Origin of the sequence: Paucibacter soli (assembly GCF_037482845.1) — a bacterium.
Classification (GTDB): Bacteria; Pseudomonadota; Gammaproteobacteria; order Burkholderiales; family Burkholderiaceae_C; genus Paucibacter_B; species Paucibacter_B soli.
Genome location: NZ_JBBHJW010000007.1, coordinates 224,612 through 279,995, shown reverse-complemented (window position 1 = coordinate 279,995; position 55,384 = coordinate 224,612). Strand labels below are relative to the sequence as shown.

Genomic DNA, 55,384 nt, shown 5'->3' with positions numbered 1-55,384 from the left:
GCCGGCGTGGCGGGCATGACGCGTGCGCTGGCGCGCGAGCTCGGCAGCCGCGGCATCACGGTGAACTGCATCGCCCCGGGCTTCATCGCCACCGACATGACCGAGGTGCTGCCCGAGGCCCAGAAGGCCGCGCTGCTGGCGCAGATCCCGCTGGGCCGCCTGGGCGAGCCCAAGGAAATCGCCGACGCGGTGGCCTTCCTGGCCTCCAAGGGGGCCGGCTACATCACCGGCACCGAGCTGCATGTCAACGGCGGCATGTATATGAGCTGAACTGTTTAGCGGCGCGACACCCTGTGTGTTGCGCCCACCGGATTCGCCCGGCCGGTGAGGGCCTGCTAGAGTGCGGGTCGCAGTGCTGTCAGCCTGCGTCCGCCACCCTGCGCTAGGGGTGGCACTCTAGAGGCCTTAGAATCCCGGGCTGTTCCTTGCAATCCACTCCTGGAGGAGTCATGAGCGATATCGAAGCACGTGTCAAGAAAATCATCGCCGAGCAACTCGGCGTGCCTGAAGCCGATGTGACCAATGAGAAGGCCTTCGTGGCCGATTTGGGCGCCGATTCTCTGGACACCGTGGAACTGGTGATGGCACTCGAAGACGAGTTCGGCATCGAGATCCCGGACGAAGAAGCCGAGAAGATCACCACGGTGCAACTGGCGATCGACTACGCCGTCAAGCACCAGAAGGCATAAGGGCGCAGCCCTTAGCGCTTCTTCTTCTTCCTCAACCGATCCCTGAACCGCATGAGCCGTCGTCGCGTCGTCGTCACCGGTCTCGGTCTGATCAGCCCCGTGGGCAACACGGTGGCGACAGGCTGGGCCAACATCCTGGCCGGTCAGTCCGGCATCGACCGCATCACCCGCTTTGATGCCTCGGCCTATGCCTGCCAGTTCGCAGGCGAGGTCAAGGGCTTCGACGTGGCTGAATACATGTCCACCAAGGAAGCGCGGACCATGGACCGCTTCATCCACTACGGATTGGCGGCATCGATTCAGGCGGTGCAGGATGCGGGCCTCTCGACCGGCGACGCCCTCACCGAGGATCAGGCCGAGCGCATCGGCGTGCTGGTGGGTTCGGGCATCGGCGGCCTGCCGATGATTGAGGAAACGCACGCGGAGTTGACGGCGCGGGGCCCGCGCCGCATCTCTCCGTTCTTTGTGCCGGCCTCTATCATCAACATGATCTCGGGTCATGTGTCGATCAGGTTCGGCTTCCAGGGACCCAACTTGGGGCTAGTCACGGCCTGCACCACCGGCTTGCACAGCATCGGTGAGGCCGGACGGCTGATTGAATACGGCGATGCGGACGTGATGGTGGCCGGTGGCTCCGAATCGACCGTCTCGCCGCTGGGCGTGGGCGGCTTCGCGGCCGCACGCGCGCTGTCCACGCGCAACGACGATCCCAAGACGGCCTCGCGCCCCTGGGACAAGGATCGCGACGGCTTCGTGCTGGGCGAGGGCGCCGGTGTGCTGGTACTGGAAGAGTACGAGCACGCCAAGAAGCGCGGCGCCAAGATCTACTGCGAGCTGGCCGGTTTCGGCATGGGCGCGGATGCCTACCATATGACCGCGCCCAATGTGGACGGTCCCAAGCGCTCGATGCGCGCGGCGCTGCGCAATGCCGGGCTGAACCCCGATCAGGTCGACTACATGAACGCCCACGGCACCTCGACGCCGCTGGGTGACGTGAACGAAACCAATGCCATCAAGCTGGCCTTTGGCGACCATGCCAAGCAACTGGTGGTCTCGTCCACCAAGTCAATGACCGGCCATCTGCTGGGTGGCGCGGGCGGCATCGAGTCGGTGTTCACGGTGCTGGCGGTGCGCGATCAGATCGCGCCGCCCACCATCAATATCTTCAACCAGGATCCCGAGTGCGACCTGGACTACTGCGCCAACACCGCGCGGGAGATGAAGATCGAATATGCGGCCAAGAACAATTTCGGCTTCGGCGGCACCAACGGTACGCTGATCTTCAAGCGCATCTGAGGCCGCGGGCGATGCGGTCGGCCTTGCGCCATCCGCCCGCCTTCAACGTCACACTCAAGCCAGATCCTGCTTGGCGGGGTCTGGCTTGCGCGTTTTCAGGCTTGGCCGGCACGGGCCTGATGGCGACGTTGCTGCAACACCTGACCCCAAGCTTGGCTGCCCCAGCATTTGCCGCCGCGCTGCTGCTGACCGCTGCTGGCGCGGCCTTGCTGGCGCGCACCCTGGGCTGCCGCGACTACCGCTACCGCCTGCGCTGGGACGGCCAGGCCTGGTGGCTGGCCAGCGGCGAGCAGCCCGAACTGCCGGTGCACCTGCGCGTCGCGATGGATCTGGATAGCTGGCTGCTGCTGCGGGCAAAGCGCCGCGGCTGGCGCGCGGCCTGCTGGCCGCTCTATCTGCCCGTGGCCGAGGCGGCGCTGCCCGCACATTGGCAGGAACTGCGCGCCACGCTGTTCGCCGCCCGGCAGGCATGACTCGGTGCACCGAGGGCTGAGAGCCGGCACAATCGGCCTACCAGTTTTTGTGAGGCCATGCGCCATGTTGCTCAGCCAGCCGGTTCGACGCATTCTTCTTTTCCTGCCGCTGATGGCCGCCGCCCTGCAGTTGCAGTCCGTGCAGGCGCAGATCGCGCCCGTCCAGCCGGCCTTGCCCGACTTCACCCAACTGGTGGAGCGCGTGGGCCCGGCGGTCGTCAATATTCGCACCTCGGAGCGGCTCAAGGCCAGCCCCAATATGCCGGAGCTGGACGAGCAGATGCTCGAGTTTCTGCGCCGCTTCGGCATCCCGGCGCCGAACCAGCGCCGTGGCGCGCCGCGCGGCGACGATGACCAGCCGCAGCGCCGTGGCGTGGGCTCGGGCTTTCTGATCAGCACCGACGGTTACGTGATGACCAATGCCCATGTGGTCGACGGCGCCGACGAGCTGCTGGTGACACTGACCGACAAGCGCGAGTTCAAGGCCAAGCTGATAGGCGCCGATGCCCGCACGGACGTGGCGGTGGTGAAGATCGAGGCCGCGGGCCTGCCGGCCGTGAAGCTGGGCGACGTCAGCAAGCTCAAGGTGGGCGAATGGGTGCTGGCCATCGGTTCGCCCTTTGGCTTCGACAACACCGTTACCGCCGGCATCGTGAGTGCCAAGGCGCGCGACACCGGCGACTTCCTGCCCTTCATCCAGACCGACGTGGCCATCAACCCGGGAAATTCGGGTGGCCCGCTGCTGAATATGCGCGGCGAGGTGGTGGGTATCAACTCGCAGATCTACAGCCAGTCGGGCGGCTTCATGGGCATCTCCTTTGCGATCCCGATCGACGAGGCGCAGCGCGTGGCCGAGCAACTGCGCAACGGCGGCCGGGTCATCCGTGGCCGCATCGGCGTCGACCCGGTGGATGTCAGCCGCGAGGTGGCCGAGGCGATCGGCCTCGGCAAGCCGATGGGGGCGATGGTGCGGCGTGTCGTCGAAGGCAGCCCCGCGGAGAAGGCCGGCGTGGAAGGCGGCGATGTGATCGTCAAGTTCGACGGCAGGCCGGTGGAGAAGGCCAGCGACCTGCGGCGCGTCGTCGGTGCCACCAAGCCCGGCAGCAAGGTCAGCCTGCAGGTATTCCGCCGCGGCGCCTACAAGGACCTGCCCATCGTGGTTGGCGAACTGGAGGACGAGAAGCCGCAGCGCGCCAGCGAGGCCGCCCCGAAAGTGGCACCGGCCCTGGGCCTGACGGTGTCGGAGCTGTCCGATGCACAGAAGCGCGAGCTCAAGCTTCGTGGCGGCGTTCGCGTGGATGCGGCCGAGGGTGCAGCAGCGCGCGCGGGCCTGCGCGAGGGTGATTTGATTCTGGCCATCGACAATGCCGAGATCGCCAGCGTCAAGCAGTTTCAGGCGGCCATTGCCCGGCTGGACAAGGCCAAGGTCGTGAGCCTGGTGGTGCGGCGCGGGGATGCGGTGAATATCGTGCTCTTGAAGCCCGGGCGCTGAGCGCGGGCATCCGAGTCTGGCGGCGGGTCTTTCCGCAATGCAGAAAAGGGGCGCGCATTCGGCAGCTTGCAGGGTCGCCGCTGGCCCCTTGGGTCACTGGCGCCGGCTCCTGCCGGCAGCCCTGGGCGAGGGATTGAGTCCTTGATCGGATAGAATCCTTGGCTTCCAGGGCCGCTTTGCACGCATCGGGACCGGACAATGCGGGCAAGCTCGGACGCTGCGTCAAACATCCACAGGATATCCAGGCTGAATTGTGGATAAGTTGTGCACAAGTTTGATGTTGGCGGCCCGCAACGACGGGAAATGCAGCAACGGTGCGGTTTCCAGGCGGGGGCTTTTGGCTACAATGAAGGCCCAACAAGCAGTTGCCATACGTTTTGTTGGAAGGCGCGTCACCGTTTCGACGTGCCTTTTTTTTATGTTCGGCACGGCCCTCTGGGCCTTCACATCGCTTCGCGATATGAGCCTTCCATGCAACGGCTTCGCCGTTGAAGCTTCCGGCCGAACAGACCGCGATTGAGTCCATGAATCACATCCGTAATTTCTCCATCATCGCCCACATCGACCACGGCAAGAGCACGCTGGCGGATCGCATCATTCAGCGTTGCGGGGGGCTCTCGGATCGGGAGATGGAAGCGCAGGTGCTGGACTCGATGGACATCGAGCGCGAGCGCGGCATCACCATCAAGGCGCAGACCGCCGCGCTGCAGTACACCGCCAAGGACGGCAATACCTACAACCTCAACCTCATCGACACGCCCGGGCATGTGGACTTCTCGTACGAGGTGAGCCGCTCACTCTCGGCCTGCGAGGGGGCGCTGCTGGTGGTGGACGCCAGCCAGGGTGTCGAGGCGCAGACGGTGGCGAACTGCTATACCGCGCTGGACCTCGGCGTCGAGGTGGTGCCGGTGCTCAACAAGATGGACCTGGCCTCGGCCGATCCGGACAACGCCAAGGCCGAGATCGAGGACGTGATCGGTATCGACGCCACCGACGCCATTCCCTGCAGCGCCAAGACCGGCATGGGCATCGACGAGATCCTCGAGGCCGTGATCGCGCGCATGCCGCCGCCCAAGGGCGTGGTGGAGGCGCCGCTGCGCGCCATGATCATCGACTCCTGGTACGACGCCTATGTGGGCGTGGTGATGCTGGTGCGCGTGGTCGATGGCACGCTGAAGAAGGGCGAGCGCATCCGCATGATGGCCTCCAACGCCGTCTACCCTGCCGAGCATCTGGGTGTGTTCTCGCCCAAGTCTGAGCCGCGCGAGCAACTGAACGCGGGCGAGGTGGGTTTCGTCATCGCCGGCATCAAGGAGTTGCAGGCCGCCAAGGTCGGCGACACCATCACGCTGGAAAAGAAGCTGCCCAACAACCTCGGCCCGGCCGAGCAGGCGCTGCCCGGCTTCAAGGAAATCCAACCCCAGGTGTTCGCCGGGCTGTACCCCACCGAGGCGAGCGAGTACGACTCGCTGCGCGACGCGCTGGAAAAGCTCAAGCTCAACGACTCCTCGCTGCGCTACGAGCCCGAGGTCAGCCAGGCGCTGGGCTTCGGCTTCCGCTGCGGCTTCTTGGGCCTGCTTCACATGGAGATCGTGCAGGAGCGCCTGGAGCGCGAGTTCGACCAGGATCTGATCACCACCGCGCCCAGCGTGGTCTACCAGGTGGTGATCGGTGACGGCACGGTGATCGAGGTCGAGAACCCCAGCAAGATGCCCGAGGTGGGGCAGATCCAGGAGATCCGCGAGCCCATCGTGACCGTGCATCTGTACATGCCGCAGGACTATGTGGGCCCGGTGATGACGCTGGCCAACCAGAAGCGCGGCAGCCAGATCAATATGGCCTACCACGGTCGCCAGGTCATGCTCACCTACGAGATGCCGCTGGCCGAGATCGTGCTGGACTTCTTCGACAAGCTCAAGAGCGTGTCGCGCGGCTATGCCTCGATGGACTACGAGTTCAAGGAGTACCGCGCCTCCGACGTGGTGAAGGTCGACATCCTCATCAACGGCGATCGCGTCGACGCGCTGTCCATCATCGTGCACCGCGCACAGAGCCAGTACCGCGGCCGCGCGGTGGCTGCCAAGATGCGCGAGCAGATCCCGCGCCAGATGTATGACGTGGCGATCCAGGCGGCCATCGGCGCCAACATCATCGCGCGCGAGAACATCAAGGCGATGCGCAAGAACGTGCTGGCAAAATGCTACGGCGGCGACATCACCCGCAAACGCAAGCTGCTGGAAAAGCAGAAGGCGGGCAAGAAGCGCATGAAGCAGATCGGTACCGTCGAGGTGCCGCAAGAAGCCTTCCTCGCCATCCTCCAAGTCGACGATTGATAGACAAATAGAACCACAGGACTTCATGAGTGCGCTGACCGGAATTCTTTACGCTGTCCTGATCGCCTACCTGGGTGGCTGGTACACCGGCTACTGGAGCGGCAACTTTTCGCTGCTGCTTTTCATCCTGACCGCGGTGACGATGGCCTATTGGCTGGCGGAGCGCTTTCACTTCCAGCCGGCGCGTGAGCGCACGGCTGCCGCTCTGCTGGACAGCGATAGCAAGCGCCGCGCCGCTCTGGCCGCGCAGGGCATTACGCGTGTGGACGGCAATGTGGAGGGTGCGCGCGAGGAGATCCTGCGCCAGCCCTGGTGGCTGGACTGGACCGCCGGGCTGTTCCCGGTGATTTTGATCGTGTTCCTGCTGCGCTCCTTCCTGTTCGAGCCCTTCAAGATCCCCTCGGGATCGATGGTGCCGACCCTGCTGGTGGGCGACCTGATCCTGGTGAACAAGTTCCACTACGGCGTGCGCCTGCCGGTGATCAACAAGAAGATCATCGCCAACCACGACGTGGCGCGCGGCGATGTGATGGTGTTCCGCTACCCCGAGGACACCAGCATGGACTTTATCAAGCGCGTGGCGGCCGTCCCCGGCGACGAGGTCAGCTACCTGAACCAGCGCCTCTACATCAATGGCCAACTGGTGCCGGTGCAGTCGCAAGGCGACTACTACGACGAAGATTCGATGCAGTACCGCCAGCGTTTCACCGAGAAGCTGGGTGAGAAGGAACATCAGTTGCTGGTGAACACGCAGCGCCAGCCGTTGTTTCGCCCGGATCGCAAGGATGGGCCGTTCCCCTTCCAGGAGAACTGCGGGTACAGCCCCGAGGGCGTGACTTGCAAGGTGCCGGCCGGCCATTACTTCATGCTGGGCGACAACCGCGACAACTCGCGCGACTCGCGTTTCTGGGGCTTCGTGCCGGACGAGAACATCGTTGGCAAGGCCTTCTTTGTTTGGATGAATTTCGGTAACCTGAAACGCATCGGCTCCTTCAACTGAGCCGCATCAGCACAAGACGGGGGATGAGATCCATGAGGCCTATGCGCAGACACCAGCAGCGTGGTTTGAGCCTGCTCGGCTTGTTGTTCTGGGGCGCCCTGATCGGCTTCACGGCCGTCGTGGGCCTGCGCGTCGTGCCCACGGTGATCGAGTTCTACACCATCCAGAGCGCGGTCGATCGCATTGCCAAGGGCAACCCGGCCACCGTGCCGCTGGCGCGCGCCGAGTTCGAGCGCATCAAGCAGGTCGAATATTCAATCACCAGCATTGGTGCGCACGATCTGGTGATCACCAAGGAAAACGACAAGGTCATGATCAGCTTCGCTTACGCGAAGCAGGTGGAGCTCGGCGGCCCGGTCTCGCTAGTGATCAAATACGAAGGACGTTCGCACTGAGCAAGTTCATGAAGACGCCGCTGGATTCCCTGCAGCAAAGGCTTGGCTATCAGTTTGCCGATCCGGGCCTGCTGGTGAGGGCGTTGACGCATCGCAGCTTCGGCGCCGATCACAACGAGCGCCTGGAGTTCCTGGGTGACGCGGTGTTGAGCCTGGCGGTTTCGAGCCTGCTGTACGCGCGTTTCGCGGGCTCCGACGAGGGCGACCTGACGCGCATACGCGCCCACCTGGTGCGCGAGGACAGCCTGCACCGCCTGGCCCTGGGCCTGGGCCTGCCCGAGGTCTTGCGCATGAGCGAGGGCGAGGCGCGCGGCGGTGGCGCCCAGCGCCCCTCCATCCTGGCGGATGCCACCGAGGCCATCATTGGGGCGGCCTTTCTGGACGGCGGCTATGCAGCGGCGCTTGAACTGGTGCGCGGCCTGCTGGGCGAACTGATCAACGGTTCGGTGAGCGACAACTGGGCCAAGGATGCCAAGACCGCGCTGCAGGAGTTGCTGCAGGCGCGCCGCCTGGCGGTGCCCAGCTACCGCATCACCGAGACCCGCGGCCAGGCTCATGCCCAGACCTTTGCGGTCGAATGCGCGGTACCGGCATTGAATCTGGCCAAGAGCGGCGAGGGCCGCTCGCGGCGCGCCGCCGAGCAGGACGCCGCACGGCGTATGCTTGATGAATTGATGTCGCGCGACAAGCCCGGCACCGGCTTGCGCGACTGAGACCTCCACCACGACTCCATTTTCCTGGGGCGGCTGCTACCCGCCGTCACACCATGAACAACATCACCAACACCCCCGAGTCCGAGCAGGGCGCGAGCCCGGCGCAACGCTGCGGGCTGATCGCCATCGTCGGCCGACCCAATGTGGGCAAGTCGACGCTGCTGAACGCGCTGGTCGGCCAGAAGGTCAGCATCACCTCCAACAAGGCGCAGACCACCAGGCATCGCATCACCGGCGTGCGTACCGTGGACGAGGCGCAGTTCGTTTTCGTCGATACGCCCGGCTTCCAGACCAAGCACAATGCGGCGCTGAACCGCAATCTGAACCGGACCGTGCATGGCGTGCTGTCCGACGTGGACCTGGTGCTGTTCGTGGTCGAGGCCGGCCGCTTCGGCCTGGACGACGCCAAGGTGCTGGCCCTGCTGCCCGAGGACAAGCCGGTGGTGCTGATCGCCAACAAGCTCGATGCCGTGCACCGCCGCGCCGAGCTGGCGCCCTGGCTCAAGGGCATGCAGGAGCGCCGCAACTTCAGCGAGTTCGTGCCGCTGTCGGCCAAGAAGGAGGCCGATGTGCAGCGCCTCTTCAAGATCCTCAAGCCCTATCTGCCCGAGCAGGGCTGGTTCTACGACGAAGACGCGCTGACCGACCGCAGCGAGAAGTTCCTCGCCAGCGAGATCATCCGCGAGAAGCTGTTCCGCCTCACCGGCGACGAGCTGCCCTACACCTCGACGGTGGTGATAGACAAATGGGAAGACGAGGGCGAGCTGCGCCGCATCTCCGCTTCCATCGTGGTCGAGCGCGATGCCCACAAGGGCATGGTGATAGGCCAGGGCGGTGAACTGCTCAAGCGCATAGGCTCGGAATCGCGCCAGGAGCTTGAGCACCTGATGGACGGCCGCGTGTTCCTGGAGCTGTGGGTCAAGGTGCGCTCCGGCTGGGCCGACAGCGAGGAACACCTGCGCTCCTACGGCTACGAATAATGTCTGTGCGTGGCGCGCGTGCCCCGGCCGCGCAGCTGGCCTATGTGCTGCACCACTACGACTGGAGCGAGTCCAGCCTGATCCTGGACCTGTTCACGCGCGAGCAGGGGCGCCTTGCGGTGGTGGCCAAGGGTGCCAAGAGGCCCTACTCGCAGCTGCGCGCCGTGTTGCTGCCCTTCCAGCGCATCCAGGTCAGCCTGTCCAAGCCCAGCAAGGGCGATGGCGGTCCCGAGGTGCAGACCCTGCGCGGTGCCGAATGGGCCAGCAGCCACGCCATGCCGGCCGGCGCGGCGCTGTTCTCGGGCTACTACCTGAACGAGCTCCTGCTCAAGCTGCTGGCACGTCAGGACCCGCATCCCCAGCTTTTCGATGCCTATGCCCAGACCCTGCCGCTGCTGCATGCCAGCGAGGATGCGCAGTCGCAAGCGGCCCTGCGCGCCTTCGAGCTGCGCCTGCTGAACGACAGCGGCCTGCTGCCGGATCTCAGCCTCGTTACGCCCACCCAGCTGCCGCTCGAGCTGGAGCGCAGCTATATGCTCACGGCCGAGTCGGGCGTCGTGCCTTCCAGCCATGCGGGTGCGCATTTCAAGGGCGCCGAGCTGATACAGCTGCAGGCTGCCCTGCTGCATGGCAGCGTCGAAGCCCTGCAGCAGGCCTGCATGGGGGCGCTACCCGCACTCAAGACGGCGCTGCGTGGCCTGCTTCACTATCATCTGGGCCACAAGCCCCTGCGCACGCGTGCCGTGATGCTGGATGTGCAGAAACTCCTCGCCTGAGTCGATCCGACCATGAATCCTTTGGTGGCCCCCGAGGCCTCGCGTCATCATCAAGACGCGCGCTGCGCCCTCTCCGTCAACGTCAACAAGGTGGCGCTGCTGCGCAATACCCGGCATCTGGGCATTCCCAGCGTTATGCGCGCGGCCGAGCTGTGCCTGCTGGCGGGCGCGCAGGGCATCACCGTGCACCCGCGCCCCGATGCGCGCCATATCCGCGCTGAGGATGTGCATGAGCTGGCCGCCCTGCTCAAGACCTGGCCCCAGGCCGAGTACAACATCGAGGGCAACCCGACCCAGAACCTGATGGACTATGTGCGCGCGCTGCGGCCCCATCAGGTGACCTTTGTGCCCGATAGCGAAGACCAGTTCACCTCCGACCATGGCTGGAACCTGCCCGCCGATATGGCGCGGCTGCGCCCGCTGATCGCCGAATGCAAGGCGCTGGGCGTGCGCGTGAGCCTGTTCATGGACCCGCTGCCGCAGGCCATGCCGCTGGTGGCCGAGCTCGGTGCGGATCGCATCGAGCTCTATACCGAAACCTATGCCAGCGCCTACGGCACGCCGCGCCAGGCCGAGGTGCTGGCCGGCTTCACCGCCACCGCCAACGCGGCGCTGGCGGTGGGGCTGGGGATCAATGCCGGCCACGACCTGAACCGCGACAACCTCACGACCTTTCTGCGCGAGGTGCCGGGCGTGCAGGAGGTTTCGATCGGTCACGCCCTGATCGCCGATGCGCTGGAACTGGGCTACACGGAAACGGTGCGCGAGTATCAGCGCGCCATTCAAAAGGCCTACCAGCCGTGATCTACGGCATCGGCACCGATGTCTGCGACATCCGCCGCATCGCCGACACCCTGGCACGCCGCGGTGAGCGCTTTGCCGAGAAGGTGCTGGGTCCGCATGAGCTGGAGGTGTTTCGCGCGCGTCGCGCCAAGGTGGAGGCGCGTGGCATCGCCTATCTGGCCACGCGCTTCTCGGCCAAGGAGGCCTTTTCCAAGGCCATTGGTCTGGGCATGCGCATGCCCATGACCTGGCGTGCCTGCGAGATCGTCAAGGCGGCCAGCGGCAAGCCCGAGATCCGCCTGCATGGTGAACTGGCGCAATGGTTCGCCGCCAAGGGCCTACAGGCGCATGTGAGCGTCAGCGACGAGAGCGACTACGCCACCGCCTTTGTGGTGGTGGAAACCAAGGAATGAACAAGCAATGAACGACATGCCGCATGCCCCCCTGGTGCTGGACATTGCCGGCACCGCTCTGGATGCCAATGACAGGCGCCGCCTGACCCACCCGCTGGTGGGGGGCTTGATCCTGTTCGCGCGCAATTTCGAGAGCCGTGCCCAGCTCACCGAGCTCACCTCCGAGATCAAGGCCCTGCGCCCCGACATCCTGATCGCGGTGGACCAGGAAGGCGGCCGCGTGCAGCGCTTCAAGACCGGCGGTTTTACTCATCTGCCGCCGGCGCGCCGCCTGGGTGAGCTGTGGATGGAGGACGCGATGCGGGCCACGGCGGCCGCGACGGCAACGGGCTATGTGCTGGCCAGCGAGCTGCGCGCCTGTGGCGTGGACCTGAGCTTCGCGCCGGTACTGGACCTGGACCACGGCGAGAGCAGCGTGATCGGCGACCGCAGCCTGCACCGCGATCCGCGCGTGGTGGCCTTGCTCGCCAAGAGCCTGATGCATGGCATGCTGCTGGCCGGCATGCACAGCTGCGGCAAGCATTTCCCGGGGCATGGCTTCGTCAAGGCCGACAGCCATGTGGACGTTCCGGTGGACCGGCGCAGCCTCAAGGCCATCCTGGCCGAGGATGCGCAGCCCTTTGCCTGGCTCAGCCTGAGCCTGGCCGCGGTGATGCCGGCGCATGTGATCTATCCCAAGGTGGACAGCCGCCCGGCGGGCTTCAGCGCGCGCTGGTTGCAGGAGCTGCTGCGCGAGCGCCTGGGCTTTGGTGGTGCCATTTTCAGCGACGACCTGGGTATGCGTGGCGCGCGCGTGCTGGAAGGTCGCGAGATCGGCCACACCGAGGCCGCGCTGGCGGCCCTGCAGGCCGGCTGCGACATGGTGCTGCTGTGCAACCAGAGCGCTGTTGATGAGGGCGCTGTGCTGGATCGTTTGCTCGATGACTTGACGCGGGCCGCAGCCAGTGGCGCCTGGCAGCCGCGTGCCGAGAGCGAGGCCCGCCGTGCCGGCCTGCTGCCGCAGACCGCGCCGCTGACCTGGGAGGAGTTGATGCATCACCCGGCCTACCACCAGGCGCTGCAGGCGCTGAGCGCTTGAATGAAGGTGGCGTGGCGCGTTCGCGCCGCGCCATGCCGGGCCAGGCGGCCGCTCACTGCCGGCGGTAGTTGTCCTGCATGTGGTAGCCGCGGGCATAGAGCCCGAACAGCAGGGCAGCGAGCATGGCAAAGCCGGCGAAGAAGAACATCTGGAAGGCCGTCACGCTGAAGCCGGTGGCCTGGATATGGGCGGTCACGGCCTCGCCCTTGACGCTCTTGTTGGCCAGCAGCACCCACAGATTGCCAATCGTCACCGACAGGTTCCAGAAGCTGGTGATCACGCCCTTCATCGCCAGCGGTGCCTGGCTGTAGGCGAATTCCAGGCCGGTGGCCGACACCAGCACCTCGCCCAGCGTCAGGATGGCATAGGGCAGGATCTGCCAGACGATGGAGACCGCGTGGCCGCCGTCGAGCCAGAGCTGGAACAGGCCCACCGTGGCGAAGGCGATGGCCGAGAGGCCGATGCCAGCGCCCATGCGACGCAGCGCGGTGATGCGCAGGCCGCTGCGTTGCAGCAGCGGGTAGAGCACCAGGTTGTTGAAGGGGATCAGCAGCATCACCAGCAGCGGATTGAGCGCCTGCATCATCGAGGACTCGAACCAGCCGGGCTTGCTCATCTGGTTGGCCTGCAGGATCCAGGTCGAGGCCTTCTGGTCGAACAGGCTCCAGAACGGCGTCACCAGCGCGAACAGCACCAGCAGGCGCAGCACCGTGCGCACGGCCTGCACGGCCTCGCGGCCATGGCGTGCCTCGGCGGCGGCGAGCTGCAGCCAGGCACCCAGGCCACCGGTGCTCAGCACCAGCACCAGCGCCAGACACAGGGCCACCACCAGGCCAAGGTCCCGGTAGGCGCTGATGCTCCAGGCCGCCAGCAGCACACCGGCGAGCGCCACCAGCCTGCCCACCAGGCCCGCAGCCAGCGCGGTCTTGACGACTTTGAGGAAGCTGTTCGGGTCTTCATGCGCGGTCGGCTTGACATGCACATACCGGCGCCGGCCGGACCAGAAGATCAGCGTTGCCAGCGCCATGAAGACACCGGGAATGCCAAAGGCGATGCTGGCGCCCCAATGCTTGAGGATCAGCGGCATCAGCAGCGAGGCGAAGAAGCTGCCGAAGTTGATGATCCAGTAGAAGGCGTCGAAGACCTTCTGCGCCAGCGAGCGGTTGCTCTGATCGAACTGGTCGCCGATGAAGGAGCTGACCAGCGGCTTGATGCCGCCCGAACCCAGCGAGATCAGCAACAGGCCGGTGTAGAAGCCGGTGATATTGCCCTCGAAGGCCGCCAGGCAGGCGTGGCCGGCGCAGTAGACCAGGCTGAGCCAGAAGATGGTGTTGTACTTGCCGAAGAAGCGGTCGGCCAGCCAGCCGCCCAGCAGGGGGAAGAAATAGACGCCCATCACGAAGGTGTGGAACACCTCCTTGGCCTCGCCCTTGCGCAGTTCTTCGGGCACGGACAGCAGCAGGCTGGTCATCAGGAACACGGTCAGGATGTTGCGCATGCCGTAGAAGCTGAAGCGCTCGCATCCCTCGTTGCCGATGATGTAGGGAATCTGTGGCGGCATCTTGGCCGCGGTCTGGGGCGTTGTCACCTTGTGGGGTCCTCGTTCCATCGCCTGGCTTGCACAGGGGTGTCGGCAAGGGCATGAAAAACGCCGCCGGGGCTTTCACTCGCGGCGGCGTAGGCAGGCGTGAGCCTGCATGGGTGTCGGGCCATTTGCTGGCCCAAGGCATGAGGCGCTCAGGCCTCGAAGGGCAGCTTGAACTGGCTCAGATCCTTGCGCGTCTCCACCAGCACCAGCGGGCCTTCGTCGATCTCGACAAGAGGCGGGCGCTCGCGCGGCACATGCACGGGCTTGGGTTCGGCGGCGATCGCCTCCTGCACCACGCGCACCTTGTCGGCGTCTGAATTGACCCACTGCAGGCCCACGCCCGCGGCGATCGCTTGCAGATCGTTCACCGGCAGCTCGAAGGCCGGCACCACCGGCGCAGGGGCCGGCGCGGCGGCCGGCACCACGGCTGCTGCTGCGGCCACCGGCGTTGCCGGTGCCGCGATCGCTGCCGGAGCCGGTGCCGGCGCAGCGGCTTCGGCCGGTGCGGTCAGTTCCATCTGCTGCGGTGCCTGGGCGATCGCGCCCGACTCGGCCAGACCTTCGGCCTGCGCCTCATCGGCTGCCATGCCTTCGCCGCGCTCGCGGCGGTTGCGGCCACCACGGCGGCGGCGACCGTCGCGGGCCTGGGTTTCACCGGCCTCGTCGCCAGCGGCGGGGGGCTCGGTGCCTTCGGCGGCTTCGGCAGGCTCGGCGGCAGCGGCCTGCTCCTGGTTCAGCTCGGCGCCTTCGACACCTTCGCTGGCGCGGTCATCGCGGTCGCGGCCACCACGGCGGCGACGCCGGCGGCCCTGGCGCAGTTCTTCGCTGCCGGCCTCGGTCGCTGCCAGGCCTTCTGGCAAGGTGTCCTGGAAGGCCGGCTTGTCGAGTTGCGCATCGCTGGGCTCGGCCTGCAGGGCAGCGCTGTCCACGCGTGCTTCCTCGTTGCGCTGTGGGCGCTCACCGCCGCGCTCACCGCGCGGGCGGCGGCCTTCGCCACCACGCTCGCCGCGCTCGCCACGTTCCGCGCGCTCGGGGCGCTGCTCGGCCACGGCCAGTTCGGGCTTGTCGCTGCCGCGCTCGTTGCGGCGGCCGCCACGCTCCTGGCGCTCGGGGCGTTCACCGCGCTCCGGACGCTCGCCGCGCTCGCCGCGTTCGGCACGCTGGCCGTCCGCCGGCTTGCCGTCGGCGCGGGCCTCGCCGCGCTTGCTGCGCTCGCCACGCTCGCCGCGTTCGCCACGACCACCGCGATCACGGCGGCCATCGCGACCACCCTCACGCTTGCCATCCTTGCGGCCTTCGCCGGCCGGCTTGCTTTCTTCCACAGCCGGGGTCGGAGCCTCGGCCGGTGCAGCCACGAACAGCTTCTTGATCCAGCCGAAGAAGCCACCGCCGGCGGCCGGTGCAGCCACCGGTGCTGCCACGGGCTCCGCCGCCACCGGCTTGGGCGCCGGCGCGGTGGGCATGGGGGCGGCGCCCTCGGGCATGATGCCCTTGACCACCGGCTCCTGCTTGCTCTTGCCCTTGTCGTCGCTGCCGCGGCGGGTGATGCCCACCTCGTCCTGCGGCTCTTCGATCATGGTGTAGCTGGCCTGCAGGTTCTCCAGGCGCGGATCGTCGTGGCGCAGGCGCTCCAGCTTGTAGTTAGGCGTTTCGAGATGCTTGTTGGGCACCAGCAGCACGGTGACGCGCTGCTTCAGCTCGATCTTGGTGATCTCGGTGCGCTTCTCATTGAGCAGGAAGCTGGTCACTTCCACCGGCACCTGCACATGCACGGCGGCGGTGTTGTCCTTCATCGCCTCTTCCTGCACCATGCGCAGGATCTGCAGCGCCGAGGACTCGGTGTCGCGGATATGGCCGGTGCCATTGCAGCGCGGGCAGGTGACGTGGTTGCCTTCGGAGAGCGCCGGGCGCAGGCGCTGGCGCGAGAGTTCCAGCAGGCCGAACTTGCTGATGGAGGCGAACTGCACGCGGGCGCGGTCGCTGCGCAGGGCGTCGCGCAGGCGCTGCTCGACCTCGCGGCGGTTCTTCGACTCTTCCATGTCGATGAAGTCCACCACGATCAGGCCGCCCAGGTCGCGCAAGCGCATCTGGCGCGCGATCTCGTCGGCGGCTTCCAGATTGGTACGGGTGGCGGTTTCCTCGATGTCACCGCCGCGGGTGGCGCGCGCCGAGTTCACGTCCACCGAGACCAGGGCCTCGGTGTGGTCGATCACGATGGCGCCGCCCGAGGGCAGGTTGACGGTGCGGCTGTGCGCGGTCTCGATCTGGTGCTCGATCTGGAAACGGCTGAACAGCGGCGCGTCGTCGCGGTAGCGCTTCACGCGATGGCCCTGGTCGGGCATCACGTGGTTCATGAACTGGTGAGCCTGTTCGAACAGGTCGTCGGTGTCGATCAGGATCTCACCGATGTCGGCGGTGAAGTAGTCGCGGATGGCGCGGATCACCAGCGAGGACTCCTGATAGATCAGGAAGGCGCCCTTGCCACCCTTGGAGGCGTCGTCGATCGCGCTCCAGAGCTTGAGCATGTAGTTCAAGTCCCACTGCAGCTCGGCGGCCGAGCGGCCGATGCCGGCGGTGCGCGCGATCAGGCTCATGCCCTTGGGGTACTCGAGCTGGTCGAGGTTTTCCTTCAGCTCTTCGCGGTCCTCGCCCTCGATGCGGCGGCTCACGCCACCGCCGCGCGGGTTGTTGGGCATCAGCACCAAATAGCGGCCGGCCAGCGAGACGAAGGTGGTGAGCGCCGCACCCTTGTTGCCGCGCTCTTCCTTCTCCACCTGCACCAGCAGCTCCTGGCCTTCCTTGATGGCGTCCTGGATCTTGGCATTGCGCACATCCACGCCGTCACGGAAGAACTGGCGCGAGATTTCCTTGAAGGGCAGGAAGCCGTGGCGGTCTTCGCCGTAGTCCACAAAGCAGGCCTCGAGCGAGGGCTCGACCCGTGTCACCACGGCCTTGTAGATATTGCCCTTGCGCTGCTCGCGGCCTTCGATTTCGGTTTCGAAGTCCAGCAGTTTCTGGCCATCAACGATTGCGAGGCGCCGCTCTTCCGGCTGCGTCGCATTGATCAGCATGCGTTTCATCAGTACTCCTCACGCACCCCAGGCCTTCCAGGCCGTCGGGGCGCGCAGCATCACGACGTCCACTGGCTGTGACACCAGCGGGCGACCCATAAGCTGCACGAGAAACGCGGTGGAACCGAGGAAGGAATCGCCCTGGACTGCTGGAGATCCGCTTTGCTAAGCGATCAGCCCTGCAGCGTTGGCGCGTGCCCTCGGGTAGGCGGCGCGGCTGACTCCATCCCCGCTGCGCAAGCGTGCCATCACGCCTGCGGCCCGTTCGCGGCTGTCTGCGAGGGCCTGACCGGCATCAAGCCGGGGCTGCGCTCGCGAGCGGCAAAGGGTGGGGGGATTGGTGGAAATCATCCGTGCGGAACTACCGAGTGCTGGCATGAGGCGCGCCGACTCTTGATCGGATCGCCTCACGCGATGAAAACCTTATTCGTGCCCGTCGTGACCCCATACAGGCCACGCCAGGCGTGGTTCGGACTGCGTTGCTCTTCCGCGCTGCCACGCTGGCCGCCCGGTCACTTGGGGACAGGGCCCGCCCGCGTCGCAGACGCGTTGCATCACCGTTTGTGAATGCCCTGAAACCCCTGTTCGCACCTGGGCTTCATGCATTCGCCTCGCCTTGCGCCTTCGTCTTACCCCGGCTCAGGCCCGGGTAAAATATGAAAAATCAAATACTTAGAGCGCAATCGTGGCAAGCAGCATTATACGGGCTAAAGGCCGCCCCAAGGTCGGGGGGGGCGCCCGCAGCGCGGCGCGCTTGCCGGCCAGGCCCGTCCAGCCCGTACCGGCGCCGAAACCGAGCGCAGCGACGCCGGCGCCAGCGCCGGCCGTGCGCCTGCTCACCATCGACGAGGCTTCGGAAGGCCAGCGCCTGGACAACTTCCTCTTGCGCGAGCTCAAGGGTGTGCCCAAGACCCATGTCTATCGCGTCATCCGCGCCGGCGAGGTGCGTGTGAACAAGGGTCGCGCGCATGCCGATACGCGTCTGAACCTGGGCGATGTGGTGCGCGTGCCGCCGGTGCGCCTGCCCGAGCGTGTGACGGACGAGGCCGCCAAGTTCGTGCCGGCCAAGGAATTTCCCATCGTGTTCGAGGACGAGCAGTTGATCGCCGTCAACAAGCCGGCGGGCGTGGCCGTGCATGGCGGCTCGGGCGTGAGCTTCGGTGTCATCGAGCAGCTGCGCCAGGCGCGCCCGCAGGCCAAGTTCCTGGAACTGGTGCACCGGCTCGACAAGGAAACCTCGGGCCTGCTGCTGATCGCCAAGAAGCGCAGCGCGCTCACCAAGCTGCAGGACCAGTTCCGCGAGCGTGAAACGGGCAAGACCTATGCGGCGCTGGTGACGGGCGAGTGGGCGGCCAACAAAAAGGTCATCGATGTGGCGCTGCTGAAGTTCACCGGCGCGGATGGCGAGCGCTGGGTGCGCGCGGTGACGAACTCGCACGACCCGCAGGCCGACCAGGCCAAGCGCTCCGTCAGCCTGGTCAAGGTTGCCGAGCGGCTGCAAGGGCACACGCTGCTGGACGTCACCATCAAGACCGGTCGCACCCATCAGATCCGCGTGCACCTGGCGCACGAAGGGCACCCCATCGTCGGCGATCCCAAGTACGGTGACTTCGAGGCGAATCGCACGATGGCGCGCGGCGCCTTGCGCTTTGACCGCATGTTCTTGCATGCCAAGCGCCTGCGCTTCAGCCACCCCGGCAGCGGCGCGGAGATCGAGTTGCTGGCACCCTTGCCGCCTGAATGTGAGAACTTGATCGCGGCCCTGCGCGCGCAAGCATGACGACACCCAAACAGTTTGATTTGATCGTGTTCGACTGGGACGGCACCCTGTTCGACTCCACCGCCCTGATCACGCGCAGCATCCAGGCCGCAGCGCGCGACCTGGGGCTGCCCGTGCCGGAGGCCGCCGACGCCGCCTATGTGATCGGCCTGGGACTCTACGACGCGCTGGCACGCGTGGTGCCCGATCTGCCGCGCGAGCGCTATGCCGAGCTGGGCCAGCGTTATCGTCATCACTATTTCGCCGCCCAGCACGAGGTGGTCTTGTTCGACGGTGTGCTGGAGCTGTTGGCGGCGCTGAAGGCGCGCCACCATTGGTTGGCCATCGCCACCGGCAAGAGCCGCCGGGGCCTGGACGAGGCGCTGCGCTCGGTGCAACTGCAAGGCGTGTTCGATGCCAGCCGCACCGCCGACGAAACCGCCGGCAAGCCCGATCCGCGCATGTTGCATGAGTTGATGCGCGAATTTGGCACCGAGCCCGAACGCACCCTGATGATTGGCGACACCACCCACGATCTGCAGCTGGCGCGCAATGCCGGGGCCGCCTGCCTGGGTGTCAGCTATGGTGCGCATGATCACGCCAGCTTCCCTGCCTTTGAACCCCTGCACATCGCCCACGACGTGCCCGACCTGCAGCGCTGGCTGCTCCAACATGCCTGAGACCGACGACATCCAGCCCATCCCCCTGTGCCCCTCGGCCGAATTGCAGGAGCGCGGCCGCGCACACGGCTTTGACGTGCTGCAGTACCGCCAGCCGGCGCGCGCCTTTGCGCTGCGCTTCGAGGGCCAGGTGGTGGCCTATCTGAACCGCTGCGCCCATGTGCCCACCGAGATGGATTGGCAGGAGGGCGAGTTCCTTGACAGCGACAAGCAGTACATCATGTGCTCGATCCACGGTGCGGTCTACGACCCGCTTACCGGGCGTTGCGTGACCGGCATGTGCGGCCGCATCGGACTGACCAAGATCGAGGTGGAGGAGCGCGAGGGCCAGGTCTATTGGTATCCTTCCCGCGACACCAAGCCGGCACCCATCAAGACAGAACCCCATGAATCCTAACGACGAATTGCCGCGCCCTGTGCCGGATGCCACCGCCAGGCCTGAGGACATCCTCGCCAAGCTGGACACGCCAGGCGCCGCCGCGGCGCGCCCGGCGGCGCCGAACGCCTACGAGAAGCTGCTCGAGCATTTCGCCACCGAGTATCTGAAGGACCGGCGCAGCGACCGGCGCTGGAAGACCTTTTATCGCGTCGCCTGGCTGGCATTTTTTGTCTTCGTGGGCTGGGTGCTGCTGTCGCAGCGACACCATGTGAGCGCGCCCAACACGCCGCATACCGCCCTGGTGGAGGTGCGCGGCGAGATCGCCGCTGATAGCGAGGCGAGCGCCGAGCTGCTGCTTTCGGCGATCAAGAACGCCTTCGAGGACCATGGCGCTCAGGCCGTGGTGCTGCGCATCAACTCACCCGGCGGCAGCCCGGTGCAGGCCGGCATCGTCTACGACGAGATCAAGCGCCTCAAGGCCAAGCATGGCAAGAAGGTCTACGCCGTGGTCGAGGAGATGTGTGCCTCGGGCGCCTACTACATCGCCGCGGCCGCCGACGAGATCTACGTGGACAAGGCCTCCCTGGTGGGATCGATCGGCGTGCTGATGGATGGCTTCGGCTTTGTCGGCCTGATGGAGAAGCTGGGCGTCGAGAGGCGCCTGCTCACCGCCGGTGAAAACAAGGGCATGCTGGACCCCTTCACGGCGCAGAACGCCAGGCAGCGCGCCTATGCCCAGGCCATGCTGGATCAGATCCACCAGCAATTCATCAAGGTGGTGAAGGAAGGCCGCGGCGCACGCCTGCACGAGACCCCCGAGATGTTCTCCGGCCTGTTCTGGAACGGCGAGGAGGCCGTCAAGATGGGCCTGGCCGACGAGTTCGGCAACCTGGACTATGTGGCGCGCGAGGTGATCAAGGCCGAAGAGGTGATCGACTACACGCCGCGCGACAACGTCGCCGAACGCCTGGCCAAGCGCTTTGGCGCGGCCATGGGCGAGGGCGCGGTGAAGGCGGTACGCAGCCTGGCGCCGCTGCGCTGAGTCAGGCGCGCCCGGCGGAGCGCCGTGCGCGCAGGCCCAGGGCCAATATGCCGGCCAACATCAGCGCATAGCTTGCGGGTTCCGGCACGGGGGAGATCGGCGTGAACGGCTCGTAGCCCAGCTCAAGCTTGCTGCCATTGGCAGTCTTGCCGAGCGAATTGGCGATCAGGCTGCCTTCCAGGTGGCCGGTGCCGCTGACGGCGGCGTTCACCGCCAGCACGCTGCCGTTCATGAAGGTGTCCACGCTCACCGTGCTGGCGTGGCCGAGGTTGAACAGCAGGCGGTCACGCGAACCTGCCAGCAGGTCCGGCGAATTGCCCTTGTCGCCACCCAGGAAGCCGCTGAAGCTGATATGGCTGGCGCTGCTGTTGATGATGATGTGGGCGCCGGCCTTGATGTCGCTCAGCTGGATATTGCCTATCGCGCCCAGGCTGCCCAGATCGAAGATCTGCACGTCCGATTGCTTGTCGCCCTTGAGCAGCAGATTGGCGCCCTGCTGGCTCCAGCTGCCGTTGGCCTTGGCACTACTGAGCTGGGTCGACAGGCCGCTCAGCTGCGTCTTGGCGGCGCCGAAGTCGAGGAAGTTGGCCTGCTTGCTGAACGAGGCCTTCTGCCAGTGCGTGCCACCCCAGGGATTGCTGAAGTCGGCACTGCCGCCATAGACGGCGCTGCCCAGCTTGAACTGGTTGTTGCTGACCCAGGGAATGTTGCTGCCCGGGCCAATCGTCTTGTTGGTGTCGACCTGGTAGGCGGGGCCGTTGTAAACCGTGCCGGCGTCGAACTTGATATTGCCGCCCACCACCAACGAGGGGCCGGTGCTGCCAAAGGCATTGCGGTAGCCGACGTCAAAGCCTGCGGTCAGATTGCCGCCTACCGCCAGCTTGCCCTCCACATCCGAGGCCGCGCTGACATTGCCAAAGAAGAAGCCGCTGTAGCCCTTGGCGGCGCCGAGGTCGATGACCGGCAGCGCCTGTGCGGCTTGAGCCAGCAGAAGGCCGGCGATGATGGATACCAATGTAAGGCCGTTCTTCCGCCGAATGTTCTTGCTCTTCACGCTTTATCCTCGTTCTGGTGCTCGGATCCAAGGAAAAGTCTTGGATAAGTCAAGGCCAAATTCTAGGAAGCGAGCGTTGTGCCGGCACCCCCTTTGATAGGGTGGTATCAAAGTGGTTTGTGCGCTTTACACGCTTTTCAGGGCTGCAAATAGCTGGTCTTGACCGTGGTGTAGAACTCGGCGGCATAGCTGCCTTGTTCGCGCGAGCCCATGCTGGAGCCCTTGCGGCCACCGAAGGGCACGTGATAGTCGACCCCGGCGGTCGGCAGGTTCACCATCACCATGCCGGCCTGGGCATGGCGCTTGAAGTGGCTGGCGTGCTTGAGCGAGCCGGTGCAGATGCCGCTGGCCAGGCCAAAGGGCGTGTCGTTGGCCAGTGCCAGCGCATGTTCGTAATCGTCGGCCGGAATCAGGCTGGCCACCGGGCCGAAGATCTCCTCGCGGCAATGCTGCATCGCGTTGTCGCAATCGGCGAACAGGGCCGGCTGCAGATAATGGCCGGGCGTCTCCAGGGCCAGCGGTTCGCCGCCCGCGACCAGGCGTGCGCCCTCGGCGCGGGCGATGGCGATGTAGCGCAGGTCCTGGGCCAGTTGCTGCTCGTCCACCACCGGGCCAATCTGCGTGCCGGCGGCCAGCGCATGGCCCACGCGCAGCTCGCGCGTGGCCTGGGCCAGCGCCTCCAGCAGGCGCGGGTAGATGCCCTTGGTGACGATGATGCGCGACGCGGCGGTGCAGCGCTGGCCGGTGGAATAGAAGGCGCCCTGCACGATGCAGTTCACCGCGGTCGCCAGGTCGGCATCGTCCAGCACGACTTGCGGGTTCTTGCCGCCCATCTCCAGCTGGAACTTGGCGCCGCGCATCACCGCGGCCTGGGCCACGCGCTGGCCGGTGCCCACCGAGCCGGTGAAGCTCAACGCTTGCACGCGCGCATCGTTCAAGAGCGCCTGGCCCACCACGCTGCCGGGGCCCATCACCAGATTGAATACGCCCTCGGGCAGTCCGGCGCGGGCGATGATCTCGGTCAGCGCCCAGGCCGAGCCCGGCACCAACTCGGCCGGCTTGAACACCACCGTGTTGCCGAAGGCCAGGGCAGGCGCGATCTTCCAGGCGGGAATCGCGCTGGGGAAGTTCCAGGGCGTGATCAGGCCCACCACGCCCACCGGCTCGCGCGTGACCTCGATCTCCACGCCTGGGCGCACGGAGGCCAGCTTGTCGCCGCGCTGGCGCAGCGCCTCCTGGGCGAAGAACTTGAAGATGGCGCCGGCACGCGCCACCTCGCCCACGCCCTCGGGGCGGGTCTTGCCCTCCTCGCGGCTCAGCAACTCGCCCAGCTCGTCCTTGCGCGCCAGCAGCTCGCTGCCGATGCGGTCCAGCGCGTCGGCGCGCTGTTGTGGCGTCGAGAGACCCCAGGCGGGCGCAGCGGCGTGGGCGGCGGCGATCGCCAGTTCGGTCTGGGCGGCGTCGGCCTGCGCATAGCGGCCGATCTCGTCGCGTGTGTCCGAGGGGTTGATATTGGCGCGGCTGCTGGCACCGGCCAGCCATTGGCCGGCGACGAAATTGGCATGCGGGGTCTGGGTCATCGGAGCTCCTTTTGAGATATTGTAAATATATCTAATTGCGGGAGCTGGGCGCTATTTGGTCAGGATCAGCTTGCCCAGCGAGGTCAGGCGCAGGCGGTAGACCTGGTCGCGATGCGCGATCTCGAGTTCGCGCGCGGCGCCCAGCAACTGCGTGCTGCACAGGCGCCGCAAGGGCAGGGTGGCCGCAGCCTCGGTGGGCAGGCCGATGTCTTCTTCCGGGGCGAGGCGGCTTGGAGGGGGTTGCTTGACCTTGATCATGGTAGGCATGATAAATGCGAACTATTCGCAATAGAAAATTCGCCGGCACCCGGTCGACTGGAAGGCTTCCCGTCGCCGGCCGGGGCACGCACAATCGGCGCTTGCACGGTGCAAGGAGACTGATATGAAAGGCGATGCCAAGGTCATCGAATACCTGAACGCCCAGCTGAAGAACGAGCTGACTGCGATCAACCAATACTTCCTGCATGCCCGCATCCTCAAGAACTGGGGCTACGAGGCCATGGCCAAGCATGAATACGAGGAGTCCATCGAGGAGATGAAGCATGCCGACAAGCTGATCGAGCGCGTGTTGATGCTCGAAGGCCTGCCCAATCTGCAGGACCTGGGCAAGCTCTTCATCGGCGAGACCGCGGTCGAGGTGCTGCACTGTGACCTGAAGATAGAGATGGGCTCGCACCCCCTGCTCAAGGAGGCCATCGCCTACTGCGAGAGCGTGCGCGACTACGTCTCGCGCGAGGTGCTGGAGTCCATCCTCAGCGACACCGAGGAGCATATCGACCATCTGGAAACCCAGATCGCGCTGGTGGGCCAGGTGGGCGAGCAGAACTGGCTGCAGACCCAGATGGGCCCGGCCAGCTGAGGGGTTCTCAATATGTATTGAGAACCGTTCGCATTTGCGATAGTATGCAGGCATTCGCCGCAGCGTCCATCGCAAGCCATGATCATCTGCCTCTGCCACCGTGTTTCCGACCGCGACATCCGCCGGGCCGTGGATGCGGGCCTGCGTAATTTCGAGGTCTTGCAGGACGAGACCCGGCTCGCCTCGGCCTGCGGCAGCTGCCATGACTGCGCGCGCGAGGTGTTTGACGAGGCCCTGCAGCGGCAAGCCTGCCCCTGTGCCGCGGCACGCGAGGCGCTGCCCGCCTAAGCCATCAAAACGACCAGCTGCTGGCCAGGTAGGCCAGGCGGCGCTGCGGCAGCTGCGCGATCACGCTGGCAGCCGGGCCGCCCCAGCCGCGCAGGCCGGCGTCGACGCGCCAGCGATTGCCGGTCCAGGCCAGCGAGGCGGTGACGATGCGGCCGCCGTCCTCGGGCGTGTAAAGCAGGTCCAGCGCCGGTTGCCAGGCGTCGTGATCCCAGGCCAGGCGCACAAACAGATTGCTGCGCCGCAGGCTGCTGTTGCCAAAGGCCTGGCCCTGCCAGGCCAGGTTGCCGGCCGCGGCGCCCTGCAGCGTTGCGGGCAGGTGGCTGGCGATGGCCCTCAGGCCCCCGTTGCGGCCCGCCCAGTCGCGCCATTGCGCGGCGCTGAGCGCGTTACCGTCCCACCAGGCTTCGGCCATCAGGCTGAGGCGGTTTTCGCCGGTCCAGCTGGCGCCCAGCAGGGCCTGTCGGCCGCTCCCCAGTGGCTCAATCTGCCAGGGTGAGGCGGGCAGCAAGGCGGCCGTGCCGTTGCGGTTGCGCCAGACCTCGCTGCGACGCGCGTAGCGCCAGGAGGCATGCAGCTCGACGCTGTCGCTGGCCACCCAGGCCGCGGCGGCCCCCAGGCTCGCATGGCTGTGCTCGCCCTGGCGTGCGAAGCCATGCAGGTCGAGCGCGCCGCGGCGCTGGTAGACGCGCAAGGCCAGCGCCTGCTCGTCGCCGAAATGCGCATCCTGCCTGGGCGCAGGGTTGACCCAGACCAGGCTCCAGGCCGTCTCGGCGCTGAAATACTCGGCCTGCAGCAGAGGCCGGCCGCGCGGCATATTGGAGAGCAGGGTGCGACGCTCTTCCTGCGCCACCACGTCGTTTGGCCGGAAGGCGTAGCCCACGTCCCAGGCCACCAGCTTGCGGCCGGCGCTGAATTGCCAGCCCATGGCCTCGCCGGACAGGTAGAGCTCCTGCAGCGCCGCGGTCGAGCGCGGCGGCAGGTCGCCGAGGCGGCTGTGCTGCAGGGCGAGCGCCGCCGTCAGCGGGCCGGACGAGGCGCGCAACTCCGCGTCCAGCAAGGCGCCGCTGCCGGCTTGCGGCGCGGTGCCTGCCTGCAGCGCGTTCGCCGCAGCCAGCGGGCCCAAGGTGGCGGCCGTGCGTTCCTGCCACTGGGTGCGCACATGGCCGCTGAGTTGGCCGCTCAATTGGCCGCTGAATTGGCCCGTCAGTTCGGCGTGCACGCTGCCGGTCAGCAGGGCCAGCGCGAGCAGGGCGAATGGAATCGCGGCCTTCATTCCAGACTCGGGCTGCGCGCCAGGAACATCGGGTTGAACCAGGCCTCGGGCACCTGCCTAGGCTTGCGTGCCAGGTAGCGCACATGGGTCAGCTTCTTGTTGCTGAGCGCATCCTGCAAGGCCATCTCCAGCACCATGGACCGGGCCTTGTCCAGCACGAAGCTGGCCTGCTTGGCAAGCTTCTCCGACTGCACGTACAGCTCGGCCCGGAACGGTTCATGGTGCTGCTTGCCCATCCACAGCTCGATGCGCTGATAGCTCACGCTTTTGCGCCTGGCCTTCAGGCTCAGGTGCAGGCAGGCGGCCTCGCCGCAACGCTCCTCGCCCAGCAGCTCGCCCTCGTAGTCCTCGGCCCAGGAGAGCGTGGCAATGTCGCCGGTGGAGGCGTCGCCCAGCAGCTTCTGCGTCGGCGTGATGCGCATGGGGCGCTGGCTGCCCGGCATCAGCAGCCAGAAATCGTCGCCCAGCATCAGCACCTTCTGGCCCTTGTCGGCAGGGCTTTGCATCAGCACCAGCGAGCGGTGACCGGACTGGCTCAGCACCGTGTAGCGGCGTTCCTTGTCGACGCTGCCATCGGCGTTCAGCACCTCCACCTGCGTGTCGATCTGTTGCTGCTGCTCGGCGCCCGCGCGGTAACGGTCGGCATCGCGCAGCATGGCGCCCACATCGGCGGCCTGCGCCGTGCCAAGGCCCAGCGCGAGCATCAGCAGGCAAATGTTCTTTATCTTCATGGCCAGTCCTTCAGGTATGAGCGAGGGCGTCGACGATGGGCTTGGCGACCGTCTTGCGGGCCACCAGGGCGGAGGCCAGCATGGCCAGGGTCAGCATCGCCAGCAGGGTGGCGCCATACAGGCCCGCATCGATCGCCACCTGCAGCGGATAACCGCGCGAGTAGCCGGGCGGCGGCGGCATTTCCACCGGCAGCACATAGAGCAGCAGGCTGAAGGCCAGCGCCAGCAGGGCCCCCAGCAAGGCGCCTCCACCGCCCAGCAACATGCCCTCCAGCGCCAGGCTTTGCAGCAGCTGCGAGGGCAGGGTGCCGAGCGCGCGCAGGGTGCCGATCTCGCGGGTGCGTTCGATGATGGCCATGGCCATCGCATTGCTGACCACGAACACCACGATCACGCCGATGATGACGCCCAGCGCGCCGAAGATGCGGTTATAGAGCTGCTTCACGCTGCGGTAGAAGCTGGCCTGCTGCTCCCAGGTGCGCACTTCCAGCTGCGGCGCCAGCGCCTGCATGCGCGCTTGCGCGGCCGGCGTGCTTTCCATGCGGTCGAGGAACACACCCAGCGAGGAGACGCGCTGCGTCGCCAGCAGGGCCTGGGCGCTCGCCAGGTCCAGATAGAGCGAGCGTTTGTCCATTTCGGCGATGCCGGTGGAGAAGATGCCCACCACCTGCACGTCGATCGCGTTCAGCGCGCCTTCGGTGGTGCTGGCCAGCAGGGTGAGCGGATCACCGGGGCCTGCCTTGAGGCTGCGCGCCAGCCCTTCGCCCAGCATCACCGCGCGCCGCTCGGCCGAGCTCAACACCTGGCCGGCCTTGATCTGCATGAACGGCCCCTTGATGGCGAACTCGGCATCCGCGTCCACGCCGGCGGCCATCATCACGATGGACTTCTCGCCGTTGGAGATCAGGCCGCTGAACTCGACGCGCGGCAGCACCTGGCGTACCTGCTCGTCGGCCAGCATCTGCGTGCGCAGCCGCTGCCAGTCGTCCAGGCCGTATTGCAGCGGCGTGTCCTCGTCCTTGGCGAACTGCGCCGGGCTGGCCACGACCAGATGGCCGGTGCCGCGTGCGGCGGACTGGGCCAGGCTCTGGTAGGTGAAGATCGCAAAGCCTCCCGCCAGCAGAATGGCGGCGGTGCCCAGCGCGGCGATGGACAGGGTGACGAGCGAACGTCGGCGGTTGCGCAGGCTGTTGAGCCAGGCGAATTTGAGCCACTTCATGACAGGTTCTCCGTGGTCTTGCCGTCCAGCAGCGCGACCACGCGGTCGCAGCGGCGCGTCAGGCGGGCGTCGTGGGTGGCGATGATGAAGCTGGTGCCCTGGCCATGGGCCAGCTCGCGCATCAGATCCACCATGGTTTCGGCGGTGTGCGAGTCGAGGCTGGCGGTGGGTTCGTCGGCGATCACCAGGGCGGGACGCTTCACCAGCGCACGCGCGATCGCGACGCGCTGGCGCTGGCCGCCCGAGAGTGCATCCGGCCGGTGCGCCGCATGCTCGTGCAGGCCCACCGCGCGCAGCGCCTCGGCCACGCGCGTGGCGCGTTCGCCGGCCGCCACGCCGGCGAGGAAGAGCGGGTAGTCGACGTTCTCGGCCACCGTCATCACCGGCACCAGGTTGAAGCTCTGGAACACGAAGCCGATGGCATCGCGGCGCAGCAGCGTGGCGGCGCGCTCGGCGCGCGCATCCACGGCCTGGCCGCGCAGCAAGACCTGACCCTCGTCGGGGCTGTCGATCAGGCCGCAGAGGTTCAGCAAGGTGCTCTTGCCGCTGCCCGAGGGGCCGGTGAGGGCCAGCAACTCGCCCGCCGGCAGGTCCAGGTCCACGCCCTGCAGGGCAGGGATCACATGCTCGCCCAGGCGGTAGGTCTTGCGCACGCCGCGCAAGCTCATGACCGGATCACGCGCCGCCGCCGCGCTCATGGCTGCGCCGCCTTCGGCTCGGCGCCGGCCTGCTTGGCCGCGCGCGCCCGCACCGCCGCCTGGAAGCCCGCCGGGCTGCTGGCGAACAGCGGGTCCTTGAGGATCTCCTGCAGCAACTGGCTGCCGCGCGGGCCGCGGTTGAACATGGCCGGCAGGGCCAGGAAGTTGTTGGCAGCGACGAAGCGCGTTTCCAGGCTTACCGGCGTACCGCGCACGCGCTGCTGCTCATGCTCCTTGCCCAGCAGGGCCAGGCCCTTGTCGATCTGCGCCAAGCCATCCTCGGCATAGCTCATCTTCTTCCAGGGCAGCATGGTGGTGGTGGCGCGCAGCGAGGTGGCCGCACCGGCATAGGCGCGCAGCAGCGGATGCGCGGGCTCGGCCTTGGAGAGCGCGCTGAAGCGTTCGGCCGATGCCTCGATCAGCTCGCTGTGGCCCTGGGTGGCCTGGTTGAATTGCTGGAAGGCTTCCTGGAACTCGGCCTCGCTCAATGCGCGCGCCGGCCCATGCAGCAGGGCGAGCGTGGTGGCGAGGCTCAGCAGGGTGGTGATGGCTGAGGTGGGTCTCATGATGGCTGGTGGCGTGAGTGAAAGTGTGCTCAGCCTATGCAGCCAGGCCCGGGCGCCCCAGCGCGATGCGACCGGAGCAAGCGGCGCGGCGCGAAGCGACGGATTCGCGGCGCCAAAGAAAAGACCCGCCACCAGGGCGGGTCTCGCTAACGGGGGCGAGCCGTCTTACTTCTTGGGCGCTTCGGTCTTGGCCGGCTCGGCCTTCACCGCGGGCTTGGCGGCGCTGGCTGCATGCTGCGCTGCCTTGGCATCGGCCTTGGCATCGGCCTTGGCAGCGGAAGCGGCCGGGGTTGCGGGCGTGGCGGCTGTCGCTGGCGTGGCCGGCGTGGCGGCGGTTGCCGTGGCGGTGGCCGCCGGTGCCGGCATCTTGGCGGGGGCTGCGGCCGGGGCCGGCGTCTGGGCTTGGGCGACGGCGGCGCAAACAGTCAGCAGGCCGGCGATCAGGGTGGTCTTGTTCATGGTGCTTTCCTTCTGGTTCAGGATGTCAACAGGGTTTGAATTCCGGGCGCGGCCCGGCTCAGGAGTTCTTGGCCGGCGCGTCGGCCTTGACGGCATCGGCCGCGGCGGGCTTTTTCGCGTGCTTGGTCGCATGCTTCTTGGCATGCACGGCGGGCTTGGCGGCCTCGGTGCCGGCGGTCGCGGTGGCCGCAGTCTTCAACTCGGTCTTCGCCGCGGCGGGCGCCGTGGTGGCAGCGGCAGCAGGAGCAGCGGTCGCGGCGGGCGTTGCGGTCGCTCCGGGGTTCTGCGCCATCGCCAGGCCGGTGGACAGGGCCAGCAGAGCAGGGATCAGGGCGGTCTTCGTCAGAGCATTCATTTGGATCACTCCAGGGTTGTTGATGAACTTGCCACTCCACAACGAGGCCCTGGCAGCGGCAGTTGACGTTTTCCCTGGGCGTTGCAAAGCGTTACACCGCACAGTCATCGCACCGATAGCTCGGGGTCAGGTCTTGCCTGGTGCGGCCATGAGGCAAGATGGCGCATCGTTCCACCCACCTGCTTGCCATGAGCTCACCTTTCAATTGGTCCGCCGGCTATCCCAGTCAGCGCAGCCCGCTGTTCGCGCGCAATGTGGTCTCCACCTCGCATCCGCTCGCCGCGCAGGCGGGTCTGCGCATGCTGGCCCAGGGCGGCAATGCGGTGGACGCGGCGATCGCAACCGCCGCCTGCATGACGCTGGTGGAGCCCTGCAGCAATGGCCTGGGCTCGGACGCCTTTTGCATACTCTGGGACGGCAAGGAGCTGCACGGCCTGAATGCCTCGGGCACGGCACCGGCGGCCTGGACGCCCGAGTACTTCTTCAAGACCTATGGCGCCGATGCCAAGGCCCCGCCCAAGCGCGGCTGGGGTGGCGTCACCGTGCCCGGTGCGGTGGCGGGCTGGGTGGCCTTGAGCGAGCGCTTTGGCAAGCTGCCCTTTGCCGACCTGATGGCACCGGCCATCGAGATTGCCGAGCGCGGCTACGCGGTGCCGGTGATCGTGCAGAGCAAATGGGCGATGGCCGCGGGCGTCGACGAGCTCACCCGTCAGCCCGGTTTTGCCCAGGCCTTTCTGCCACGCGGGCGCGCGCCCGCGGTGGGTGAGCTGTTCAAGTTCCCGGATGCGGCGCGCACCCTGCGCCTGATTGCGGCGAGCAAGGGCGAGGCCTTCTACCGCGGAGAAGTAGCGGCCGCGGTGGAGGCCTTTGCCAAGCAGACCGGCGGCGCGATGACGGCGGCCGACTTCGCGGCCTACCGGCCCGAGTGGGTCAGGCCGATCTCGCAGGACTATGCCAGCCATACCCTGCACGAGATCCCGCCGAATGGCCAGGGCATCGCCGCGCTGATCGCGCTGGGCATCCTCAAGCACCTCGACCTGCCAGCGCATGCCGTGGATGGCGTGGCCTCCACGCATCTGCAGATCGAGGCCATGAAGCTGGCCTTTGCCGATGTCTACCGCTATGTGGCCGATGCGGCGGCGATGCGCGTGACGGTGGAGCAGCTGCTGGAACCGGCCTACCTCGCCGAACGCGCCAAGCTCGTGCGCATGGACGCGGCGCAGGACTTCAGGGCCGGCAACCCGGTCAAGGGGGGCACCATCTACCTCAGCACGGCCGACGAGAGCGGCATGATGGTCAGCTTCATCCAGAGCAACTACATGGGCTTCGGCTCGGGCCTGGTCGTGCCGGGCTACGGCGTGTCGCTGCAGAACCGCGGCCATTGCTTCACGCTCGAAGAGGGGCACGCCAATATCGTCGCGCCCGGCAAGCGCCCCTTCCACACCATCATCCCCGCCTTCCTGACGAAGGACGGCCAGCCGGTGATGAGCTATGGCGTGATGGGCGGCAATATGCAGCCACAAGGCCATATGCAGACGCTGGTGCGCATGCTGGACTACGGCCAGCAACCCCAGGCCGCCTGCGATGCGCCGCGCTGGCGCTTCAACGAGGGTCTGTCCATCAATGTCGAGCCGCAGATGCCTCCGGCCACCATCGAGGGCCTGCGCGCGCTGGGTCACCAGATCGGCGACATCCACGACAGCTATCAGGACTTTGGCGCCGGCCAGTTCATCTGGCGCCTGGGTGAGCCTGCGGTGGAGGGGTATGTGGCCGCCAGCGATCCGCGCCGGGATGGCGCGGCGGTGGGCTACTGACGGAAATCGCCAGGCGCACCGCCCATACTTCTGGGACTTGCCGGGCGTCAAGCCGCGCTGCTACCATGGCCCGCAATCTCTGCACCAACACCATGACCAAGCTGCTTGACCGCACCCGAACGCGCACACCCCGTGCCGGCGGCCTGCGCGCGCGCTGGTCGGGGCCCATGCCCGCGCCGCATTGACGTCGTCGACGCGCCGCGCGCGGCTCGCCGGCTCCCGAGTCCGGCTACTCACCCAGTCTTTCTATTGGTCCGTGCTGACAAGGCACGGCTCCCGCTGTTGGAGTTTTTCCATGCAAACCCAGGCCAACTCCTGGTTTGACCGGCTCAGACTTGCGCTCACCCTGCCACCCGGGGATCTGCTGCGCGATATGGTCTACCGCCGGCTCTGGACTTCGATACTGATCAGCTCGCTAGGTGGGCAGATCACCATGCTGGCCCTGCCGCTCACCGCGGCGGTGCTGCTGCATGCCAGCCCCACGCAGATGGGCCTGCTCACCGCCATGGAGATCGTGCCCTTCGTGCTGTTCTCGCTGCCCGGCGGCGTTTGGCTGGACCGGGTGCGCAAGCTGCCGGTCTATGTGGTTGGCGAGCTCATGCTGGCGGTGGCGGTGGCCACCGTGCCGCTGGCTGCCTGGATGGGCTGGCTGTCGATGACCTGGCTGTATGCGGTGGGCCTGGTGCTGGGCACGGTCTACACCCTGGCCGGCAGCGCGGCGCAAATCGTGCTGACCCAGGTGGTCTCGCGCGACCGCCTGGTCGAGGCGCACGCCAAGAATGCGCTCGCCTCCTCGGGCGCCGAGGTGGCCGGGCCCGGCATTGCCGGCCTGCTGATCAAGCTGCTGGGCGCCCCCATGGCGCTGGCGGCCGACGCGCTGCTGGTGCTGATCTCGGCCACCATCCTGCGCGGCATCAAGGTGCAGGAAGAGCTGCACAAGACCAGCGGCGAGGATTTCTGGCGCGACCTCAAGGCCGGCGTGGCCTTTGTGCGCAACAAGCGCCTGCTCATCAGCCTGGCCTGCACGGTGGGTGGTTGGCAGCTCTTCAACAACGCTGCCCAGGTGGTGCAGATCCTGTTCGCCACCCGCGTGCTGGGGCTCCCGGCCCAGACCGTGGGCCTGAGCTACGTGGCGCTGGGCGTGGGCACGGTGCTGGCTAGCGTGTTCGGCCATCGCATCTCCAAGACCATGGGGCCGGGCCCCTGCCTGATCCTGGGCCTGGCGGTATGTGGCCTGGGCTGGCTGACGCTCGCACTGGCGCCGGCCAATGAGCTGGGCATCGCGGCCTTTGCCTTCATGCTGTTCGCCTTTGGTGTCGGCGCGGTGCTGATCTTCATCAACTTCCTCTCGCTGCGCCAGGCGGTCACGCCCGCGCCGATGCTGGGCCGCATGACCAGCACCATGCGCTGGCTGATCCTGATCCCTGCCGGTCCCGGCGCCCTGATCGGCGGCTGGCTGGGTGAGTATGTGGACCTGCGTGCCGCGCTGCTGTTTGCCGGCCTGGGCGCGTTGGCGGTGGCCGCGGTGGCGCTGCGCATGCCCACGATCCGCGAGGTGCGCGAGCTGCCCAGCATAGACAACAGCGAGCCCGAACCCCTGCTGGGAGCGGAGACCCAGCCGGGCCGCATCGACCCGGATTGGGTGCCCAGCAAGTAGACCAGCGCGCATGACAACACCTGACCCCATCCTGATCAAGCTTCCCGAAGAGATCGTCACAGAGCGGCTGGTGCTGGCGGCGCCGCGCGCCGGCCTGGGCCAGGCCCTGGCGGCGGCGGTCACCGAATCGATCGAGCACCTCAAACCCTGGATGCCCTGGGCCCAGCTCGCGCCCACGGTGGAAGACAGCGAGGCGGTGATGCGCCGCATGCAGGCCGACTTCATCCTGCGTCGCGATCTGGTCTACCAGATCTACCGCAAGGCCGAGGATGGCCGCGCCGGCCGACTGCTGGGCGGCACCGGCCTGCATCGCCTCGACTGGGAGGTGCGGCGCTTCGAGATCGGCTACTGGATACGCAGCAGCGCGCTCGGCCAGGGCTATGTGAGCGAGGCGGTGCAGGCGCTCACGCGCATGGCCTTCGAGAGCCTGCACGCGCGCCGGGTCGAGATCCGCATGGACGAGCTCAACCTCAGGAGTCGCGCGGTGGCGGAGCGCTGCGGCTACGCGCTCGAAGGCGTGCTGCGCCGGGATGCGCTGAATGTGAACGGCGAGCCGCGCGATACCTGCGTGTATGCACGCATCGCCTAGCCCGCCGGCGAAAACTTGTCCACCGCGTCGGTGATGATGCCGTCCACGCCGTTGGCGCGCAGCCATTGCGCGGCGGCCTCGTCGTTCACCGTGTAGACCAGCGCTTTCATGTCGGCGCCATGAATGCGCGCCACCGTGGCGGCGTCCATGCAGTTGTAGTTGGTGATGACGGCCTGGCAGCCCAGGGCCTGGGCTTCATCAAACCAGCTCGAGCGCAAGCTGTCCAGCAGCAGTCCGCGCGGCAGCGCGGGGGCGGTCTCGCGTGCGCCGCGCAAGGCCTCGGGCTGGAAGGAGCTGAACAGGGGCGGCATGGCCGATCCGGCCCACAGGCGCAGCACCTCGCGACCCACGACCTGCCCGGTTTCGAGCTCCTGGCCGGGTGTGGGCTTGATTTCGATATTGAGCGCAAAGCCGTTGGCGAGGATGAAGGCGGCCAGCGCCTCCAGGCTCATCAAGGGCTCGCCGGCAAAGGCGCGGCTGTGCCATCCGCCGGCGTCCAGACGCGAGAGCTCGCTCCAGTCACGTTCGGCGGCGCGGCCACGTGCCGAGGTGGTGCGGTTGAGCGTGGCGTCGTGCAGCAGAAAGGGCCGGCCGTCGCGGCTCAGTTTCACATCGCATTCGAAGGCGCGGTAACCGTATTGCGCGCCCAGGCGGAAGGCGGCCAGGGTGTTTTCCGGTGCCAGCTTGCCGGCACCGCGATGCGCGATCCAGAAGGGAAGTGGGCTCATATACGTTGCGTCGTCTGGGCATCGAACCAATGCAGATGCTTGGCGCTAAGCTCCAGCATCAGCGTCTCACCGACCGTGGGCGGAACATGCGTGCCATCGATGCGCAGCGTGAACAGCTCGCTGCCCAGCCGCCCGTAGACCAGCCGCTCGGCGCCCAGCATCTCGATCATCTCCACGGTCAGCGGCCAGCCCTGTGTCGAGTTCCAATGGTCCAGATGCTCGGGCCGCAGGCCCAGGATCAGCTCGCCATCGCGTGGCGCGGCGGTCGGCAGTGGCAGCGTGATGCCGCCGACATGGAAGCGCTGCCCTTCGGCGCGGCCCTTCAGCAGATTCATAGGCGGCGAGCCGATGAAGCCGGCCACGAAGGTGCTGGCCGGTCGCGCATAGACCTCCTCGGGCGTGCCGATCTGTTCCATGCGGCCGCCGTTCATCACGATCATGCGCTGGGCCAGGGTCATGGCCTCTACCTGGTCGTGGGTCACGAACAGCGAGGTCACGCCCAGCTCGCGGTGCAGCTTCTGGATCTCCAGCCGGGTCTGGGCGCGCAGTTTGGCGTCCAGGTTGGAGAGTGGCTCGTCGAACAGGAAGACCTGCGGATTGCGCACGATGGCGCGGCCCATCGCCACGCGCTGGCGCTGGCCGCCCGAGAGCGCGCGCGGCTTGCGGTCCAGCAGATGGCTGAGCTCCAGGATCTTGGCGGCCTTGTCTACGCGCGCCTTGATCTCGTCGATCGGCACCTTCTTGATCTTGAGCCCGTAGGCCATGTTGTCGAACACGCTCATATGCGGATAGAGCGCATAGTTCTGGAACACCATGGCAATGTCGCGATCCGCCGGCTCGACCTGGTTGACCACGCGCGGCCCGATCGCGATCTCGCCGCCCGAGATCTCCTCCAGCCCCGCCACCATGCGCAAGAGCGTGGACTTGCCGCAGCCGGAAGGCCCGACGATGACGATGAACTCGCCGTCCGCGATCTCGGCATCCACGCCATGGATGACCTGGTTGGCCTTGGGGCCGCTGCCGTAGCGCTTGACGACCTTGCGCAGTGAAATGCTTGCCATGTTTGTCTCTTTACTTCTCGGCGTCGACTAGACCTTTGACGAACCACTTCTGCATCAGGATCACCACCAGCGCGGGCGGGATCATCGCCAGCATGGCGGTGGCCATGACGATGTTCCATTCGTTGGCCGCATCGCCGCCGGCGATCATGCGCTTGATGCCTATCACCACCGGGTACATGTTCTCCTCGGTGGTCACCAAGAGCGGCCACAGATACTGGTTCCAGCCGTAGATGAACTGGATCACGAACAGCGCGGCGATGCTGGTGCTGGACAGGGGAAGCAGCACGTCCTTGAAGAAGCGCATGGGCCCGGCGCCGTCGATGCGCGCGGCCTCCACCAGCTCGTCGGGCACCGTCATGAAGAACTGGCGGAACAGGAAGGTGGCCGTCGCCGAAGCGATCAAAGGGATCGTCAGGCCCGCATAGCTGTTGAGCAGCTTCAGGTCCGACACCACCTGGTAGGTGGGGCCGATGCGCACCTCCACCGGCAGCATCAGGGTCACGAAGATGGACCAGAAGAAGAAGCTCTTGAAGGGGAATCGGAAGTAGACGATCGCAAAGGCCGAGAGCAGCGAGATGGCGATCTTGCCGATCGCGATGCCCAGCGCGCACATCAGGCTCACCCACATCATGCGGCCCACCGGCGCCTTGGAGCCGGCCCCGCTGGCGCTGCCCAGCAGCGCGTCGCGGTAGTTCTCCAGCAGATGGCTGCCGGGCGTCATCGGCATGGGCGCCTGGACGATCTCCTGCGCCGTGTGGGTGCTGGCCACGAAGGTGATGTAGAGCGGGAAGGCGACGATCAGCACCCCCAGGATCAGCACCAGATGGGAGAGCAGGGTGAGGGCGGGGCGGCGCTCGATCATGTGCAGAACTTCATCAGTAGTTCACCCGGCGCTCGACATAGCGGAACTGCAGCACCGTCAGCGTGATGACGATGGCCATCAGCACCACAGACTGCGCGGCCGAGCCGCCCAGGTCCATGGCCTTGAAGCCGTCGTAAAAGACCTTGTAGACCAGGATGGCGGTGTCCTTGCCGGGGCCGCCATGGGTGGCCGCGTCGATGATGCCGAAGGTGTCGAAGAAGGCGTAGACGACGTTGATCACCAGCAGGAAGAAGGTGGTGGGCGAGAGCAGCGGAAACACGATGGTCCAGAAGCGGTGCCAGGGGCTGGCGCCGTCGATGGCCGCGGCCTCGATCAGCGACTTCGGGATCGACTGCAGGCCCGCCAGGAAGAACAAAAAGTTGTAGGAGATCTGCTTCCACACCGCGGCCAGCACCACCAGGGTCATGGCGTGGCGCGAGTTGAGCAGGTGGTTCCACTCGAAGCCCATGGCCCCGAGTGCATAGGACACCAAGCCGATCGAGGGCGCGAACATGAACAGCCACAGCACGCCGGCAATCGCCGGCGCCACCGCATAGGGCCAGATCAAGAGCGTCTTGTAGACCCCCGCGCCCTTCACCACCCGGTCAGCCATCACCGCCAGCAGCAGCGAGACCGAGAGGCCCAGCACCGCCACCAGGGCCGAGAACAACGCCGTGGTCTGGAAGGATTCCAGATAGCTGGCGTCGCTGAAGAGCTGGCGGAAGTTCTCCAGCCCCACCCATTCGGTGGAGGTGCCGAAGGCGTCCTGCTGCTGCATCGATTGCAACAGTGCCTGACCCGCCGGCCAGAAGAAGAACACGCCGATCACCAGCAGCTGCGGCGTCAGCAGCAACCAGGGCAACCAGGCGGACTTGAAGAGAACGCGTTTTTCCAGGGCCATTGCGATGCAGTCAGAAAGTCATGCTGCGAAGGAAGCCTAAGGTGCTTGGTGACGCTGTATGGGCGGCCGCCAAGCCGAGCCCAGCAACGCCCGAGGATCCGGCTCTGCCGGTCCTGCGGGCGTGCCCCCTTGAGGGGGCGCGCGAAGCGCGTAGGGGGTGGGTCACAGCTTGGCTGTTTTCTGGAACTTTTCCAGTTGTTCGTTGCCGCGCTGGATGGCCGCGTCAATGCCTTCCTTGGGCGTCTTCTTGCCGGACCAGACGTTCTCCATCTCCTCGTCGATGATGGTGCGGATCTGCACGAAGTTGCCCAGGCGCACGCCGCGCGACTTGTCGGTGGTCTTGCGTATCATCTGCGTCACCGCCACATCGGTGCCGGGGTTGGCCTTGTAGAAGCCGCTCTTCTCGCTCAGCTCGTAGGCCGCCTTGGTGACCGGCAGATAGCCGGTGCGCTTGTGGCTCTCGGCGGCCACCTCGGCGCGTGCCAGGTAGCTGAAGAAGGCTGCGATGCCCTTGTACTCGGCCGGCTTCTTGCCCGCCATCGCCCACAGGCTGGCGCCGCCGATCACGGTGTTCTGCGGCGCGCCGGCCACATCGGGGTAGTAGGGCAGGGGGGCGATGCCGCTGGCGAACTTGGCGTTCTTCTTGATATTGGCGTAGAGGCTCGAGCTGCCGGTCAGCATCGCGCATTCGCCCGAGTAGAAGGTGGCGTCGCCGGTGTTGCCGCGGCCCTTGTAGACGAACAGGCCCTGCTTGGCCATGTTCGCCAGGTTCTCGATATGGCGCTGGTGCAGCGGGGTGTTGAAGGCCAGGCGCGTGTCGGTACCGCCGAAACCGTTGTTCTTGGTGCTGAACTCGACGTTGTGCCAGGCGGAGAAGCTCTCGAACTGGGTCCAGCTCACCCAGGTGGTGGTGAAGGGGCACTTGTGGCCGCTGGCCTTGAGCTTGGCTGCGGCCAGCGCCACCTCGGGCCAGGTGGCAGGCGGCTTGTTGGGGTCCAGGCCGGCGGCCTTGAAGGCGTCCTTGTTGTAATGGAAGACGGTGGTCGAGCTGTTGAAGGGCATGGACAGCATCTGGCCGCTCGGTGCCGTGTAATAGCCGGCTACCGCCGGCACGTAGGCGTTGGGGTCGAACTTGGCCTCGCCCATCTTCATCACCTCACCCACCGGCACAATGGCGCCCTTGCTGGCCATCATGGTGGCGGTGCCGACCTCGAAGACCTGCAGGATGTGTGGCGCATTGCCGGCGCGGAAGGCGGCGATCGCGGCGGTCATCGACTCGTCGTAGCTGCCCTTGTAGGCCGGGACGATCTTGACGTCCTTCTGGCTGGCGTTGAATTCACGGGCGAGGTCGTTGACCCAGTCGCCCAGCGCGCCGCTCATCGAGTGCCACCATTGGATCTCTGTCTGCGCCTGCGCGCCGACGGACAGGCTGGCGATCAGGGCCGCGGCCGCGAGCTGATGTGCTTTCATGGACGTTGATGCTCCTCTCGAATGGGAAACCAGGCAGATTAGCCGCGCATTGTGACAGTTCACCATCTGGTAAACACAGGCGCGGGGTCAGTTCTTGCGCGGCGGCAAGCACCGGTGCGGGCCAAGGGTAATCGGGCTTGCACAGGGCGTCCATGCTGCGCTGCGGTAGGATCGACGCCCTGCGCAGTCCGGGCTGCGGCGACTCGCTCCACGCCCTGCGCGCCATCCAGGCCACAAGCCAGCGGACCTTGCTTGCTCCTCGCTCTTTCCCTGCCCCCGCCGCCATGAATGCACCGCATCCCCTGATGCCCCCAGAGTCCGCTGCTGCCGTTGTCGCCGCGCATGAGGCCCCGCGCCTGCGCGAGATTCCCTACAACTACACCTCCTTCTCCGACCGCGAGATCGTCATCCGCCTGCTCGGCGCGCGCGCCTGGGACCTGGCCAACTCGCTGCGCGACGAGCGCCAGACCGGCCGCTCGGCGCGCATGCTTTACGAGGTGCTTGGCGATATCTGGGTGGTGCAGCGCAACCCCTATCTGCAGGACGATCTGCTCGACAACCCCAAGCGCCGGGGCCAGCTGATCGATGCCCTGAAGCATCGCCTGCACGAGGTGGAGAAGCGCCGCAACCCGGCGCTGGACCCGCAACGCGATGCCTCGGTGGGTGAGCTGCTGGCGCTGGCGCAGGCCGCGGTGGTGCGCTTTGCCGGCCAGTTCGACGAGGTGGCCGAGCTGCGCCGCCGCGCCAGCAAGGTGCTGGGCAAGCACACGGCCAAGGACAACATCAAGTACGACGGCCTCTCGCGCGTCTCGCATGTCACCGACGCCACCGACTGGCGCGTCGAGTACCCCTTTGTGGTGCTGACCCCCGACAGCGAGGCCGAGATGGCCCATCTGGTGAAGGGCTGCATCGAGCTGGGCCTGACCATCATTCCGCGCGGCGGCGGCACCGGCTATACCGGCGGCGCCGTGCCTCTGGTGTGGAAGAGCGCGGTCATCAATACCGAGAAGCTCGAGGCCCTGCGCGGCGTGGAAATGATGGAACTGCCCGGCGTGGGCCGGCCGGTGGCCACCATCTTCAGCGAGGCCGGGGTGGTGACGCAGCGCGTGGCCGACCTGGCCGAGCAGCATGGCTTCGTGTTCGCGGTGGACCCCACCAGCGCCGAGGCCTCCTGCATTGGCGGCAATGTGGCGATGAATGCCGGCGGCAAGAAGGCCGTGCTGTGGGGCACGGCGCTTGACAATCTGGCCTCCTGGAAGATGGTCACGCCCGAGGCCAAGTGGCTGGAGGTGATACGCCTCAACCACAACCTGGGCAAGATCCACGACGTCGAGACGGCCAGCTTCGAGCTGCGCTATTTCGATGCCTCGGGCAAGAAGCTGGAGCGCAGCGAGCGCCTGGACATCCCCGGCCGCACCTTCCGCAAGGAGGGCCTGGGCAAGGATGTGACCGACAAATTCCTCGCCGGCCTGCCCGGCATCCAGAAGGAAGGCTGCGACGGCCTGATCACCAGCGCGCGCTGGATCGTGCACCGCATGCCGCGCCATGTGCGCACCGTCTGCCTGGAGTTCTTTGGCAACCCCAAGGACTGCGTGCCCTCCATCGTCGACATCAAGAACTACATGTTCTCGCTCGCCCACCAAGTTGGCGGCGTGAATACCGATGCCGAGGGCGCCGGCGCCACGCCGGTGCTGCTGGCCGGCCTGGAGCATCTCGATGACCGCTACCTCAAGGCGGTAGGCTACGCCACCAAGAGCAAGCGCGGTGGCTTGCCCAAGATGGTGCTGGTGGGCGACATCGTCGGTGACGACGAGGACGCCGTGGCGCGCGCGACCTCCGAGGTGGTGCGTCTGGCCAATGCCCGTAGCGGCGAGGGCTTTGTGGCTGTCTCGGCCGATGCGCGCAAGAAGTTCTGGCTCGATCGCAAGCGCACCGCGGCGATTTCCAAGCACACCAATGCCTTCAAGGTGAACGAGGACGTGGTGATCCCGCTGGAGCGCATGGGCGAGTACACCCTGGGCATCGAGCGCATCAATATCGAGCTGAGCCTGCGCAACAAGCTGGCCCTGGTGGAGGCCCTGCAGGCCTTCTTCAGCCAGGGCAAGCTGCCCCTGGGCAAGAGCGACGACGCCAGCGAGATCCCCAGCGCCGAGCTGCTGGAAGACCGCGTGGGCCAGGCGGTGCGTCTGCTCGCCGAGGTGGGCGGCCTGTGGCAGAGCTGGAAGGACGAGCTCGACACGCGCTACTTCGACCAGCTGCAGGACCACAGCCTGCGCGCCTCCTGGAAGACGCAGATCTTCAAGCCCCTGCAGGGCATCTTCGCCGGCGCGGCCTTCGAGGCCATCCTGGCCGAGTGCAAGCGCATCCATGGCGAGGTGCTGAAGGGCCGCGTCTGGGTGGCCCTGCACATGCATGCCGGCGACGGCAATGTGCATACCAATATCCCGGTCAACTCCGACAACTACGAGATGCTGCAGACGGCGCATGAGGCGGTGGCGCGCATCATGAAGCTGGCGCGTTCGCTCAACGGCGTGATCTCGGGCGAGCATGGCATCGGCATCACCAAGCTGGAGTTCCTCACCGACGAGGAGCTGGCGGGCTTTGCCGGCTACAAGCAGCGCGTCGACCCCGAGGGCCGCTTCAACAAGGGCAAGCTCTTGCGCGGCGGTACCGACTATGCGGACCTGAGCAATGCCTACACCCCAAGCTTCGGGCTGATGGGGCATGAGTCGCTGATCATGCAGCAGAGCGACATCGGCGCGATTGCCGACAGCGTCAAGGACTGCCTGCGCTGCGGCAAGTGCAAGCCGGTGTGCGCCACCCATGTGCCGCGCGCCAACCTGCTCTACAGCCCACGCAACAAGATCCTCGCCACCTCGCTCTTGGTGGAGGCCTTCCTCTACGAGGAGCAGACGCGCCGCGGCGTCTCCATCAAGCACTGGGAAGAGTTCGAGGACGTGGCCGACCACTGCACGGTCTGCCACAAATGCCTGAACCCCTGCCCGGTGAAGATCGACTTCGGCGACGTCACCATGAATATGCGCAACCTCTTGCGCAAGATGGGCCAGAAGACCTGGCGCCCCGGCAATGCCGCGGCCATGTTCATGCTCAACGCCACCAACCCCGAGACCATCAAGCTGGTGCGTTCGATGATGGTGGGTGTCGGCTTCAAGGCGCAGCGCCTGGCGCATGAGCTGCTCAAGGGCTTTGCCAGGAAGCAGACCGCCGCGCCGCGCGCCAGCGTGGGTGCCGCTCCCATCAAGGAGCAGGTGATCCACTTCATCAACAAGAAGCTGCCCGGCGGCCTGCCCAAGAAGACGGCGCGCGCGCTCTTGGACATCGAGGACAAGGACTACGTCCCCATCATCCGCAACCCGGCCAGTACCACGGCCGATACCGAGGCGGTGTTCTACTTCCCCGGCTGCGGCTCGGAGCGCCTGTTCTCGCAGGTGGGCCTGGCCACCCAGGCCATGCTTTGGCATGCCGGCGTGCAGACCGTGCTGCCGCCCGGCTATCTGTGCTGCGGCTATCCGCAGCGCGGTTCGGGTCAGTTCGACAAGGCCGAAAAGATCATCACCGACAACCGCGTGCTGTTCCATCGCGTTGCCAACACGCTCAACTACCTGGACATCAAGACCGTGGTGGTGAGCTGCGGTACCTGCTACGACCAGCTGCAGGGCTACAAGTTCGAGGACATCTTCCCCGGCTGCCGCATCATCGACATCCACGAGTTCCTCTTGGAGAAGGGCATCAAGCTCGACTCAGCCCAAGCCTATCTCTACCACGACCCCTGCCACAGCCCGATGAAGCTGCAGGAGCCGATGAAGACGGTGCAGGCCCTGGTGGGCCCCGAGGTGGTGAAGAGCGAGCGCTGCTGCGGCGAGAGCGGCACGCTGGGCGTGACGCGCCCCGATATCTCCACCCAGGTGCGCTTCCGCAAGGAAGAAGAGCTGCGCAAGACCGAGACGATGTTGCGCGAGTCCGGCAAGGTGGCGGCGGCCGAGAATCTCAAGATCCTCACCAGCTGCCCGAGCTGCCTGCAGGGCTTGACGCGCTACGGCGGCGATCTGCAAAACGGCCTGCTGGAGGCCGACTACATCGTGGTCGAGATGGCCAACAAGATCCTGGGCGAGAGCTGGATGCCCGACTATGTGGCCAAGGCCAACAACGGCGGCATCGAGCGGGTGCTGGTCTGAGGCCAGGCCCCTGGCATCGATGCCGCCGATCGGGCCCTATTCGGTGCCCTTGGTCAGATTCGTCGTCTGGGCCTTGAAGGCCGGGTCGTTGCGCACCTTCAGGATGGTGTTCCACACCGAGCGTGCCGTGTTCGCATGCTTGGCGGTGAAGGCCTTGGAGAACAGGGTGTAGTAGGCCTTCTCGACGAAGGCGGGGTCCACACGCTCCAGGCTCTTGAGTGCCGGGTTGCTGGCCACGCTGGCGTCGCCCTCGGCGTTCTGCACCACCGCGGCCAGGTATTTGCCGCTGGCGGCGCGCGCCAGCACCTCGTCGGCGGTGGTGGTGTTGTCTTCCACCTTGGCCCCGGCCTCCTTGAGTTGGGCCACCACCGAGAAGCCCTGCTGTGCGCCGATCAGGCCGTCGGCCTTGAGGGTCTTGCCGTCCCAGTGCAGCGGCGCGGCCTTGGTCTTGTAGAAGGAGTAGGAGGCGCGGTACATGCGCCGGGTCGCGTCGACCTCGCCGTCCAGCTTGATCGGATAGTCGGCAAACTCGGCGCGTTCCTTGTTGTGGCTGCCGCTGACGGCGCCGTCCACCTTGCCCGCCTTGACCTCGGCCAGACATTGCTTCCAGGGCATGGGTACCAGGGTGATGCCGATGCTCAGCTGCTTGCCGACCTCGGCCATCATCAGCTGCGCATAGCCGGGCTTGGCCCCCATCATGATCCAGGGCACGTTGTCGGCGTTCTCATGGCACAGGGTCAGCTGGGTCGGGGCCTGGGCGGCAACGGATGCCGCCGCCGCAGCGGCGCTGGCCGCGACAAGGGATCGCACGAGTTTGGACATGGTTGACTCCAGGCAAATATGGTTGGATGGATGGATAGAGCCTGTAGTGTGCGCAGTCTGCGCCAGGATGCAACACCGGCGCCCGCTGCGGCTGACGCAACACAAAGCCAGACAGGCTGCTACGGCTGCTGCAGGCCCGCGCTGCCCAGGTAGCGCTGCACGATGCGCTGCAGCGTGCCGTCGCGGCGCATCGCCTCGATGGTGCTGTTGTAGCGCTCCACGAAGGCGGGGTCGGTGCTGCGCATGCTGAAGGCGGTAGGTGCCGGCTCGTCGGACACCTGCACCTGGGTCTTGAGCAGCTTGTCGGTCAGCTTGAGTTGCGCCAGTTCGAATTCGGCGGTCAGCTCATCGGCAATCACACCGTCGATGCGGCCGCGCTCCAGCATCTGCCACAGGGCATGCCGGCTGCTGACCTTGCTCACGCCGCGGGCATAGGCGGGGTCCTGCATCAGGGTGGCGTAGTCGGGTCCGTACACCACGCCGATCTGGGCACCCAGCCTGAAGGGGCTGCCGCGCAGCTCCAGCAGGGTCTTGAAAGGCCAGCGCGCGGCCTCGGCGCGGCGTATGTAGAGCGTATTGCGCGAGTGCAGCACCGGCGCCGAGAACCAGGCATAGGCCTCGCGCTCGGGGCGCCTGAAGGCGCCGGCCAGCACATCCAGTTCGCCATGCTCCAGCTCCAACAGGGCGCGCGCAAACGGCATCTCCACCAGCTTCACGCTGCAATCCATGCGGCGCAACGCCTCGACGTTGATGTCGAGCTGCACGCCGCCAATCGTGCCGTCGGGCAGGCGCATCGAGAAGGGCGGGTCGTCGTTCCAGCGCAGCTTCTTTTCGCAGGCCGGCGCGGCCGCCTGGCTCAGTCCGGCCAAGCCGCTCAGCGCGAGCAGCAGGGTGGCGGCGGCGGTGCTGGGTTTGCTCATTCCGCCGCTAGTTTGCGCTCCTTGATCAGCGCATGCCAGGTCTGCGTTTCGCTTTGCACGAAGCGCGCCAGCGCGGGAGCGTCGCTGGGCGCCAGCTCCAGGCCGAAGTCTTCGAGCTTGCTGCGCACCTCGGGCAGCTGGATGGCCTTCTGCATCTCGTTGGAGAGCCGCGTCACCGCCTCGGCTGGCGTGCCCTTGGGCACGAACAGGCCCTGCCAGGCGGCCACGTCCACGTTCTTCAGACCCAGTTCCTCGAAGGTGGGCACGTCCGGCAACTGCGGGATGCGCTTCTTGGCCAGCACCGCCAGCGGCTTGATCTTGCCGGCGCGAATATGCGGCAGGCCGGCTGCGGTGTCGAGGATGGCCATGGGCACCACGCCGGCCATCAGGTCCTGCACCGCGAAGGCGGTGCCGCGGTAGGGCACATGCACGATGAAGCTCTTGCTGCGGTCCTTCACCAGCTCCATCGCCAGATGGTGCGGGCTGCCGATGCCGGGCGAGGCATAGCTGTAGCGGCCCGGGTTGGCCTTCACCTCGTCCAGCCACTGCTTGCCGCTGCTGAAGCCGGCGCCCGGGTGCACGCTGAGGATGAGCGGGAACTTGGCCATCAGCCCCACCGGCGCCAGATCGGCCGGCGCATAGGGCAGCTTCTTGTACAGGGCGCTGTTGAACACCAGCGCGCCGTTGTCGCCGCTCAAGATGGTGTAGCCGTCGGCGGGCGCCTTGGCCGCCGCGTCGGTGCCTATCATGCCGCCGGCGCCGGGGCGGTTGTCGATCACCAGCGGCTGGCCCAGCTGCTTGGCGAGCTGGGGCGCGAGCTGGCGCGCCAGAAAGTCCGAGCCGCCGCCGGCCGGGTAGGCCACCACCCAGCGGATCGGCTTGGTCGGCCAGTTGTCGGCCTGGGCCGCGGTGCCGGCCAGCGTGGCCAGGGTGGAGATGGCGATGAGACAGACACGGCGAGCAAGCATCGGCGGTTTCCTCGTGGCAAGGGCAGCTACAGTCGTGGCATCTTAAGCCGCCCGGAGTACCCCATGAGCAACACCGCCGCCGCCTGCCCCCTGTGCGCCGAGCCCGGCGGCCTGCTCGTGGTGGAGCGGCCGCAGTGGCGCGTGGTGCGCGTCGCCGACGCCGACTTCCCGGCCTTCTACCGCGTCATCTGGCAGCAGCATGTGGCCGAATTCAGCGATCTGGACCTGGCCGCGCGCAGCGCCTGCATGGAGGTGGTCTACCGCGTCGAGCAGCTGCTGCGCCAGGCGCTCGCGCCCGCCAAGGTCAACCTCGCCAGCCTGGGCAATATGGTGCCGCACCTGCACTGGCATGTGATCGCCCGCTTCGATTGGGACAGCCATTTCCCCAACCCGATCTGGGGCGAACGCCGGCGCACGCTGGAGGGGGCGGCCGAGGCGCGTCTGGCCATGCCGCTGGCGCAGCTGGACGACCAGCTGCGCGCGGCGCTGCTGTTCACCACACGGTGATGGGATCGGTGCTCACCATGCCGTCGCCGGCCTTGCAGTCGAAGGCCTTGGCAAAGGCCGGCGAGTTGGACATCGGCCCCAGCACGCGGAACTTGCCCGGCGAGTGGCCGTCGGTGCGCAGCTGGTTGATGAGGAACTCGGTGCGCGTCTTGCCGCGCCAGACGATGGCGTTGGAGAGGAAGAAGCGCTGCTCGGGCGTGTAGCCGTCCACCTTCTCGGTCTTGCCCGTGCGCTTGAGCGCGAGCTGCAGGCCTTCGAAGGCGATCGGCAGGCCGGACATGTCCGAGATGTTTTCGCCCAGGGTCAGCTGGCCGTTGATGCTGTGGTCCGGCAGGGGCTTGTAGCCACCGTACAGCGCCACCACGCGCTCGGCGCGTGCCTTGTAGCCGGCCGCGTCCTCGGCCGTCCACCAATCGTTCAGGCGACCCAGGGCGTCGTACTGGCGGCCACGGTCGTCGAAGTGGTGGGTGATCTCATGGCCTATCACCATGCCGATGCCGCCGTAGTTCACCGCATCGTCGGCCTTGGCGTCGAAGAAGGGCGGCTGCAGGATGCCGGCCGGGAAGGTGATCTCGTTGAGGCCGCCGGCGAAGGCGTTGACGATATGCGGGCTGGTGTTCCAGCGCTTGCGATCCACCGGCCGGTCCAGATCGTTGATCTGGCGCTGCGTGGCCCAGGCATTCACGCGCAGCATATTGCCGGCGTAGTCGTCCCTGGACAGGGCCAGGTCTTGATAGTCGGGCCATTTTTCAGGCGCGCCGATCTTGGGCACCATGGCGGCCAGCTTTTCCAGCGCGCGCTGCTTGGTGGGCGCGCTCATCCAGCTGAGCTCGCTGATGCGGCGCTGCATCGCGCTCTTGATGTCGGCCACCAGCGCCAGGGAGCGCTGCTGCGCCTCGGCCGAGAAGGCACGGCGCACATACAGCTCGCCCAGGGCCTGGCTCAGCGGCGCGTTGCCATAGCGCCCGCCGATGGCCTGGATCACCTCCTCGTTGCGCGGCGTGGGCGCCTGCTGGCCCAGGATGGTGGCGCCGTAATAGTCGTAATGGGCCTGGGCAAAGGCCTTGGGCAGGCGGTCGGCGCTGGCGTCCAGCAGGCGCAGCTGCAGGTAGTGGCGCCAGGTGGCGATGCCGGTGCTGCCCGCCAGCTGGGCCAGGCGCTTGGCGAACTCGGGCTGGGTCACGATCACGCGCTCGACCCCGCCCTTGCGGGTGGGGGTGGTGCTGAGTGCGCCCAGGTAGGCCTGCCAGTCGAAGCCGGGGGCGGCGGCGGCCAGTTCGGCCGGGCTCATGGGGTTGTAGCTGGCGCGCGGGTCGCGCTGCTGGGCGCGCGTCTTGGTGGCCTCGGCCAGCGCGGTCTCCATGGCCAGCACGGCGTCCAGGGCCGGCTCGTCCAGCGGCGTGCCGGCGGCGGCCATGAGGGTCTGGGCATAGCGCCGGTAGGCGGCCTTGATGCGGGCGCTGGTGGCGTCGCTGGCGAAATAGTCGTCGCGGTCCGGCAGGCCCAGGCCACCGGCGCCCAGCATCAGGGCGTGCCGGGTGGGGTCCTTCACATCGCTGCGCACAAAGACGCCCATGGGCGCGGCGATCTGCAGACGTGCCAGCTCGGCCAATAGAACAGGCAATTTGGCCGGCAGCTCCTCGGCGCGCTGCAGGCCGGCGATGCGCTGGAGCAGGGGCTGCAGCGGCGCCAGACCGCGCGCCTCGATGGCGGCCAGATCCATGCCGCTGGCGTAGTACTGGGCCAGCAGCGCCAGCCCCGGGGTGTCCTGGGCCGCGCGGTCCTGCACCAGCTCGGCCAGGGCCTTTTCCAGCAGCGCGTCGTTGGCGCGCCGCAGGTCTTCAAAGCTGCCCACGCGTGTGCGATTGGCGGGCAATTCGGTGCGCGATTCCCACAGCCCGTTCACATGGCCGTAGAAATCGCTGCAGGCCGGCACCTCGCTGGAGAGGCCTTTCAGGTCCAGCGCCTGGGCGCCGAGGGTGGAGATGGCCAGCAGCAGTGCGGCGGCCAGAGGGGTGGGGCGAAGCATGGTGTGCGTCTATCGGGCGGGTGGCGGTGCGCGCACCCTAGACCATATCGGGCCCGGCAGCCAGAGGTGATGCCCCGGCTACACTGGCGCCATGGCCGGCCTGAACCGCAACACCCCCAAGCCCACCGAGCTCACCGTGCACCAGCAGTCGCGCGTGCTCGAGGTGGCGTTCGACGATGGCGCGCGCTTTCGCATCCCCTTCGAGCTGATGCGCGTCTACAGCCCCTCGGCCGAGGTGAAGGGCCATGGCCCCGGCCAGGAAACCCTGCAGACCGGCAAGCGCCTGGTCGGCATCGATGCGCTCGAGCCGGTGGGCCATTACGCCGTGCAGCCGCGCTTTTCCGACGGCCACGACAGCGGCATCTTCTCCTGGGACTATCTGTACGAGCTGGGTGCGAATGCGGCGCAGCTCTGGCGCGATTACGAGGCCCGCCTGGCCGCCGCCGGCGTGGATCGCGATGCGCCCATGGCCGCCAAAGCCGGCAAGGCCGCCGGCGGCGCCTGCGGCCACCACCACTGAAGAATCATCGAAAGTCCGAGACCATGAGCAGCACCCATTTCGGCTTCCAGACCGTTGACGAGCGCGAGAAGGCCAGCCGCGTGCGCGGCGTGTTCGATTCCGTGGCCTCGCGCTACGACATCATGAACGACCTCATGTCCATGGGCATGCACCGCGCCTGGAAGGCCTACACCGTGGCGGTGGCCAACCTGAAGCCCGGCGAGCGCGCGCTGGACATCGCCGGCGGCACCGGCGACCTCTCCAAGGCCTTTGCCGCCAAGGTCGGCGAGACCGGCATGGTGGTGCATACCGACATCAACGAGGCGATGCTGCGCCAGGGCCGCGACCGCCTGCTCAACGAGGGCCTGGTGCTGCCCACCAACCTCTGCGACGCCGAGGCGCTGCCCTACAAGGACGCCAGCTTCGACCTCGTCAGCGTGGCCTTCGGCCTGCGCAATATGACGCACAAGGACAAGGCTCTTGCCGAGATGTGCCGCGTGCTCAAGCCGGGCGGGCGCCTCTTGGTGCTGGAATTCTCCAAGGTGGCCGAGCCGCTGCAAAAGCCCTACGACTGGTACTCGTTCAAGATACTGCCCCGCCTGGGCCAGTGGATTGCCGGCGACGCCGAGAGCTACCGCTATCTGGCCGAGTCGATCCGCATGCATCCCGATCAGGCCACCCTCAAGGCCATGATGAAGACGGCCGGCTTCGGCCATGTGGACGTGCACAACCTCAGCGGCGGCATCGTCGCCCTGCACGCCGGCATTAAATGCTAGCTAGTCCGAGCCTCAGCTCCTAGGGTTTCTTCTCCCCGCGTTTGAGCGCTGAACTTGTGCTCGCGCACCCCAATTGGGGCTATGGTTTGCGCTGTCCCTGCGTTGGCAGGGGGTCATGTCTTGCGTGCGCGCGCGGGCCGCTGCTTTGCACAACGCTTGACGCCTTAGGGGGGTCAGCTGTCATGTCGCAAAGCTACACTCGCTGGCCGACGGCGGACCGGGTGCTGCCCGTGCTTGTGCGTGGGCGGCCGTGCAGGGTTGGGGAGAGTCGGGCACAGCGATGATCACGGTGATGATGGCGGCTCTGCGTCCTTTGGAATACAGAAAGTCAAAGCAATGAACTTGATGACGATGACGATGAAGACGAACAAGCAGGGCGCGGTGGGTCTGCGCGTGGCCGTGATCGCTGCGGCCGCAATGCTGGTGCTGCTTGTCGGCTGCGGCGACAAGAAGGGCGGCGCCTCCCAGACCGCCGCCAAGGTGAACAAGGAAGAGATCACCGTTCATCAAATCAACTTCGTGCTGCAGCGCCAGCAAGGCCTCAAGCCCGAGCAGGCCGAAGCCGCCTCGCGCCAGGTGCTGGAGCGCCTGATCGAACAGGAGCTGGCGGTGCAGAAGGCACAGGACCTCAAGCTCGATCGCGACCCCCGCGTGGTGCAGCAGATCGAGGCCGCCAAGCGCGAGATCCTGGCCCGCGCCTATGTCGAGCGCACCGGCGAGGCGGTGGCCAAGCCCACCGCCGAAGAGATCGCCGCCTACTACAACGCCAAGCCCGCGCTCTTCAAGGAGCGCCGCCTCTACAGCCTGCAGGAGATCGCCATCGAGGCCAAGCCCGATCAGCTCGAAACCCTGCGCAACAAGCTGCAGGCCGCCAAGAACATGGGCGAGTTCGTCGAATTCCTCAAGGCCAATGAGTTCCGCTTCACCGGCAACCAGGCAGTGCGCGCCGCCGAGCAATTGCCGCTCGCCAGCCTCGACCGCATCGCCGCATTGAAGGACGGCGACTCCGTCATCAGCCAGGGCCCCAATGGCTTGCAGGTGCTGTTCCTGGTGGGCTCGCGCAGCCAGCCGGTCAGCGAGGACCAGGCCCGCCCCGCGATCGAGCAGTTCCTCACCAACCAGCGCAAGAGCGAGCTGGTGCAGAAGGACATGAAGGCCCTGCGCGAGGCCGCCAAGATCGAGTACATCGGCAAGTTTGCCGAGGGTTCTGCGGGCAGCGCGCCGGCCGCCGAGGCCGCTGCGCCTGCCTCGGCACCAGCCCCCGCACCGGCCGCCAGCGGCCTGGATGCCAACGCCATCTCCAAGGGAATGGGCCTGAAGAAATGATCGCCAGCCACATCAAGCAGCGCCTCGGCGCATGCCTCGCGCTGGTCGGCGCCTTGGTGTCGACCGGCGTGACCGGCAGCGCGCTCGCGCAGACCACCCCTAACGCCGCAACTGCCGCCACGGCCGAATATCGCCTGGGTTCGGGAGATGTGCTGCGCATCAGCGTCTACCAGAATCAAGACCTGACCCTGGAGACGCGCGTCTCCGAGGCCGGCGTGCTGACCTTCCCGCTGCTGGGCACCATCCGCATCGGCGGCCTCTCGGTCACCCAGGCCGAGGCGCTGATCGCCGACGGCCTGCGCAAGGGCAACTTCGTCAAGAACCCGCAGGTCACCATCGTGGTGCTGCAGGTCAAGGGCAACCAGGCCAGCGTGCTGGGCCAGGTGAACCGCCCCGGCCGCTACCCGCTGGAGCTGGCCGACACGCGCCTGACCGACCTGCTGGCCAATGCCGGCGGCGTGGCCGGCACCGGCGGCGAGATCCTGGTGCTGACCGGCACCCGCAACGGCCAGCCCTACCGCACCGAGATCGACCTGCCCGCCATCTTCGCCCCCGGCGGCCGCGGCCAGGATGTGGTGATCCAGAACGGCGACGTGCTGTGGGTCGACCGCGCCCCCATGGTCTACATCTACGGCGAGGTGCAGCGCCCCGGCCCGATGCGCCTGGAGCGCGGCATGACCCTGATGCAGGGCCTGGCCACCGGCGGCGGCATCAACCAGCGCGGCACCGAGAAGGGCATCCGTGTGCACCGCAAGGGCAGCGACGGCAAGGTTCACGTGATTCAGCCAGCGATGGACGAGCAGCTGAAGGATGGTGACGTGGTGTACGTCAAAGAGAGCTTGTTCTAAGGGGCCGACGAATATGAACTTCAGCCAGTTCCTCTCCATCCTGGTCGCGCGCAAGAAGCTGTTCTTTGCAGTATTGCTGGCCGTGTTGATTCCGGCACTGCTTGTCAGCCTGCTGCTTCCCAAGAGATACACGGCTGTGGCCAGCGTTGTCGTCGATGTGAAGCCGGATCCCCTCTCGGCAATCGCGTTTCAGTCGATGCTGAATCCGGCGGTGATGGCCACGCAGGTTGATATTCTGAAAAGCGACCGCGTAGCTCGGCGGGTCGTGCGGGCTCTGAAGCTGACCGAGAACCCTCTGATTCGCCAGCAATGGACTGACGACCAAAAGGGTGAGGGCGATATAGAGACTTGGCTGATTGAGCGATTGCAGAAGGATATGGACGTCACACCGTCGCGTGAGTCGAACGTGATCAATGTGTCCTACAAGGCGCCCGAGCCCCGTTTCGCCGCTGGTCTTGCCAATGCCTTCGTGCAGGCATACATCGACACCGCACTAGAATTGCGAGTTGATCCGGCCAAGCAATACAGTGCCTTCTTTGACGTGCGGGTCAAGGAAGCACGTGATGCGTTGGAGAAGGCACAGAGCAAGCTCAGTGCCTTCCAGCGCGAGAATGGCGTGGTGATGACCGATGAGCGCATGGACGTTGAAAACCAACGCCTCAACGAGCTTTCCAGCCAACTGGTGGTGTTGCAATCCATGGCAGCCGAAGCCACGAGCCGGCAATCACAGGCCAACGCTGGGTCGGCCGACAAACTGCAGGAAATCACCAACAACCCGGTGGTAGCCTCGCTACGCGCAGATATGTCACGCTCCGAAGCTCGTTTGCAGGAGGTCAGCGCCCGCCTCGGCGACAGCCACCCGCAAGTGGTCGAGCTCAAAGCCAATATCGCCGAGATGCGACAGCGCATTGAGGCCGAGGTGAAGCGACTTTCGGCTGGTGTAGGCGTGTCCGGCAACATCAGCCGCCAGCGCGAAGCGCAGACCCGCGCCGAACTTGATGCCCAGCGTACCAAGGTCTTGCGCATGAAGCAGGTGCGCGACGAAGGCACACTGATCCTGCGCGACGTCGAGAACGCCCAGCGGGCCTATGACACCGTCGTGCAACGCCTTAATCAAACGAGTCTGGAGAGCCAGGCCACGCTAAGCAACGTAAGCGTGCTGAATCCGGCCGTACCACCCATTGAAGCGTCTTTTCCGAAGGTGTTTCTGAACGCAGCGCTGGGTTTGTTTGTTGGCCTGTTGCTCGCGACCGGTGTAGCGCTGGCCGCAGAAATGCAAGATCGCCGCGTCCGCAGCCTGGCAGACATCCAAGACCTGCTGGGTCTTGCCGTGATTGGCGTCCTGCCTGGGCCTTCGGCCAAGGCGGCGGACGCCAAGAAGCTTGCCGGTATGGCGCATCAGCGCGTGATCGGTCACATCGCAACGCCCAATAAGGCTTCGTGAACCCATGGTCGCCCAACTAGATTCTTCGCGTAGTGCCGAGACTGCTTCGTCTCCACAAGATCGGTCCATTGGTTCCATCATTGCTGAGGCGAACAACCTTTCCGCAGAGCAAGTCGAGCGCATCCTCGCGCACCAAAAGGCGCAAGGCTTGAAGTTTGGTGAAGCAGCTGTGGCCCTTGGCCTGGCGAAGGGTGAAGACGTGCTGTGGGCCTTGAGCCAGCAGTTTCACTACCCCTACGCTCCGGGGGGGCTGCAGGCCAGCAATGATTTGGTGTTGGCCAACAAGCCATTCAGTCATCAGGCCGAGGCTTTCCGCGTGTTGCGCAGTCAGATCAATATGCGGCTCTTCAACACGGACGAGCCGCGGCGCGCTATAGCGGTAATCAGTGCCGACAGCGGCGACGGCAAGACCTTCTTCGCAGCAAATATGGCCGTCGCCTTCAGCCAATTGGGAGGGCGCACGCTGCTGGTGGATGCCGATATGCGCAACCCTCGCCAGCACGAGGTTTTCGGCCTGGATAACGGCACCGGTCTCTCCGGCATCCTGTCCGGCCGCGCAGAGGCCAATGTGATTCGATCAGTGGCCGATCTGCCCAGCCTGTTTGTGATGCCGGTAGGCACACAGCCCCCAAACCCGACTGAGCTGGTTGAGCGGCCATCGTTTGGCCTGCTCATGCGTGAACTGGTGTCCAAGTTCGACTACGTCATCGTTGACACTCCGGCTGCGTCCTATGGCGCTGACTATGCGGTGATTGCCGCGCGTTGCGGAGCGGCCTTGGCGATTGCGCGCAAGGACAGCAGCCGTGTCTCTGCGGTAGGGGAGCTTGTGAGTACGCTTGCCAATAGCCCGGTGAAACTGGCGGGCGTGATCATGAACGAACACTGAGGTGGCCTTGATGACGGCATCGGCCACGACTGACCAGGTTCGGAGCCGCTTGCAACTCTTGCCTTGGCTGCTGCTGACGCTGGGTCTGTTGGTGCTGTATGTGCCTACCCTGGTCAGTCTGTTTGGCAGTCTTTGGGCATCTGACGAGCAGGGGCATGGCCCCATCGTCTTGGCGATTTCCATCTGGCTGATCTGGCGCAAGCGCGAACTGGTGCTGCATGCACCCTCGGCTCGCCCGGCCCCGTGGGCTGCATGGCCCCTGCTTCTGGCGGCGGTTGCCGGCTATGCCGTCGGGCGGTCGCAGGGCATCTGGATTTTTGAGGTTGGATCGTCCCTGCTGATGGTGGCTGGCTGCGTGCTGTTGCTGCGTGGCCCGGCACAGCTCAAACCGCTCGCATTTGCCTTGTTCTTCATGCTGTTCATGATCCCGTTGCCAGGGGCCATCGTCGATGCGCTGACACAGCCGATGAAGATGGCGGTGTCGTATGTTGCCGAGAACATCTTGTACGTAGCGGGCTATCCCATCAGTCGAACGGGTGTAATTCTGCAAATCGGGCCCTACCAATTGCTGGTAGCGGATGCTTGCGCAGGTCTGCATACGCTGTTCACGCTTGAGGCCCTGGGCCTGCTGTACCTCAACATCGTGCGCTACTCGTCCTTGTTCCGGAACGTGGCGCTCGCCATCTTGATCGTCCCCATCAGCTTTGCCGCCAATGTGATTCGCGTGATGGTGCTAACGCTCATCACCTACCATCTCGGCGACGAGGCCGGGCAGGGTTTTCTGCATGGATTTGCTGGCATGGTACTTTTCTTAAGTGCACTGATGCTCATCATTGCCACCGATTCCATGCTTCGATTCGGCGCCAGCAAGTTGGACAAGGCGTCAGCCCAATGAGCAATCCCGTGGAATTGCAGACTCGTCGAGCTGCGATGGTCCTCGCGGTATGCGTGGCTGGCGCTGCGGCTAGCTGGAAACTCACGCCCAGAACTCCCATGGCGTCTCTGCATGGCGAGTTCAAACTCGAACAAGTGATTCCCCAGCAGTTCGGCAACTGGCGC

At 66.4% G+C, this 55,384-nt stretch carries 54 protein-coding genes (2 of these 54 cut by a window edge); 33 read left to right on the top strand and 21 right to left on the bottom strand.

Features of this window, described 5'->3' with window-relative positions:
* The 14 genes from fabG to nagZ form a co-directional block, all read left to right on the top strand.
* Window positions 1–270: the end of a 3-oxoacyl-ACP reductase FabG gene (gene fabG / locus WG898_RS16080; RefSeq protein WP_339603812.1), read on the top strand. The gene continues 474 nt to the left of window position 1, outside the view; the window shows 270 of its 744 coding nt (coding positions 475–744); its start codon lies off the left edge, out of view; its stop codon occupies window positions 268–270.
* A gap of 179 nt (window positions 271–449) precedes the next feature.
* On the top strand, window positions 450–689 hold the full coding sequence (gene acpP, locus WG898_RS16075; RefSeq protein ID WP_058936430.1) for an acyl carrier protein: 240 nt from the start codon (window positions 450–452) through the stop codon (window positions 687–689).
* A 51-nt stretch (window positions 690–740) separates the two neighbouring features.
* Window positions 741–1,985, top strand: coding sequence for a beta-ketoacyl-ACP synthase II (gene fabF / locus WG898_RS16070; protein ID WP_339603811.1), 1,245 nt, complete (start codon window positions 741–743; stop codon window positions 1,983–1,985).
* A gap of 152 nt (window positions 1,986–2,137) precedes the next feature.
* The gene (locus WG898_RS16065) at window positions 2,138–2,458 is read left to right on the top strand and encodes a hypothetical protein (RefSeq protein WP_339603810.1); all 321 of its coding nucleotides are present in this window, start codon (window positions 2,138–2,140) and stop codon (window positions 2,456–2,458) included.
* A gap of 64 nt (window positions 2,459–2,522) precedes the next feature.
* The gene (locus WG898_RS16060; RefSeq protein ID WP_444718955.1) at window positions 2,523–3,950 is read left to right on the top strand and encodes a DegQ family serine endoprotease; all 1,428 of its coding nucleotides are present in this window, start codon (window positions 2,523–2,525) and stop codon (window positions 3,948–3,950) included.
* Window positions 3,951–4,474: 524 nt separating this feature from the next.
* The gene (lepA, locus tag WG898_RS16055; RefSeq protein ID WP_339603809.1) at window positions 4,475–6,283 is read left to right on the top strand and encodes a translation elongation factor 4; all 1,809 of its coding nucleotides are present in this window, start codon (window positions 4,475–4,477) and stop codon (window positions 6,281–6,283) included.
* Between the two features lie 25 nt (window positions 6,284–6,308).
* Window positions 6,309–7,283: a signal peptidase I gene (gene lepB / locus WG898_RS16050; protein ID WP_339603808.1), complete on the top strand. Its 975-nt coding sequence runs from the start codon at window positions 6,309–6,311 to the stop codon at window positions 7,281–7,283.
* Between the two features lie 41 nt (window positions 7,284–7,324).
* Window positions 7,325–7,678 carry a DUF4845 domain-containing protein gene (locus tag WG898_RS16045; RefSeq protein ID WP_339603807.1) on the top strand — a complete coding sequence of 118 codons (354 nt, stop codon included), beginning with the start codon at window positions 7,325–7,327 and terminating at the stop codon, window positions 7,676–7,678.
* 8 nt (window positions 7,679–7,686) lie between these two features.
* Entirely contained in the window at window positions 7,687–8,391 is a 705-nt protein-coding gene (rnc, locus tag WG898_RS16040) for a ribonuclease III (protein ID WP_339603806.1), read from the top strand.
* Between the two features lie 53 nt (window positions 8,392–8,444).
* Complete coding sequence (gene era, locus WG898_RS16035; protein WP_339603805.1) at window positions 8,445–9,371, top strand: GTPase Era; 927 nt, start codon at window positions 8,445–8,447, stop codon at window positions 9,369–9,371.
* Window positions 9,371–10,147 (top strand): DNA repair protein RecO, encoded by a 777-nt coding sequence (gene recO / locus WG898_RS16030; protein ID WP_339603804.1) that lies wholly within the window; start codon window positions 9,371–9,373, stop codon window positions 10,145–10,147. The genes era and recO overlap by 1 nt, the downstream gene beginning before the upstream one ends.
* Window positions 10,148–10,159: 12 nt before the next feature.
* Window positions 10,160–10,951, top strand: a complete 792-nt coding sequence (locus tag WG898_RS16025; protein ID WP_339603803.1) for a pyridoxine 5'-phosphate synthase — start codon at window positions 10,160–10,162, stop codon at window positions 10,949–10,951.
* Entirely contained in the window at window positions 10,948–11,343 is a 396-nt protein-coding gene (gene acpS, locus WG898_RS16020) for a holo-ACP synthase (protein ID WP_339603802.1), read from the top strand. Before WG898_RS16025 ends, acpS begins: the two co-directional genes overlap by 4 nt.
* 16 nt (window positions 11,344–11,359) lie before the next feature.
* The gene (gene nagZ, locus WG898_RS16015; RefSeq protein ID WP_444718958.1) at window positions 11,360–12,421 is read left to right on the top strand and encodes a beta-N-acetylhexosaminidase; all 1,062 of its coding nucleotides are present in this window, start codon (window positions 11,360–11,362) and stop codon (window positions 12,419–12,421) included.
* Window positions 12,422–12,473: 52 nt separating this feature from the next.
* On the opposite strand, the gene WG898_RS16010 is transcribed toward nagZ, so the two are convergent.
* Together WG898_RS16010 and WG898_RS16005 are read right to left on the bottom strand one after the other, a co-directional pair.
* Window positions 12,474–13,982, bottom strand: coding sequence for a POT-type proton-dependent oligopeptide transporter (locus WG898_RS16010; RefSeq protein ID WP_339603862.1), 1,509 nt, complete (start codon window positions 13,980–13,982; stop codon window positions 12,474–12,476).
* 176 nt (window positions 13,983–14,158) lie between these two features.
* Window positions 14,159–17,089 (bottom strand): Rne/Rng family ribonuclease, encoded by a 2,931-nt coding sequence (locus WG898_RS16005; protein ID WP_339603800.1) that lies wholly within the window; start codon window positions 17,087–17,089, stop codon window positions 14,159–14,161.
* An 817-nt stretch (window positions 17,090–17,906) separates the two neighbouring features.
* Here WG898_RS16005 and WG898_RS16000 point away from each other — a divergent pair.
* Genes WG898_RS16000 through WG898_RS15985 form a run of 4 tightly spaced genes read left to right on the top strand, consistent with a single transcriptional unit; the run spans window position 17,907 to window position 20,940 of the window.
* A complete protein-coding gene (locus WG898_RS16000) occupies window positions 17,907–18,860 on the top strand; it encodes an RluA family pseudouridine synthase (protein WP_339603799.1) in 954 nt (317 codons plus the stop codon).
* The gene (locus WG898_RS15995) at window positions 18,857–19,519 is read left to right on the top strand and encodes an HAD family hydrolase (protein WP_339603798.1); all 663 of its coding nucleotides are present in this window, start codon (window positions 18,857–18,859) and stop codon (window positions 19,517–19,519) included. The genes WG898_RS16000 and WG898_RS15995 overlap by 4 nt, the downstream gene beginning before the upstream one ends.
* Entirely contained in the window at window positions 19,512–19,916 is a 405-nt protein-coding gene (locus WG898_RS15990; RefSeq protein ID WP_339603797.1) for a Rieske (2Fe-2S) protein, read from the top strand. Before WG898_RS15995 ends, WG898_RS15990 begins: the two co-directional genes overlap by 8 nt.
* Window positions 19,906–20,940, top strand: a complete 1,035-nt coding sequence (locus tag WG898_RS15985; RefSeq protein WP_339603796.1) for a S49 family peptidase — start codon at window positions 19,906–19,908, stop codon at window positions 20,938–20,940. The genes WG898_RS15990 and WG898_RS15985 overlap by 11 nt, the downstream gene beginning before the upstream one ends.
* A gap of 1 nt (window position 20,941) precedes the next feature.
* Here WG898_RS15985 and WG898_RS15980 read toward each other — a convergent pair whose 3' ends face one another.
* The 3 genes from WG898_RS15980 to hemP form a co-directional block, all read right to left on the bottom strand.
* Entirely contained in the window at window positions 20,942–21,994 is a 1,053-nt protein-coding gene (locus WG898_RS15980; RefSeq protein WP_339603795.1) for a choice-of-anchor A family protein, read from the bottom strand.
* A 137-nt stretch (window positions 21,995–22,131) separates the two neighbouring features.
* Window positions 22,132–23,574: an aldehyde dehydrogenase family protein gene (locus tag WG898_RS15975; RefSeq protein ID WP_339603794.1), complete on the bottom strand. Its 1,443-nt coding sequence runs from the start codon at window positions 23,572–23,574 to the stop codon at window positions 22,132–22,134.
* 51 nt (window positions 23,575–23,625) lie between these two features.
* The gene (hemP, locus tag WG898_RS15970; protein ID WP_339603793.1) at window positions 23,626–23,832 is read right to left on the bottom strand and encodes a hemin uptake protein HemP; all 207 of its coding nucleotides are present in this window, start codon (window positions 23,830–23,832) and stop codon (window positions 23,626–23,628) included.
* A 124-nt stretch (window positions 23,833–23,956) separates the two neighbouring features.
* Between hemP and bfr the strand changes: the two genes are divergently transcribed.
* Window positions 23,957–24,433, top strand: a complete 477-nt coding sequence (gene bfr / locus WG898_RS15965; protein WP_339603792.1) for a bacterioferritin — start codon at window positions 23,957–23,959, stop codon at window positions 24,431–24,433.
* Window positions 24,434–24,511: 78 nt separating this feature from the next.
* Window positions 24,512–24,721: a (2Fe-2S)-binding protein gene (locus WG898_RS15960; protein WP_339603791.1), complete on the top strand. Its 210-nt coding sequence runs from the start codon at window positions 24,512–24,514 to the stop codon at window positions 24,719–24,721.
* Window positions 24,722–24,725: 4 nt separating this feature from the next.
* Here WG898_RS15960 and WG898_RS15955 read toward each other — a convergent pair whose 3' ends face one another.
* The 7 genes from WG898_RS15955 to WG898_RS15925 form a co-directional block, all read right to left on the bottom strand.
* Window positions 24,726–25,994 (bottom strand): hypothetical protein, encoded by a 1,269-nt coding sequence (locus WG898_RS15955; RefSeq protein ID WP_339603790.1) that lies wholly within the window; start codon window positions 25,992–25,994, stop codon window positions 24,726–24,728.
* Entirely contained in the window at window positions 25,991–26,725 is a 735-nt protein-coding gene (locus WG898_RS15950; RefSeq protein ID WP_339603789.1) for an outer membrane lipoprotein-sorting protein, read from the bottom strand. Before WG898_RS15950 ends, WG898_RS15955 begins: the two co-directional genes overlap by 4 nt.
* 10 nt (window positions 26,726–26,735) lie before the next feature.
* A complete protein-coding gene (locus WG898_RS15945; RefSeq protein WP_339603788.1) occupies window positions 26,736–27,944 on the bottom strand; it encodes an ABC transporter permease in 1,209 nt (402 codons plus the stop codon).
* Window positions 27,941–28,642 (bottom strand): ABC transporter ATP-binding protein, encoded by a 702-nt coding sequence (locus WG898_RS15940; RefSeq protein WP_339603787.1) that lies wholly within the window; start codon window positions 28,640–28,642, stop codon window positions 27,941–27,943. Before WG898_RS15940 ends, WG898_RS15945 begins: the two co-directional genes overlap by 4 nt.
* Complete coding sequence (locus WG898_RS15935; protein ID WP_339603786.1) at window positions 28,639–29,208, bottom strand: hypothetical protein; 570 nt, start codon at window positions 29,206–29,208, stop codon at window positions 28,639–28,641. The genes WG898_RS15940 and WG898_RS15935 overlap by 4 nt, the downstream gene beginning before the upstream one ends.
* A gap of 165 nt (window positions 29,209–29,373) precedes the next feature.
* Window positions 29,374–29,667 carry a hypothetical protein gene (locus WG898_RS15930; protein ID WP_339603785.1) on the bottom strand — a complete coding sequence of 98 codons (294 nt, stop codon included), beginning with the start codon at window positions 29,665–29,667 and terminating at the stop codon, window positions 29,374–29,376.
* A gap of 58 nt (window positions 29,668–29,725) precedes the next feature.
* Window positions 29,726–30,022, bottom strand: a complete 297-nt coding sequence (locus WG898_RS15925) for a hypothetical protein (protein ID WP_339603784.1) — start codon at window positions 30,020–30,022, stop codon at window positions 29,726–29,728.
* Window positions 30,023–30,180: 158 nt separating this feature from the next.
* Here WG898_RS15925 and WG898_RS15920 point away from each other — a divergent pair, with 158 nt between their 5' ends.
* From WG898_RS15920 to WG898_RS15910, 3 genes are all read left to right on the top strand, one after another.
* Window positions 30,181–31,836, top strand: coding sequence for a gamma-glutamyltransferase family protein (locus WG898_RS15920; protein WP_444718954.1), 1,656 nt, complete (start codon window positions 30,181–30,183; stop codon window positions 31,834–31,836).
* A gap of 295 nt (window positions 31,837–32,131) precedes the next feature.
* Window positions 32,132–33,493 carry an MFS transporter gene (locus tag WG898_RS15915; RefSeq protein WP_339603782.1) on the top strand — a complete coding sequence of 454 codons (1,362 nt, stop codon included), beginning with the start codon at window positions 32,132–32,134 and terminating at the stop codon, window positions 33,491–33,493.
* A 10-nt stretch (window positions 33,494–33,503) separates the two neighbouring features.
* Complete coding sequence (locus WG898_RS15910; RefSeq protein ID WP_339603781.1) at window positions 33,504–34,082, top strand: GNAT family N-acetyltransferase; 579 nt, start codon at window positions 33,504–33,506, stop codon at window positions 34,080–34,082.
* Here the strand turns inward: WG898_RS15910 and ugpQ are convergent.
* The 5 genes from ugpQ to ugpB form a co-directional block, all read right to left on the bottom strand.
* A complete protein-coding gene (ugpQ, locus tag WG898_RS15905; protein ID WP_339603780.1) occupies window positions 34,079–34,810 on the bottom strand; it encodes a glycerophosphodiester phosphodiesterase in 732 nt (243 codons plus the stop codon). The genes WG898_RS15910 and ugpQ overlap by 4 nt on opposite strands.
* On the bottom strand, window positions 34,807–35,871 hold the full coding sequence (locus tag WG898_RS15900) for a sn-glycerol-3-phosphate import ATP-binding protein UgpC (protein WP_339603779.1): 1,065 nt from the start codon (window positions 35,869–35,871) through the stop codon (window positions 34,807–34,809). Before WG898_RS15900 ends, ugpQ begins: the two co-directional genes overlap by 4 nt.
* A 10-nt stretch (window positions 35,872–35,881) precedes the next feature.
* Entirely contained in the window at window positions 35,882–36,733 is an 852-nt protein-coding gene (gene ugpE, locus WG898_RS15895) for a sn-glycerol-3-phosphate ABC transporter permease UgpE (RefSeq protein WP_339603778.1), read from the bottom strand.
* Window positions 36,734–36,746: 13 nt separating this feature from the next.
* On the bottom strand, window positions 36,747–37,628 hold the full coding sequence (ugpA, locus tag WG898_RS15890; protein WP_339603861.1) for a sn-glycerol-3-phosphate ABC transporter permease UgpA: 882 nt from the start codon (window positions 37,626–37,628) through the stop codon (window positions 36,747–36,749).
* A 168-nt stretch (window positions 37,629–37,796) separates the two neighbouring features.
* A complete protein-coding gene (ugpB, locus tag WG898_RS15885; RefSeq protein WP_339603777.1) occupies window positions 37,797–39,104 on the bottom strand; it encodes a sn-glycerol-3-phosphate ABC transporter substrate-binding protein UgpB in 1,308 nt (435 codons plus the stop codon).
* A gap of 284 nt (window positions 39,105–39,388) precedes the next feature.
* Between ugpB and WG898_RS15880 the strand changes: the two genes are divergently transcribed.
* On the top strand, window positions 39,389–43,300 hold the full coding sequence (locus tag WG898_RS15880; RefSeq protein ID WP_444718953.1) for a DUF3683 domain-containing protein: 3,912 nt from the start codon (window positions 39,389–39,391) through the stop codon (window positions 43,298–43,300).
* Between the two features lie 36 nt (window positions 43,301–43,336).
* Here WG898_RS15880 and WG898_RS15875 read toward each other — a convergent pair whose 3' ends face one another.
* From WG898_RS15875 to WG898_RS15865, 3 genes are all read right to left on the bottom strand, one after another.
* Window positions 43,337–44,122, bottom strand: a complete 786-nt coding sequence (locus WG898_RS15875) for a substrate-binding periplasmic protein (RefSeq protein ID WP_339603775.1) — start codon at window positions 44,120–44,122, stop codon at window positions 43,337–43,339.
* A 119-nt stretch (window positions 44,123–44,241) separates the two neighbouring features.
* Complete coding sequence (locus tag WG898_RS15870) at window positions 44,242–45,042, bottom strand: substrate-binding periplasmic protein (protein ID WP_339603774.1); 801 nt, start codon at window positions 45,040–45,042, stop codon at window positions 44,242–44,244.
* Window positions 45,039–46,010, bottom strand: a complete 972-nt coding sequence (locus WG898_RS15865; protein ID WP_339603773.1) for a Bug family tripartite tricarboxylate transporter substrate binding protein — start codon at window positions 46,008–46,010, stop codon at window positions 45,039–45,041. Before WG898_RS15865 ends, WG898_RS15870 begins: the two co-directional genes overlap by 4 nt.
* Window positions 46,011–46,073: 63 nt before the next feature.
* Here WG898_RS15865 and WG898_RS15860 point away from each other — a divergent pair, with 63 nt between their 5' ends.
* A complete protein-coding gene (locus WG898_RS15860) occupies window positions 46,074–46,517 on the top strand; it encodes an HIT family protein (protein WP_339603772.1) in 444 nt (147 codons plus the stop codon).
* Here the strand turns inward: WG898_RS15860 and WG898_RS15855 are convergent.
* Window positions 46,504–48,546, bottom strand: a complete 2,043-nt coding sequence (locus WG898_RS15855; RefSeq protein ID WP_339603771.1) for a M13 family metallopeptidase — start codon at window positions 48,544–48,546, stop codon at window positions 46,504–46,506. The two genes, WG898_RS15860 and WG898_RS15855, sit on opposite strands and share 14 nt — an antisense overlap.
* A gap of 91 nt (window positions 48,547–48,637) precedes the next feature.
* On the opposite strand from WG898_RS15855, the gene WG898_RS15850 reads away from it, so the two are divergent.
* The 8 genes from WG898_RS15850 to epsI form a co-directional block, all read left to right on the top strand.
* Window positions 48,638–49,066: a gamma-butyrobetaine hydroxylase family protein gene (locus tag WG898_RS15850; protein ID WP_339603770.1), complete on the top strand. Its 429-nt coding sequence runs from the start codon at window positions 48,638–48,640 to the stop codon at window positions 49,064–49,066.
* Between the two features lie 23 nt (window positions 49,067–49,089).
* Entirely contained in the window at window positions 49,090–49,821 is a 732-nt protein-coding gene (ubiE, locus tag WG898_RS15845) for a bifunctional demethylmenaquinone methyltransferase/2-methoxy-6-polyprenyl-1,4-benzoquinol methylase UbiE (RefSeq protein ID WP_339603769.1), read from the top strand.
* A gap of 336 nt (window positions 49,822–50,157) precedes the next feature.
* Window positions 50,158–51,147: an EpsD family peptidyl-prolyl cis-trans isomerase gene (locus tag WG898_RS15840; RefSeq protein WP_339603768.1), complete on the top strand. Its 990-nt coding sequence runs from the start codon at window positions 50,158–50,160 to the stop codon at window positions 51,145–51,147.
* Window positions 51,144–51,995 (top strand): polysaccharide export protein EpsE, encoded by an 852-nt coding sequence (gene epsE, locus WG898_RS15835; protein WP_339603767.1) that lies wholly within the window; start codon window positions 51,144–51,146, stop codon window positions 51,993–51,995. Before WG898_RS15840 ends, epsE begins: the two co-directional genes overlap by 4 nt.
* 13 nt (window positions 51,996–52,008) lie before the next feature.
* Window positions 52,009–53,439 carry a chain length determinant protein EpsF gene (epsF, locus tag WG898_RS15830; RefSeq protein ID WP_339603766.1) on the top strand — a complete coding sequence of 477 codons (1,431 nt, stop codon included), beginning with the start codon at window positions 52,009–52,011 and terminating at the stop codon, window positions 53,437–53,439.
* Window positions 53,440–53,443: 4 nt separating this feature from the next.
* Window positions 53,444–54,325 carry a polysaccharide biosynthesis tyrosine autokinase gene (locus tag WG898_RS15825; RefSeq protein ID WP_339603765.1) on the top strand — a complete coding sequence of 294 codons (882 nt, stop codon included), beginning with the start codon at window positions 53,444–53,446 and terminating at the stop codon, window positions 54,323–54,325.
* 10 nt (window positions 54,326–54,335) lie between these two features.
* Window positions 54,336–55,220, top strand: coding sequence for an exosortase B (xrtB, locus tag WG898_RS15820; RefSeq protein ID WP_339603764.1), 885 nt, complete (start codon window positions 54,336–54,338; stop codon window positions 55,218–55,220).
* Window positions 55,217–55,384, top strand: the start of a protein-coding gene (gene epsI, locus WG898_RS15815; protein WP_339603763.1) for an exosortase-associated protein EpsI, B-type. The gene runs 537 nt beyond the window's last position; the window shows 168 of its 705 coding nt (coding positions 1–168); it begins with the start codon at window positions 55,217–55,219; the stop codon falls past the right edge of the window. The genes xrtB and epsI overlap by 4 nt, the downstream gene beginning before the upstream one ends.

Excerpts from the sequence above, each read along its gene's own strand:
- WG898_RS16060 (WP_444718955.1), top strand. The coding sequence starts at position 2,523 with ATGTTGCTCAGCCAGCCGGTTCGACGCATTCTTCTTTTCCTGCCGCTG.
- WG898_RS15900 (WP_339603779.1), bottom strand. The coding sequence starts at position 35,871 with ATGGCAAGCATTTCACTGCGCAAGGTCGTCAAGCGCTACGGCAGCGGC.
- era (WP_339603805.1), top strand. The coding sequence starts at position 8,445 with ATGAACAACATCACCAACACCCCCGAGTCCGAGCAGGGCGCGAGCCCG.
- nagZ (WP_444718958.1), top strand. The coding sequence starts at position 11,360 with ATGCCGCATGCCCCCCTGGTGCTGGACATTGCCGGCACCGCTCTGGAT.
- lepB (WP_339603808.1), top strand. The coding sequence starts at position 6,309 with ATGAGTGCGCTGACCGGAATTCTTTACGCTGTCCTGATCGCCTACCTG.
- WG898_RS15915 (WP_339603782.1), top strand. The coding sequence starts at position 32,132 with ATGCAAACCCAGGCCAACTCCTGGTTTGACCGGCTCAGACTTGCGCTC.
- WG898_RS15955 (WP_339603790.1), bottom strand. The coding sequence starts at position 25,994 with ATGAAGGCCGCGATTCCATTCGCCCTGCTCGCGCTGGCCCTGCTGACC.
- WG898_RS15860 (WP_339603772.1), top strand. The coding sequence starts at position 46,074 with ATGAGCAACACCGCCGCCGCCTGCCCCCTGTGCGCCGAGCCCGGCGGC.
- lepA (WP_339603809.1), top strand. The coding sequence starts at position 4,475 with ATGAATCACATCCGTAATTTCTCCATCATCGCCCACATCGACCACGGC.
- ugpQ (WP_339603780.1), bottom strand. The coding sequence starts at position 34,810 with ATGAGCCCACTTCCCTTCTGGATCGCGCATCGCGGTGCCGGCAAGCTG.
- WG898_RS16010 (WP_339603862.1), bottom strand. The coding sequence starts at position 13,982 with ATGCCGCCACAGATTCCCTACATCATCGGCAACGAGGGATGCGAGCGC.
- WG898_RS15825 (WP_339603765.1), top strand. The coding sequence starts at position 53,444 with ATGGTCGCCCAACTAGATTCTTCGCGTAGTGCCGAGACTGCTTCGTCT.
- ugpE (WP_339603778.1), bottom strand. The coding sequence starts at position 36,733 with ATGATCGAGCGCCGCCCCGCCCTCACCCTGCTCTCCCATCTGGTGCTG.
- WG898_RS15960 (WP_339603791.1), top strand. The coding sequence starts at position 24,512 with ATGATCATCTGCCTCTGCCACCGTGTTTCCGACCGCGACATCCGCCGG.
- ubiE (WP_339603769.1), top strand. The coding sequence starts at position 49,090 with ATGAGCAGCACCCATTTCGGCTTCCAGACCGTTGACGAGCGCGAGAAG.
- WG898_RS15990 (WP_339603797.1), top strand. The coding sequence starts at position 19,512 with ATGCCTGAGACCGACGACATCCAGCCCATCCCCCTGTGCCCCTCGGCC.
- WG898_RS15925 (WP_339603784.1), bottom strand. The coding sequence starts at position 30,022 with ATGAATGCTCTGACGAAGACCGCCCTGATCCCTGCTCTGCTGGCCCTG.
- ugpB (WP_339603777.1), bottom strand. The coding sequence starts at position 39,104 with ATGAAAGCACATCAGCTCGCGGCCGCGGCCCTGATCGCCAGCCTGTCC.
- WG898_RS16045 (WP_339603807.1), top strand. The coding sequence starts at position 7,325 with ATGCGCAGACACCAGCAGCGTGGTTTGAGCCTGCTCGGCTTGTTGTTC.
- rnc (WP_339603806.1), top strand. The coding sequence starts at position 7,687 with ATGAAGACGCCGCTGGATTCCCTGCAGCAAAGGCTTGGCTATCAGTTT.
- WG898_RS15875 (WP_339603775.1), bottom strand. The coding sequence starts at position 44,122 with ATGTCCAAACTCGTGCGATCCCTTGTCGCGGCCAGCGCCGCTGCGGCG.
- recO (WP_339603804.1), top strand. The coding sequence starts at position 9,371 with ATGTCTGTGCGTGGCGCGCGTGCCCCGGCCGCGCAGCTGGCCTATGTG.
- WG898_RS15930 (WP_339603785.1), bottom strand. The coding sequence starts at position 29,667 with ATGAACAAGACCACCCTGATCGCCGGCCTGCTGACTGTTTGCGCCGCC.
- fabF (WP_339603811.1), top strand. The coding sequence starts at position 741 with ATGAGCCGTCGTCGCGTCGTCGTCACCGGTCTCGGTCTGATCAGCCCC.
- WG898_RS15950 (WP_339603789.1), bottom strand. The coding sequence starts at position 26,725 with ATGAAGATAAAGAACATTTGCCTGCTGATGCTCGCGCTGGGCCTTGGC.
- WG898_RS16005 (WP_339603800.1), bottom strand. The coding sequence starts at position 17,089 with ATGAAACGCATGCTGATCAATGCGACGCAGCCGGAAGAGCGGCGCCTC.
- WG898_RS15945 (WP_339603788.1), bottom strand. The coding sequence starts at position 27,944 with ATGAAGTGGCTCAAATTCGCCTGGCTCAACAGCCTGCGCAACCGCCGA.
- epsF (WP_339603766.1), top strand. The coding sequence starts at position 52,009 with ATGAACTTCAGCCAGTTCCTCTCCATCCTGGTCGCGCGCAAGAAGCTG.
- WG898_RS15855 (WP_339603771.1), bottom strand. The coding sequence starts at position 48,546 with ATGCTTCGCCCCACCCCTCTGGCCGCCGCACTGCTGCTGGCCATCTCC.
- WG898_RS15870 (WP_339603774.1), bottom strand. The coding sequence starts at position 45,042 with ATGAGCAAACCCAGCACCGCCGCCGCCACCCTGCTGCTCGCGCTGAGC.
- WG898_RS15840 (WP_339603768.1), top strand. The coding sequence starts at position 50,158 with ATGAACTTGATGACGATGACGATGAAGACGAACAAGCAGGGCGCGGTG.
- WG898_RS15995 (WP_339603798.1), top strand. The coding sequence starts at position 18,857 with ATGACGACACCCAAACAGTTTGATTTGATCGTGTTCGACTGGGACGGC.
- bfr (WP_339603792.1), top strand. The coding sequence starts at position 23,957 with ATGAAAGGCGATGCCAAGGTCATCGAATACCTGAACGCCCAGCTGAAG.
- WG898_RS15940 (WP_339603787.1), bottom strand. The coding sequence starts at position 28,642 with ATGAGCGCGGCGGCGGCGCGTGATCCGGTCATGAGCTTGCGCGGCGTG.
- WG898_RS15865 (WP_339603773.1), bottom strand. The coding sequence starts at position 46,010 with ATGCTTGCTCGCCGTGTCTGTCTCATCGCCATCTCCACCCTGGCCACG.
- WG898_RS15910 (WP_339603781.1), top strand. The coding sequence starts at position 33,504 with ATGACAACACCTGACCCCATCCTGATCAAGCTTCCCGAAGAGATCGTC.
- WG898_RS15985 (WP_339603796.1), top strand. The coding sequence starts at position 19,906 with ATGAATCCTAACGACGAATTGCCGCGCCCTGTGCCGGATGCCACCGCC.
- WG898_RS15975 (WP_339603794.1), bottom strand. The coding sequence starts at position 23,574 with ATGACCCAGACCCCGCATGCCAATTTCGTCGCCGGCCAATGGCTGGCC.
- epsE (WP_339603767.1), top strand. The coding sequence starts at position 51,144 with ATGATCGCCAGCCACATCAAGCAGCGCCTCGGCGCATGCCTCGCGCTG.
- WG898_RS16025 (WP_339603803.1), top strand. The coding sequence starts at position 10,160 with ATGAATCCTTTGGTGGCCCCCGAGGCCTCGCGTCATCATCAAGACGCG.
- WG898_RS15920 (WP_444718954.1), top strand. The coding sequence starts at position 30,181 with ATGGCGCATCGTTCCACCCACCTGCTTGCCATGAGCTCACCTTTCAAT.
- acpP (WP_058936430.1), top strand. The coding sequence starts at position 450 with ATGAGCGATATCGAAGCACGTGTCAAGAAAATCATCGCCGAGCAACTC.
- WG898_RS15935 (WP_339603786.1), bottom strand. The coding sequence starts at position 29,208 with ATGAGACCCACCTCAGCCATCACCACCCTGCTGAGCCTCGCCACCACG.
- WG898_RS15880 (WP_444718953.1), top strand. The coding sequence starts at position 39,389 with ATGAATGCACCGCATCCCCTGATGCCCCCAGAGTCCGCTGCTGCCGTT.
- hemP (WP_339603793.1), bottom strand. The coding sequence starts at position 23,832 with ATGATCAAGGTCAAGCAACCCCCTCCAAGCCGCCTCGCCCCGGAAGAA.
- xrtB (WP_339603764.1), top strand. The coding sequence starts at position 54,336 with ATGACGGCATCGGCCACGACTGACCAGGTTCGGAGCCGCTTGCAACTC.
- WG898_RS15850 (WP_339603770.1), top strand. The coding sequence starts at position 48,638 with ATGGCCGGCCTGAACCGCAACACCCCCAAGCCCACCGAGCTCACCGTG.